Here is a 57,006-nt window from a genome sequence, read left to right on the forward strand (position 1 = left end):
TTTGCTGAAACCTGGCATCAGCACTTCGGGTATGTCGAAACCGAGAGATCCGGCACATCACAAGACAATTCCCCGGAACCGCTGTAGAAAATTTGCCCGATCCTCCCGGATGGTAGTCAAGACAGGCCGGGGGCGTCGAATACGGCCCCGACGCATACCCCTCCCACTCGCCATTCATAACCGTCAATTGCCAACCTCCAGTCTCGGCAACTGGAGGAGCAGACGTGAGCCATCCCGGAATCCCTGTTCGCCAAGAATGCCTTCATCCCAACAACCTGCCCGTCATCGACGCCGCGAAGGTGCTCGGGTGCAACCGTCAGACCCTCAGCAACCTCCTGAACGGGCGATCCGGCATCAACCCTGCATGACCGGGGCAGTATGCGCGCAGTAATGCAGCATCGCCCGAGTCAGGTGCGGGGCCGTGGACTACAGCGCATAGTTACAAGCATCGAGTGCTGGCAGAGTGTGGCGCCCGAACGCGACAACCGCTCCGAAGACGGACACCAAGAATTACGAAAGCTACTTCTCGCGGATATAAAAGACCCAGGCGGCTCCGAAAAGCGCGACAACCAGACCAGCAATTGCGGCAGTCTGTTCCCCTTCGCTGAGACCGGTCAACAGCTTCTGCCCGCCCTCCGGCGCGATCAACAGGTTCGCCCCAAGCGCACCGACAACCAAACCGGCCGCGATGCCGAAGAAGGCCACGTTCTGCAGCTTGGTCGCGCTCCGCGCCTCGCGCTTCTGCTGGCGCGCCGCCACCGTGGCGGCCACGCTTTCAATCTCGTCCTTCACATCCCGGAACAGCTCTCTCAAGCCGAGGCTCTTCTGCCAAAGCTCGAACATCTCGCGGCCCTGGGTCTGGCTGGTGACCCCGGTGAAGTGGAACCGGTTCACAAAACGCTGGAACGCATCCATGATCTCCAGAATATCCTCCTCGAACTGGACGACACTCCTGCGTTTGTCCCCGTCATGGAAAAGTTTGACAAAAACCTCGTTGGCGCCTGCTCCCATCATGCGCTGGAACCGGCGCTCGCGGAAATCTTCGTAGCGCCCCACGGCTCGGCTGATCCGGCTTGAAACCAGCAGCAGCATCGTCGCCTCGAACCGTGCGATCAGCGACATCTGGGCATAGTGGCGCCGCCAGTGATGGACCATGATGTTATCGGTGAAGAACCCGGCCCCGACACAGCCGAAATGCATCCCTCCGAAGACCATGCGAGACGCGCTCCCCCCGGTTTCGGCGCTGGGATAAAACCGGTCGTAGAACGCATCGGCACGGTACTTTTCCAGGAAATCCGGATTGTAGGGATAGCCATTCGTGCCCGGCTCTTCCGCGTCCCAAAGCCGGAACCAGTCGCCGTTGGACACCTGTCCCAACGCCTCCCGGCACATCCGGGCCTTTTCTTTCTCGTTCTTGACCTGGTCCAGCCCGGGCGGGGTGAGGCTGATGAAGGAATTGACCGGCATCCTCTCGTCGGAGGGGTCGCGCCAGGGACCGCCCTCGCCGATCAACTTCAGCGGCGCGATCAGGTCGCGCCAATGCGCCAGCACATCGGGATCGCGGGATTTGCGGTCCCCCGCCCGGCGGTCAAGGAACGCCCGGGCCGCCTCGGGGCCCGGAGGCGTCGAGCCCATCCCCTCATCGCCCGTCCCGTCACCGCGGATCAGGCTGACCCGTTCGGGCACCCGTTTCGCCTTGTGCGGTTTGTCATTGCCTCCCTCCCAGAAGGGTACATAGGTCCGCCGCAAGTGGTCGATCAGCGCCTGGCAATCGGCCAGCATGGCGGGGCCCTGCAGCTCCAGTTCCAGTGACAGGATCGCGACACCGGTCCGGAACAGGTGCAGCGTGTGGCGCCGCACGGCGAATTCGAAGCTGCCGCGATCGGCGATCCGGGCGACCAGGCCTGTGACATCGGTCCGCTGGTACAGGTCATAGGCCGGGGCGGTCTTGCCCTTGGGCGGATAGAGAAACGACTGGGTGAAATCGTGGAAATAGGCGAATTCGGCATAGGCACCGCCATCGAAATCGTCGGCCGGGGGCAGCAGGTCGAGCGGGTCGTCCAGCCGCGTCCAGAGCGGTGCGGTATCCAGTGCCCTGCGGGTGCCGGCCAGCCTGCGGGCGATCCAGTCGTCGGAAAACCGTGTACCCGGAGGCGCGGACAACGTCAGGGGCCACTGGAACAGCAGCCTGAACCCGTTCACCGGGATCCGGTCGGCGGGGATATGATCGCTCTGTGCATCCGGCATCGCCTGGCCTCCTGAGAAATGCGTCCGCGCAGGCTATGCCGCGCGACAGCACGGGTAAAGTCACGTCGCATTCGCACCGCCAGCACCGGAGAGGTGCGCCGCGTCTTCGCGGACATGGGCTGCGCACAGGTGACCTGGCGTATCAACTCGGCCCTGAGCAGGGTCTCAATCCGCGTCTTCGCGGACATGGGCTGCGCACTGAACCGCGCCGCCCTGATCGACGCCGTGCAAATGTCTCAATCCGCGTCTTCGCGGACATGGGCTGCGCACCCGAAGATAGACTGGTCCGACTTATCCGAGAAACTTTCGTCTCAATCCGCGTCTTCGCGGACATGGGCTGCGCACTAGCTACCATCTTGTCCCAATGAATTTCGGGAAGTCTCAATCCGCGTCTTCGCGGACATGGGCTGCGCACTCACCCTCTGGAACATGCTGGTTTTCATGACAATTTCCGCAGCCATTCCGCAGTCGATGGAATTGCGCCGCTTTCATCTGCCAGGCCTCCTTGTCCAAACCTCCCTGAAACGCGGGATTTCAAATTTATATCATGGATTTGTCAAAAAATCCGTAGTCGATTCCGGCCCTGTCCGTCTTTTTTTCCCGCTCAGGGGGGCAGCAGCCGGTCGGGGGCGCGGATCGCGCCCGGGCCGCAGACTTTCCGCAGCCGTGCGAAATGCTCGGCCTGCCGTCCTCCGGCGGGCTGGTAGGGCAGGTAGGTCGTGCCCTGTCCGGCCCAGCCGCGGGGCCGCGCGGCACGCAGCAGGGCCTGAACCTGGGCAGAGCTTTTCCAGCCCCTGGCCGTTTCTTCCATCAGGTGCTCGAAGGCCTCCAGCCAGGGGGCCAGCCGGTCGCGGCCATGCGCCTCGGTCCATTCGACAGTTTCGGCCGCGTCGTGCGGTGCCAGGTTCGGCCGTATGCGCAGCGTGATCGCTTGCGCCGCGATCTGTCCGGCGCCGAAGGGCCGCCCCCGCCCGATCAGGTGCCGTGCCTGCCGGTCGCCCCCGAAGGTCAGCGCCCAAAGCAACGCGCCCAGTTCGGCCCGCGAGACGTTGTGGCAGCGGATCCGCCCCCGGAAGATGGGCGGCCCCGCCGGATCGGGGGCCAGGAAGCGCAGGCGGGTCTTCATGTCCTTCGACATGCCGTCCGAGATCTGCCCGGCCAGCGCCTCCTTCAGGGGCGCAGAGGGGGTGTCCTGCCCCGCCCGGTAGCGCGCGATATAGCGTTTGCGACCCGCAAGGCGGGCACCATCGCGGGAATAGTCCTTTTCGGGGCCGACCAGATAGAAGGGGGCAAAGGCGGGTTTCGGCGCCCCCATGGCAGTTTCGACCGGACCGTTTTCGGGCCAGAGCCGGAACCGCGCCCCCGATGCCGGACGGGCGAATTCGAAGGCCACGCGCCCCTTGCGGGCGACCGATGCCGGCGGGGTGTAGTCGGGGGCGCGGGTCAGCTTGTCGTGGCCGAATTCCAGATCCTTCGGTTCGTAGACATAGCCGAACAGATTCTCGACGAAGTCGGGTCGCAGTTCCAGCGTTTCCTCCGTCTTGCCCCCTCTCTTTTGAGACGTTTTTTCGGCCGGGCGATGGTCCTGCCCGCTGCGCAGCAGGATCTCGCCGATCGAGTTGCGATGAGGGATACGGTAGAGCCGGGTCAGCCCGAACGAGAAGGTCTCGTCGGCCGCGTTCCGGGCCAGATCGCCCACGAAGAAGACCGGCACGCGGCCGCCCTGCTTGTAGCTGGGCTCGAACTCCTTCCAGGCGCCGTCTGCCACGCGCTTGTTCTGCGAGGGTTTCGAGTTTGTGGTGACGAAGGTCTCCCAGACGCCGTCCGCCAGCGGGACAGGCCTGGCGCTGGTCTCGAAGAAGACATATTCGAAGAGCTTCTTCTTGCCGCCGCCTCCGGGCAGCTTGCCCGAGAAGACATAGTGCCCCGGCGTGCCCGCGCGCCCTTCGGAATAGAGGTTGCGGTCCTTTTCTGTCCCGCGAAACTCGAACATACGGAGCTTGGTGAAAGCGCCGGGGCCTTTCCAGTCGCTGCCGACATGCCGGTATTTCGCGTGCCGGTCCTTTGTCACCCATCTGTCGGTGTTCCCCGGAAGGGAGTCGATCTTCACATATCCCCATTTGCAGGGGGTGATGTGCGGTTCTCCATCGACCAGTGTCAGCCAGCCCGCCTGCAGGCCGGGCTTTCCCTGGCCTTGAGTGACAAAGGCTTTGTAGCAGGGATGCTCGAAATCCCTCAGGGCGAAACGCTTGTGCCGGTTGGTCTGGAAAAGACGCCCGAAGGCCAGGGCTTCCACCACCGCCCGGATCGCGCCGCGCAGCGTGGCCCCGGGGATGGCGTAGTCGTCGCCCAGCCGGAACGGCATAACGACATCGCCGTCAAGCTCGCCGATCAGAAGCGGCGTCTCGACCCGCCAGTCGACATCGAGGATGCAGGACATGTGACCGGGCAGCGGCTTGTCATGGGGCGTCAGGCTGTCAGGCGGAAGCCGCGACACCGTTTCGTTCATCGGCACGAAACGGAACGGGGCTGTGGCAAGAACTGCGTCGGTTCCGGGATTCCACGGCGGTGCGCTGTTCGCTTTGCCCGGAGCTGCCACAGGGACCAGTTCAGGTTCATCCCTGCGCGGCAAACGTTCGGCTTCGATGCGGGCCTTGACCGCGGTCCAGAGCAGGTCCCCATCACCATCGAAACCCAGCACCTCGTACGCGTGATCCAGGACATCCTCCTTGAGATCATCCGTACGAGGCCCCGCTCTGCGGTTTCGGGCATAGGTGGTAAGGTCCGCAATCAGGTTTTCGGGCATGTCAGGCATCGCTCACCTCCCGGATATCGAACCATCCGAAGCCTTTGTTTCCGCCAAGTCCCAGTTGAATTCCGCCCCAATCCGGATCGCAGAGCTCTTCGCGGAAGTCATTGAAAATCTTCAGATCGGTTTCACAGCTGACTTCCGGTTCCTTGGGGCCGTGCCGATCGAACCGCAAATCGACCTGAAAATTTGCATTCAGCCATGCCTCGGTCGTGAAAAGGGCATTGTCGATCGGCTCGCCGCTGAACCGGTCCAGTCGCACCGAGGTAATCTTCTTCCGCTCCGGCTTGCCGGACCGCCTGATGGCATGGACGGCAAGCCGCCCGCGCCATCCGGGCGTTCCGAACAGGCGTTCGGTCGCGCCGGAGGGGCAGTCATCAGCGAGCCCCGCCGCGTACCAGTCGAACCTTGCCCGAAGTGCCCCGAGCAAGGTTGATCCGGTGAGGCGCGGTCCCTGACCGTCGAAGTCCTCTAGGGCTGTCATGACCCGGACTTTCTCTCCGTAGCCACCCGGACGCAGGTCCGACCGTTCCTCGCCGGCAATCAGGAACGGCCCCCTTGCAGTCAACGACAACCGGATCAGATCGGGTGCGTCTGGTGATGGTTGCCCGGCAAGACGGGATTGCCAGTCCTGCGTGAGGTCATTGCCGGATGGAAAGGCTTTTGCCTTCAGCGTCTCGGGGATCAATGCGACGCGCCCCTGTCCCTGCCGTGTCGAGCGACCGAAGGCTTCACCGCCGGCCGCTGCAAGACGGGCAAGCACTTGTGCCAGGGCGTCCGCAGCACCGGGCTCGGCATCCTTCAGAGAAATCCGCAAACGGAATTTCGTGCCCGGCCGAACATAGTCGCCGCCGAACAGATGGGCACGTTTCGCAACACCGGTTTCGGGATCCTTAGCTGTCCGGGTGTCGGTGCCCATCGACACATGCGGACGGTTTCTCTGGCAATCTGACGAGTTGCCGGCGATCCGCGCGGTCCAGAAGACCGCCTTCCCGGAACGTGCATCCTCGGCGGCAACGATACGCGTCGGCCCGAAAAGCACATCATTATCCCTGGAAAGCCTCCGCAAAACCCCCTTCAGGGTCGATCCCGGGATGCAGGGCGCGCCATCGAAATCGGTCGCAACCAAGGCCACATTCCTAGTGTCCGGCTCGCGGTCTTGTTCGTCTCGATCAGATCGTTCTTCTTCGCGAAAAGCTCCCGTACCGATTTGCAACGGCGTGAGCACAACAAGATCCGCCTCGATATCCACACGTTTTCCGATCATGCGGCGCCTCCTTCCATATCGAGCTCGATCGCGCCGAACCCGTTCTGGGGAAGGAAGGGACACTCATTGAAGTCGAAATCATAGCCGGTCTCGAGTTCATCGCGCTCGGCCCAGAACGCCACCGGCAGCCCCATTTCAAGGAACCCGGAGAGAGCCGCCACTCCGGCCGCCTCGTCCTGGGCTATCAGCTTGAACACGGATCCGGGCTTGCAGAGGACGAAAGGCTCGACGACTTCGGAGCCGAAGAACCGATGCCTGACAGCCTGGAAGCCGCCTCGAAGTTCCACCTGAGCGAAGAATTCGAGTTGTTCCGGATCGTTGAAAGCCGCGTCATGACGGTTTTCCGCGGAGCGGCATTCCTCTTCCGTCGCAATCCGAAGGGCGCCGTTGGAAGCCCTTTCCCAATATAGCTGCAAAGCCTCGGCGAAACACATCTCGGAAGACAGGTGGATCTCGCGCAGCATCAAGGCGGGCGTCTTCAGGACCACAGTGAAAACTCCGCCGTTCGAAGAGGGGACCGGAGCGGGGCTCGCGAGAGAGAATTCGATCGCTTCGGTCTGCGCGCGCGTCTTTCCGAGAAGGAAAAGGCCGGATCTGAAATGATCCAGACAGATTCGAAAGCCGTTCCTGACTTCGGGCCCCGCATTTGCCGACAAAGATACCTCGCCTCTCCAGACGACCGGTTCTCCGGATTCGATCACGGGAAGGACGGAACTCTCCGCAAAGAGCTTCCCATCAGCTGCGGCACCACTTTCTGAATTGATGGCGGTCCGTATCCGAAGGTCTCTCCGAAGGGACAAGGTCACGGGTTCCTGAGGCAGGTCCTCGTCCTTCCAGTCGACACGGAACCGAGGAACAGCCTTTTCTGTTGTCGGGTGCGGAGCCGATCCCATCGGCCAGCTGGAAAGGTATCTCTTGCCGGAAGCGCTTTGTTCGAAACGAACCGCATCCAGCCGGTTCGAGGAGCGCCCAAGCCCTCCACCAAACGGAAAAGCATGGGATACCCGCATCCGGGACAAGGCCTTTGCGACCGGACCATTCTGGATGTCTTCGCCGAACAATTCCATCTGCCGGGCCAGCGTGCCCTTGATAGCAGCGCCGGAAATCACCTCCGAGGATGCCAGAGTATTCGCATCGCGCCTGACGATATCGACCAGGAGCCGTCGATCGAGCCTGAATGCGGAGGACACACGCATTCCGTCAACCGGATCACCTTGCGTCAGACCGATCTTTTCGGCGGAACCTACAGATGGCTGAACAACCCGGCCGAATCCAACAGTCTTGAACCGCCCTACCGAGAGAACGAGATCAAGCGCGCGCTGCAGAGCGTCCCTATACTCGCCCGCATCCTCGTCCTCTCCCAGAAACATCGTGAGATTGCCCCGGAAATTTACGACCTCCCCAATTTTGGCGATCTGTTCCACCACGATGAGGTGGCCGTCGCGGGCCGCACCAGTCTCTTCGTCGATCGCAACCCGTGTGGACCGGAGGAGCTTTCCATCTTCAACGGCAATCAGATCCGAGAAAGATATCGCACCGGCAATCGGGTCGGTGTCAGTGCCTTCTGCACCAAACAAGCTTTCGGTTGTTGCGGGAATCTCGCACCCGTCGCTCTCCAAGGCAGCCCAGGCGTGACGAACGACGCCCCGGATATGCGAATCCGGAATGATCGCGCGACCATCGGCATTCCGGATTTGCGCAACATCCAATCCATAGGCGGAAGGCGTCGACCCGGCGATCAGGAAGGGTGCCTCAAGCCCCAATGCCAAGGGGAAGCGGTAGAACCCCGGAGCTGTCATGGGTCACTCTCCTCGGCCAGGGAGCATTGCAAGGGGTCGATGTAATCCCAGAGATCAGCCAATACCTTCATCCGAAGAGCAGTCGGCAAATCCGCACTGCCCGGGAGCTTTCGCTCGACGTCGTCCCGCGTCAGCTCGGAACCGGTCCTGTTCCTGAAGTCCCGCCAAATCAGATCAAGCGCCGTCCCATTGCCTGGCTCGGCCAGCTTAGCTGAGTCGACATCGCCCAGATCGTCGATCAGCTTGTGCAACTGCGATTTCGGAAAGCTGTTTTTCAGAGACAGAAAATCCCTGGTCCGTTCAGGAAACGTCCTGAGGGACATTCGAAACGCCCCGGCAAGGGCTGCATCGTCGACATGGTCTCCGGACGCGCCGCGATGAGCGGGCCCGCGAAGCGCCCCGAGGCCCGCCAGAGACCCGGAAACCTCTTCCGGCACGTCCTGGCTTTCGAAGACGTGGAAGGACAGGCAAGCCTCGGCATACCTGCCCTCATAGAACCGCTTCGCGTCCTTGCAGAGCGTTTCGGCCAGTGCCACGGCGCGCCGGAATGGTGACTTTGCCGGACAGATGACCAAACCAGCCCTATAGCTCAGCTCAACATCCTGCCTATGTCCGTCCTTATCCTTCCGATGTCCGGCCTCGTCCAGCCAACCTAGAATCCGCCCGGCCATATCCCAGGCCAACCATCCAGGCAGAACGACGCAGAAATCATCCCCGCCGGCTATCAGCGTCTCGACACGCAGATAGCGGTCCCCGGGATCGTCGGTTGCTTGCTGAAGCACATATGCGGGATCATCGGCGCGATCGAGAAAATGACCGATCATCTCATAGGTGGAATGCGCCAGAATTCTCCGCACGGCTTGATCGAAGTCCCTAAGCGCGGATTCATCTCTCTTCTTTCCGAACGAGTTTCCGTCGACATAGAGATAGGCAAGCTTGCCTCCGACCGCGGGCGGCAACCCTTCGGGCGGATCCGCGCGAATATCGTCGAAGCTGGTCGCAAACCGGACCTTTTTCCCGCCGACTTTCGGCTCCTCGAAAAGGCCACGGCCCACCAGATCCTCGAACTTCTCAGGTCTCATCATCACCGGATAAAGCGTCTGGCGCGCATCGCGTCCATAGATCCGGAGATCCGCAGAACGCTTCGAGGCCGCGATCCGCTTCAGGCGGCCTTTCTTCTCAAGAACGATCGCCTCGGGATAGCGGTCCTCATTCACCCAGAACGACGCGGCATCGGGATTGTCCAGGTCGATCTGGCGCTTGTCGTCGACCGGACAAAGCAACTGCTTGCGCCGGGCCGCGGGCGCTCCAAGCGCCTGTCCGGGCGCGCGCGGCACGTTCGGAGACCGCATCTGCCGTCTCCGGTTTCGCATCATCGCCATGTTGATCGCCAGGCGCTCTCCGTCAGCCTTCTCCAAGTCGCAAGGGATAGCGGCATGATCGACGACAAATGTCATGTGCTCGGAGGGAAGCTTGATGAAGCGAAGTTGCTTTGGCTCCGCCCCTTTCTTAGCTGCCTCAAGCTCCTTGCGGTCGACATAGGGCGGATCGTTGTCGCCCTGCCTATAAGGCGCCCGCAGCCAGCCCCGGATATCTGCGGCCAGCCCCTGGATCTCGGCCTCGGTTAGATTGTCGAACCGGAACACAGCCTGAGACGCCGCGCGGTAGATGATGTTGGCCTCCGCATCGAACCCGGAGACAGACTTTCCAAGATAATCCTCAAGCTCCCACCCGAACGCCTCGAGGCACAGCGACGACCCGCGAATTACCGACAGATCGTTGGTATTGAACACCGTATCGCCGAGATTGACGCCCTCGACCCGAAGCACCCAGTCACGTTTCTCCGGCACCCTACACCCCCTGCTCGATCCGGAACCGTCCTTGTCCGAATTGCACGCGCGACCCGGTGTGCAATTCCTCGGCCAGGGCGATGAACGGCGAGAACGGCGCCAGATCGCCCCTCAGATGCAACCGCCCCAGCGCACCTTCCATAGGTACGAGACGCCTTTGCCTGACCGCGCCGCGGGTCCAGTCCCGTACATCCACATCGGTCCAGACCCCTTCGACGGCCTTCGTCGCCTCCAGCAAGGCGGGGAAATCGGCATCGAGTTCGATCCCGCAATGCCGGGCCATTCCGTCGGCCCGATGGATCATTCCCCGCAAAACGGCCCCGGGCTCGATGTGGGGCCCATTCTCGCTGTTGCGCACCAGTAGCGGCGTCAGGAACCGCAACGACACCTGAGCCGTCAGCCCGGGATCGGCCAGTCCGATCGTTTCGGAATAGGTCCGCGCCTCCGGTTCGAGCCGGATCCAGCGCTTTCCGCTGAGCCCCCGCCGCAGGCCTCGGATCAGCGCATCACCCACCTCGCCCAGATAATCCCCGGCCCGGCCGACCAGCTTGATCGTTACCCGCAGCCCGTCGCCCTCTGTATCGGCCTCGATCACATAGGGGCTGGGCATGGGCTTGCCGGGCCGGATCTCCCCCTCGGGGAACCAGAGCTCGGCATAGGCACAAGGGGGCGAAAACGTGCAGGGAAGCCCGGCCCGCACGGCCGGGCTCGCGCTTTCGCGCAGAGCCTCGCCAAGGGCGCCGCGGATCTTGCCAATATGGGCAGGGTCGCGAACGAGCCCCGCCGCGCCGGGACAAAGCACCGTAACACGGGAAATGCCAAGCTCCGACAGGAACTCGACGATGGAAACCCTCGTACGCTCAGCATGCGCCGTATCGAACACGACGCCACCTCCAACATTCATCCCCACCCCTCAACTCAAACGAAGCAAAATGAAAAATTCACAAAAAGGCAGGAAGCCTGCCAAGTTCTGCAAAGACGCGTCATCGCGCAGAATGCAGCGCAAATAATTAATCTTAAGCCACTGAGACTCATCCGCTTCTCCGCGGGCGGGGTAGCCATCGAGGAGTATCCTCCTCGATGGCCGCAGTCAAACCGAAACCCATAGAAAAACGGCTTGCGCAGCAAGGCTGGACAAAATCCCAACGAGAAAACTCAAAATCAGACCCAAGGGTGGGGCGTATGCCTTAGTCTCTGATATTTGGTTTTCAAGCTGAGTTGAAAAGCAAAGAAGGACCTGAAGTCGCACCGCAAAGTGCGAACTCCAGAGTGCCTTGTGCTTAGGGTTACTTATTCGCGCTGCGCCACCTTCTGGTGGAGAAATCTCAACTCTCATCAGCTTGACCTTTCATTTTTGACACACGCTCACCTTAGCATGCTTCCGATTTCTTTCGAAAAAAACGAACACTGTTATTTCAATGCCTTCGATTATCACGCCAGCCAGTAGCCCTCTTGCGGCTCGAACGGAACCGCGTCGCCATAGACTCGGCTGCGGGACAGGCCGTCGGCGCCTATGGCATAGACTCGCAGGCTGTCGCCGCGGTCAAGATGGGCGGCAATGCGCTGTGCCAGGGCATCGGCGCGGGGGCGGGACATGCGCGCCTCGAAAACCGAATACTGAACGCGCGTTGCCGCAGCCTCGAGCAATCCGGCCACCTTGCGCCGTCTCTTTGATTGCGACACGTCATAGGTGAAGACCATCAGCATCTCGCCCCGCATCGCGACAACTCCGCCATTGATCGCAAGGATGAAACCAGCCTACGCTGGGCCTGCGATCCGGTCCAGACCGGCCGGAAAACCGGAATTCGGCTACGGATTTCCATGTAACGCCTTGCAGGAAATGGGAGAAATAGCCACGAAACAACCATGTTCAGATGAAGGCCTGGGCCAGATGGGCGGAATTTGGCATCGATTCCGGAAAGGCAGTGCTTTTTCCCTTTCAGGGCAAGTGGTTCTGGAGGGTAAGTCCGTGACCCATGTCCTCGAAGACGAGGATTGAGACCGGGGTTGCGACCCTCAGGATCACGACGCCGTTGGGTCCGTGACCCATGTCCTCGAAGACGAGGATTGAGACTCCTCCACACGCTCGATGTGAACGATCCGGCCGGGTCCGTGACCCATGTCCTCGAAGACGAGGATTGAGACCCAGATAGCGCGACATTCGCCGCCTTTATCGAGTCCGTGACCCATGTCCTCGAAGACGAGGATTGAGACCATTCCCGTCTAACAGGAGCGGATTGAATTGCTTCTGTCCGTGACACATGTCCTCGAAGACGAAGCAAATGCTCTGCTTCAGGGGGTTTGCAGGAAAGGCCGGAAGGGCATCCCCTCAGGGTCCCGCATATGGCGGGCGAGGGCCTGTGCCTCTTCGCGCATGATCCAGCGCCAGGTGCGGCGACGCCCGGAATGGGGGCTGGTCACAAGCCGCCCGACTGCCATCTCATAGCCGGAAATCAGCGCGCCGATGGCGTCGCGGCCCAGCCGGATGCCGCCCGGAAACGAGGTCATCATCCCGGTCCTCAGCCGGTTCTGGTTGAACAGCGTTACCGCCAGACCTTCGGTCAGGGCGGAGCGATAGCCTTCCATCAGGTCCCAGACACAGGCTGCGCTGCGATCGGCCGGGACATGCAGGACGCCAAAGCCCGGATGCAACCCGGCATGGGCAATGGCCGCGCGGATGTCCCGCTCCAGCATGGCGGTCAGCCAGTTGATCGCCGCGTTCAGCGGGTCGGTCGCGGGCCGCGTGCGGCGGAAGGGCTGCGGCGCGGCGGCGCACAGCCGCCCCAGGGCCGGCCAATAAATCGCCGCGCCTGAACCCTCATGTCCGCGCAGAGCGGCCGGGGTGTCCGCCCCGGGCAATTTGGAAATCACGCGCCCCAGCGCCGTGCAGGCAGCCGCAACCTCGGGGTCCTTGGGGACACGGTTCAGGACCCGCAGCTTGGTGCGCTGGTTGCGCAGCCGCGCCTCGACGATGGTCCGCGCCAGCGCGGCCGAGGCGACAGGGTCCAGCACCAGACGGGCCTGGGCCAGATGCAGATCGGCGCGTTCCGGCGGCCCCGCAGACAACCAGCCCTCGGTCTGGCCGCGGCCATCCAGAAAGGCAACGTCGATCCCCGTCGCCAGGGCCTGCCGCAAGGCTTCGGGCGCGAAATCGGCCCGGGCGCCGATCTCGATCCGGTCGACCCGCCCGGGGGCGATCCCCAACAGCTCGCGTCCCTCTTCGCCCGTGACGTTGAAGGACAGGTTCCGCAGCCCCAGCCGCCGCCCCGGCGTCACGAGGTAAAGCACCCGTTCCGCCCTGTCATATCCGGCCGCACTTTCCTCGGCTTCGGCCCTTGCGGCATCGGCGGCGCGGGCCTCCTCTGCACCCGCAAGGCGCATCGCCTCCAGCGGATCCTCATCCGGATCGCCCAGGGCACGCAGGGTGAGAGAGCGCACGAAGAGATGACCCAGAAATTCGAAGCCACGATCGAAATCGACAATCCGGGTTCCGTCGCCATGAAGCTCAAGCCCATGGGCCTCCAGCAGGTTTTCCGCGCGGGTCAGGGCCTTTGCCGCGGCCTCGCGGCTGCGGCAAAGCAGGACGAAATCGTCGGCAAAGCGCACCACCGCCACATCGCGCCGATCCAGCGCGTCGTCGAGCCGGTCGAGATAGAGGTTCGACAGAAGCGGCGACAAGGGCGAGCCCTGGGCCAGGCCGAGGCCGGGCGTTTCGAGGAACATGGCCGCGTGTTCCAGCCAGAGCGCGACCAGATCGACCAGCCTGTCCGCCCCGGCCCGGCCCGCCAATGTCTTTGCGAGGCTGCTCAGAACGGGCTCGTGGGGGATCCTTTCGAAACACCGGACGATATCCGCCTCGACCACATGGCAAAAGCCGCGCCGCCGCAACATGTCGATGCGCCGGACCGCCATCGCGACAGACCGCCCGCCATCACGCCCACGGTTGTCGATTTGCCGATGCGCCGCGACGCCAGCACCATGATGATGTCCGAGGTGGAATTCATCAGCGTGCGCTGCCAGTCGTCAGGCGGGCCACCGACAACCCGCTCAAGCAGGAGTTCGGGTTTTACCCGCTCATGTAGCGTGCGGAGGAAAAGGCCCAGATCATTCGACATTGAGCGGAATCCGCCGGTCTTGGACCACCTGCCGGAAGGTCTCGAACGCCTCCGGGTGCGCTTGGAACACCACCCACAGCACGTCCATCAGTTTCTGAACGTCGGGGTGTTCATTCAGGCCCAGCACGACGGTCGTCTTGTCGCGCAGGTTCGAATAGACCTTGAGCAGGTTCTCGTAGCTCTTGTTCTGGTCCCGGAGCAACTGCATCATCGGGGCCAGCACATCCATCAGGTTGTCGCCTTCGACCATATCGTTAAGGGTGCGGTAGAGACGCTTTTGTTCCTTGAGAATGCCCGCAATGCCACCTTCGATCTTGTCTTGGGCGGCGTTCACTTCCTGATCGAGCGCATCCGCGTCGAGCTTGTTCGCCTCGACGAGAACGATCTTCTCAACCTCTGGCGTAATGAACCGCTTGCGGAACCGGGTCAGGCTTTCCAGATCGACGCAGCACCTTTGCGCGATCTCCTTGAACTGACGGCGGCGCAGCACGCAGTCGATAACCACCTCCACCACATCAGAGCGGGCGCGGATGGTGGACCGGCGGCCATTGCCCGACTCCACGGGCAAGGCCTCTCTGATGCGGTCATAGTTCATGCCGCAGCCCGCAGGGTGCGACCGGCCAGTTCGACCATGTTAGGTTTCATCCGACCAATGACGCGGCGGGCGTCGGAGGCGTAGAGCGGATGCTCTGCCACGTCACGGATGAAGTCGGGTTCTTCCGCCGAGAAAAGGCAATCGAGAATGGCATTGCGGGCAAGGGTCACGTCGAACTCCCGCACCTTGGCATAGATGCCAGACAGGAACTCGCGGGCGCTCGCATCGGCGGCTTTGCGGAGATCATTCATCAGTCACGATCTCCAGCGTGGTCCTGGCCTTCTCGGCCTGCGCCTTGGCCTTGCGATAGAGCTGCGCGTCGCGCGCTTGCTGGCGGGTCAGGCGGATCGGTTCGGGCGACAGGTTGCGATGAATGTCCTTGGGCGCGTCGCCGCGTTCGAGCAGCGTTTTCAGTTGGCCCATTTCCTCGGCCTGCTGCTTCTCGCGTGCCTCGCGCTCCCGCTTTGCGTCCTTCACCTCGTCGAGCAGTTTTTCGGCGTTGCTTTTTAGACCACCGATGGAATCCTCGATCTGCTTGGACAGCGACTCCTGCATGGCTTCGAGCAGTTTGGGCGTTGCCCGCTCGATGAACTGCTCCATCAGGCGGTCGTCGGTATCGTCAGGCATGTGCATCTCCTTCACGTTCGCACAAAAGAAAAGGCAGACCCGAGAGCCTGCCCTTCCCTGAACGTGAAGATGTGCGCGACGCCCGGTCTAACGAAAACACGATAAGTGTCTGATAATATTAAATAAAGAGATGAAGCAGGTGCTGCGCTCAAAAGACCTGATTAAGTTCAGGCAGCATCGGCCAAGACGTAGGTGTGCTGGGCATTATCGCGCACGACCTCGCCTTTCTGCATGGCGATGGCGAGGACTTTGCGGACTATGCCAACGCCGCATTCGCCATCCGTTGCGATTATCAATTCCTTAAACCGGCGCGGCTCCGAGAGCAGCGGCAAGATAGCGGAACGCACGGCGCTATAACTCGGTGATACCCCGCGAGGAGGCCTGTCATGCTTCTTGCGCTTGAGTGCTTTCGGGCGAGGTGCGGGGGCCTGCTCCGCTTTCCACAGATTCCGGGCGATCTCGATGCCGCCGAAGGCATTGCGAGCATCCGCGCCGACGATCTCGCCGCCATCAAGGATGCGAAGGGCGTTCAGGCGAAGGGCGTCCGGGTCGATCCCGCTCGCATCGCACAAATCGCGACGGGACTCCGCCCACGCGCCGCGCTCACGGGTCAGGAAATAGAGCGCCTCCCGCCGCGCAAGCTGGGCATCGGCGCCTTCGGAAGCAGTTATCGCCTTGCCGAACAGATCAAGCACCGCCCTGGCTAGAACTGCCCGGTAGAGCGCCGGCGCCCCGTCTGGCCGGAACGCATGAACGCCGAAGTCAGGATCGAGCAGCACGTTTATTCATCCCGTGTGCCGATGATGGCTGTAATGTCACCGCCATCTTCTTCGATCATGTCCTTTTCATCCTCCCACGAGCGATCTGCGCGGACGATCTCGCCCTTTTGCAGGTTCTCGTGCAGTGTCGCGCGGCTGATGATTCCGGACAGATAGAGTTTCATCTGCTGTTCGATCATCTTCGGTTCCATGCTGCTTTCGATGAAGTCCCGCGACAGGGTGACTGAGGCCTCGTCAGGGTTTGCCCCAACCCACTCAGCAGCAAGGCGCAGAAGGCGGTTCAATCCAGCCTCGACCGACACGACAACACCATGCAGGAGCGCAAGCTCTGACCGGGTGCGCTGCGTCGCTGTGTCGATGGTCTCGTTCCGATTGACCGTGGAGGACAGCATCCGCGCGCCGAGGGAGATCATCGTTTCCGATTTCTCCTCCATGATCTCTTTCATCGCGGCGACCCCGGAGCCTGTGAATTCCAGCATCCCGACCTCCGTGCCTTCCGGCAGGGTCCAGACAGCGCCTGCGCCAATCTGATGCGGCACCTTATTCGCCGGGATCGACCCCGCGATCTGAGCTACTCCCCATCGGTTGGACAGTATCTGGCGTAATTTAAGCTACTCTTTGCACCTGCTGATCGGGTTTGTTGATATCATTTCTCTGCCAATAAACCAGCGCCGGTGGCTTGCCGCCGAGGGCTGAGTGAGGACGCTGGTGGTTGTAGAAGGTCATCCATTTCCGGATAGCCCCTTTCGTCTCTGATCCGGTCTCCCAGGCATGCAGGTAGACGCATTCGTATTTCAGGGTTCGCCACAGCCGCTCGATGAAGATGTTGTCGAGGAATCGGCCTTTCCCATCCATCGAGATGCGCACACCGGATCGGCGGAGCCGGTCGGTCCAGGCGAAGGACGTGAACTGGCTGCCCTGATCCGTGTTCATGATCTCGGGCGGGCCGAACTTGTGGATGGCCTCGCTCAGTGCTTCGACGCAGAAGTCGGCCTCCAGGGTGTTCGAGATCCGCCAGGATAGAACCTTGCGCGTGTGCCAGTCCATGATCGCTATGAGGTATAGGAACCCGCGGCGCATGGGCAGGTAGGTGATGTCCGAGCACCAGACCTGGTTCGGACGATCCACGTGCAGCCCTTTCAGAAGGTAAGGATAGGTCTTGTGTCCTTTCGCCGGCCTGCTCGTGTTGGGCTTCTGGTAAATCGGCATCAGCCCCATGAGGCGCATTAGCCGGCGTATTCGCTTCTCGTTCACGAGATGCCCGTCATTGCGCAGGTGCCAGGTCATCTGGCGGACACCGAAGAACGGCGTCTCCAGGAACTGCTCGTCGATCTGCCGCATCAGGCCGAGGTTCTGTGCGGTCTCTCCCTTCGGCTCGTAGTAATAGGACGAGCGCGCAATCGACAGCAGCCTGCACTGCTGACCGATGGACAGCTGAGGATGGTCAGGCTCGATCATACCGCGCCTCACTTCCCGCCCCAGGGCTTCAGCTTTCGTTCCAAAAAAGAGTTGGCCACCGCCAGCTCCCCGATCTTGGCGTGGAGCTCCTTCACCTGCTCCTCGTCGATCTCGGGTCTCTTGCGGCCGCCGCGCTCGAACACGCCGGACGCGCCTTCGAGCAGGGCGCGCTTCCATTGATGGATCATCGTCGGATGCACTCCGAACCGGCTCGCCAGCTCGGCCGCCGTCTCTTCACCCTTCAGGGCTTCCAGCGCGACCTTCGCCTTGAACTCAGGCGCGTGCTGCTTGCGTTTCGACATCTCTGATCTCCTTCTCGTCGAAGATCAGCAGACTGCAAATCGTAGCTTACGTCACTGTCCGAATTTCGGGGGGTAGCTCAGTTCGCCAAAAGCGAAAGCATCACGATTTCGGACTCGATCGAGCTCGGCTTGCTCCGTGTCCGGGAGGAAAAGCGCAACCGCGACAAGCGCGAAGCCTTTACCTTGCCGGAACTTCAGCAGATCTTCCGACATCCGATCTGGACTGGGTGTAAACGTATTAAACATGGCCAGTCTGGTCTGTGAGCCCCTTAGGCGGAAAGTACGGAATTCCCGCCAAGGTCAACTCTGCCGGCACTTGCCGGGCGCTTCACCAGCCACTCGGCCCACCAGGCCAGCGCGGTTAAGCCTTCCGCCGAGAAGGTTGTGAAGGACATCCGCCGACGCACCCGCAAACAGCATTCGGCGGAGGAAAAGATCCGCATCGTGCTTGAGGGGCTTCGCGGCGAGGAGAGCATAGCCGAGCTTTGCCGGCGCGAGGGGATTGCGACGAGCTTGTACTACAGTTGGTCCAAAGAGTTTCTCGAGGCCGGCAAGAAGCGGCTTGCTGGTGACACGGCGCGCCAGGCGAGCAGCCCGGAAGTGAAGGTCCTGCGGGCTGAGGCCAGCGCGCTGAAGGAGGCCTTGGCAGAGGCCACCCTTGAGAACCGGCTGCTCAAAAAAGTATGATCGGGGATGGAGGAGACCACGAATGAGGTACCCTGGACCCGAAAAGCTCGAGATTATCCGGCTCGTCGAGAGATCACATCTGCCCGCGGCGCGCACGCTGGAGATGTTCGGTATTCCGAAGACAACCTTCTATCGTTGGTACGACCGATACCGATCCCTTGGCGAGGCCGGTCTCGAGGATCGCCGACCCCATCCGGGTCGGGTCTGGAACCGCAGGCGGCCTAACCTCGAATAGTATGAGCCAGACCCTCCTGACCGGCAGAGCATTCCGGGTCCCAAATTATTTGATGACGGACAGCGGGTATGCTGGACCGACTTCGTGTCAAGCAGATCCCAGAAGGCCCGCCCGACACCGGAAGAATCCACGACGAGATAGGCCCGGCCCGCGATGGACGGGTCCATCATCAGGTTCCGGGTCACGATGGCGAGGTCTGCATATGACATGGCGGGCAGATGGTCCGACCATGATGAACGGGATATAGTCGAGCGGCTTAATAGATACACATACTATAAAGTGTCCACTTAACCTTCTTTCCATGCTATTTTGGGAAAGGAGGTTAAGTGGACAGATAATCGCACGCAGACTGAACCACGAGTGCGACCGGATTCTGGATGCGATCATTGATGGGAAGCTGACCTATGCCAAGGCCTGACGGACATCCGTCGGGCTCAGCGAACTCGACTGCATCGGGCGGCAGGGGAGGATCAGCCGCATGGACCCAGTTGGTTCACAGGATGAAGACCGCCGTCACGATTGGACGACGGCGCGCGCCTGGTCTCACTTGGCCAGCACGGGACTACATTCGGAGCTTTCAGATCGCGACCGCCGCACCGTACTCGGAGAAGGTGTGAACGAGGCAGACAACCCTTGAGCCGGACAGGCTGGTGGGCGACGGCACGCGCCTGGTCCCACCCAGCCAGCTCGGGCCTGCACCATGGCCTGTCGGCACGCGCGCGCCGGAACGCCCTCGAAGATGGCGCGACCGAAGCGGATATCTCGGCGCTGGAGGCCATGGTCTCGCTCCAGCGGCGCGACGTGCTGTCCTGCTGTCTTGGGCGGGCGTCACCGGGGATGCCGAATTCCAGGATGAACCGCGCTGATCACACGCGTCTCATGACGGGGCGCAGGTCAGGGGAGATGGGGCAGAGGGGACGGCTCGGGCAAGGCCGCAGATGCGTGCGGCCGCTTGCGCGGAAGTTACCCGAGGGGGACATCCCGGGGCGCAATGTCCGACTGTCTGAGAGAGTGGAGCGGGTAGCGGGAATCGAACCCGCACCAAGAGCTTGGAAGGCTCGTGTGATACCATTTCACCATACCCGCGAAAGGCCCAACGTAGGTATGTCACGTCTTCGCTCGGGTCAAGCCACTTGTTGGGAAGGCGCGGCCGGGGCCGGATCGGGGAGAGGTGAGGTTCGCTCGGCGGGGCGGGCTCCGGCGCAAGGCGCGGCCCCGGTCCCCGTCGGAGCGTCGCTCAGGCCTTGCGGGAGGCTTCGGTGGCGATCGCGCCGATCTCGCAACGGTAGATGCCCAGATCCTTCAGGTCGCGGTCCGAGAGGGCCGACAGTTCGCGGATGGTCTGACGCCGGATGCTGTAGCGGCGGCCGGCTTGACGGATGTCTTCGGCGAGGACGCTCAGCCGGGCGATGAAGGCCGCATTCGGCGCGGCGGCGTGGGTCAGCGTGGTCATGGTCTTGTCCTTTGTTCTATGGCGTCCGACATCTAAGGATTTGTACCATGGGCACAATCGCCGACCCGGTATTGCCGCCATGCACCTCCTGCAAGGGACGCAGGCCCCTGCCGACATTGACCTCGGGACTGCGTCATTGTGGCCATTCGGTCACTCTGCGCGGCCGATTGCACGAGGGTCGCGAGGTCGGACCTGCCGGACGGGGGGCGTGAACCGCAGCGGATCGTTCTGCCTCTCTTTCAAGGCAGTTGCCCCCGACCCGAGGATCGGACATCGCAGCCGTCTTGCCCGAGCTTCGCCATGCGGGAGGGAAGCCGGCCTCCGCCGGGAAGGCCGGGTTTTCTGAGGGCGGCTCCGGCGAAACGATGCTGCCGGGGGCGTGCGCTCAGTTTGGCGCAATCTCTACGGTAAGATGCGGAGAGCCATCCGATGTCTTGCGGGCGCTGCGGCCATCTTCGCCGATCGTGCCGCGAATGCGGTGGCGCCAGTTCGAAAAGCTGTCGAACCGAACGGTGTCGATCGGCTGATCCAGCGCGATCTCGACGTGGCGATGCTCTGCAGGCCCCGACAGGGCGACAATTTTACCGCTATAGGCCTGGCCCAGATAGTGGCCCGTCACCCTGCTGCCCAGGGTGAGCTCAGGCGGGGCGTTGCGCTGGCTGAGCCGGGCATGAAGCGTGTTCCAGTCCCGCGCCCCGTGCTGACGGGCGACAAGCTCGAGGGACTGGGCATGGCTGATCGCCGTGCCTCGGTCTTGCAAGGCCTGCCGGAGCGCCTTGGCCTGGGTTTTGATGGTCTCGAGAGATGGTTGTTTCATGCTGTTTCCTTGACAGGCAGGGGTGCCGGGACAGGGGCGAGAAGGTGGCCGCGAAGGACCAGCGTCAGGGCGAGGACAAGAAGCAGGGCATCCGCAACCGGAAAGGAAAGCCACAGGCCATCGATCCCCGACAGGAGATTGAGGACGACAAGAAGGACCGGTGTCAGCAGCCAGGGCTTGATCAGGGTCAGCGCCGCGGTCCGGAGCGGATGGCCCATCGCCTGGAAATGCAGGGCGACGACGAGAACCGGCCCGGTGATGGCGTAAAGTGCCGTCATCGGTCGCAGGATCGCGGCAACCGCCTCGACGACGCGTCGGTCCTCCGAGAACAGAGCGCCCAGCGGTTCCCCCGCGAAGGCTCCTGCCAGTGTCACGCCGAGGCACCAGAGGAACGCGCAGCCCATGGCCAGCCGCAGGGCCGCGCCGGCACGATCCATGCGACCGGCCCCTGCATTGTTGCCGGTGATGCTCTGGGTGGCCAGCGCGATCGCCATCTGCGGCAGGAAGGCCAGCCCGAGAAGGCGCGTCACCACGCCATAGGCGGCGATATGGACAGCATGATCCGCGGCGGTGGTGCCGATGAGCAGGATGACCATGCCGGCCACCAGGGCCATTCCGATGAGGTTCAGGCAAAGCGGGAGGCCGAGCGAGAGGATCTGCCCCCATCCCGACAGCCAGCCGTGACGCCAGAGGGTGCCAAGGGGCAAAAGATCCCGGTCGCGCGCCCGCAGAAGCAGCAGCATTGCCAGGCCGAGGCTCTGTGCCGCGACGGTGCCGAGGGCCGAGCCCGCGACGCCCAGCCCGAGAAGCACGATCGCGACATAGTTCGCGCCGATATTCAGCAGGTTCACGATCACCGAAAGCAGGGCGATCTGCCCGGCCCGGCCTTCATTGCGCATGGCATCGGCCTGAAGCCCCAGGCCGAACTGGATCGGGGCGCCGAGGATCAGGATCAGCAGATAGCTCTGCGCCGGCCCCGCCACCTCAGTATGTCCGGTGGCGAGCGCCGAGACCGTGGCTGGCCCGACTGCAAGAGCCAGGGCGATCAGGGCCGCGCAGATGGCGAGGGCCATGCCATGCGCGCCTGCAAAGACCGCGCCTGCCTCGGCGCGGTCGCCGGCCCCGAGATGACGGGCGAGCAGGCTCGACATGCCGCCGCCCGCCAGGCTGGTCAGGGCCGTCAGCAGCATGACGATAGGAAAGGCCAGGCTGACCGCGGCCAGAGCCTGGGGGCCGATGACGCGTCCGACGAAGATCCCGTCGGCGACGTTCAGCAGGCCCCCCATCGACATGACCACCGCCATTGGAAGGGCATTCGACAGGAACACCCCCCCGATCGGACGGGTCAGGAATGGGTTTTCACGTGTTTCAGGGGCGGGTCCGACGGACATCGCTCACTCCTCCGGAGAGGCATTTCGGATCGGGAGGGAGCCTGCATTGCCCACCTGCGAAATGCTTCGAGGGTGAGATGTCGTCTTTCGCTCCGGGCTTCACCGTGACTTGCGTCCGCAGGCGGCAGGTGCCCGGCACCTTGCGCGCTGCATTACTGGAAACACCCTGCGAAGGCAATATGAGAAACCGGAAGCCCGGGTTCGCTCCTGGCTTCGTGATACCCGCGAGCTGCAGAATGGCCCTCGGCTGGCAGCTTCGGGCCGATGGCGTCGAAGGATGCTGCGCGTTCTTGCCGCCGAAGCCTCTGATCCCTCTGGTCTGCGCAAGCGGGAGGGATCGTAATGCCCGGACCCTGACGCGCGCTTGCGCGCCTGACCCTGTCGGGCTGTCCCACGGCCGTCTTCGGGGCAGGGGAATAGGCTGCGGCCGGGCATGGGCGTCGTCGGTTTCGTCGCCAGGTCCGGGCCGAAAGCCGGGTGTAGATGCCGGGGCCGCGGGCTCTGGCCACGGTCCATGCGGCCGATCCTGGGGGCGGGATCATGGCCAGATGCCGGAGGCGTCTGTGCCTGTCCGGCCGGAGCCGCCCTTCCCTGGCGACGCCCAGATGGTCGTTTCCGGCAATAGACGATCCGCCCTGCGCGCCGCGGGCCGATAGAGCCGGGGCGGGAACATCCCGACTGGACGGCAGGGGGCCCATTTCCCTGTCAGGTGCTTTGCCCCGGCCCGGGAAACGAGCGGGCTTTTCTTCGCCGGGCACCCGTGGCACTGTCCGGCCATTCCAAAATCCCGGCCGATGGCGCCGAATGCCGTCATCCACGGGGACATGTTACAGGGGATGAAGGTATGGCGACAACGCGGGACGGGTTCGCGATGGGGCGGCGTGGGCTCTTGCTGGGCGGGGCCGGTGCGGCGGCCGGGCTGGGGCTTGGGCTCTGGCCGCGGCGCGGGCTGGCGGCCGAGCCGGTCAGCGTGGCGGGCATCTACACGGTGCCGGTCGAGCAGCAATGGGTGAGCCGGCTGCACAAGGCCGCCGATGCGGCACGGGCGGCGGGCGAGATCACCTATGCCTTCTCGGAAAACACCACCAATACCGACTATCCCCGCGTCATGCGCGAATATGCCGAACAGGGGGTCAAGCTCATCATGGGCGAGATCTTCGGCGTCGAACAGGAGGCGCGCGAAGTGGTTCTCGACTATCCCGAGACCGCCTTCCTGATGGGCTCGTCCTTCAAGCCCGACCCGGATTATCCCAACCTCGCCGTCTTCGACAACTATATCCAGGACGCCTCCTACCTGTCGGGCATCGTCGCGGGTGCGATGAGCAAGACCGGCAATATCGGCATGATCGGCGGCTTCCCGATCCCCGAGGTGAACCGGCTGATGCATGCCTTCATGGCGGGCGTGCGCGAGGTCAAACCCGACGCCACTTTCCAGGTCAGCTTCATCGGCTCCTGGTTCGATCCGCCCAAGGCCAAGGAAACCGCCTTCGCGATGATCGAGAACGGGGCCGACCTGCTTTATGCCGAACGCTTCGGCGTCTCGGATGCGGCGCAGGAAAAGGGCGTGCTGGCCATCGGCAATGTCATCGACACCCAGCCCGACTATCCCGATACCGTCGTCGCCTCGGCGATCTGGGACTTCGCGCCGACGCTCGCTGCCGCGCTGGGGAACGTCTCGGCGGGCAGCTTCAAGGCGGATGATTACGGCGTCTATTCTTTCATGAAGGAAGGCGGCTGTTCGCTGGCGCCGCTTGGCACTTTCGAGGGCAAGGTTCCGCAATCTGCGATGGAGCTGATCGCGCAGAAAGAGGCGGCGATCAAGGCAGGCGATTTCACCGTCGAGATCAACGACAAAGAGCCCAAGTCCTCCTGATGTCCGGCACCCGACCGGTTGTCCTGAAGCTCGAGGGGATCACCAAGAGCTTCGGGACGCTGAGAGCCAATGACAATATCGGCTTCGCTCTGCACAGGGGCGAGGTCCTCGCGCTTCTGGGCGAGAACGGCGCGGGCAAGACCACGCTGATGAACATCCTCTTCGGCCATTACACCGCCGATGCGGGCAGTGTCGAGGTGATGGGCAGGCCGCTGCCGCCCGGCCAGCCCGGGGCGGCTCTGGCTGCGGGCGTCGGCATGGTCCACCAGCATTTCACCCTCGCGGGCAATCTCACCGTGGCCGAGAATATCCTCCTGGGCACCCGGCCGCTCTGGCGGGCCGGGCTGGGGCGGTCTGCCGCGCGGGCGCGGATCGCGGCGCTGTCGCGCGATTTCGGCCTTGCGGTCCGTCCCGATGCGAAGGTGCGCGATCTTTCCGTGGGCGAGCGCCAGCGCGTCGAGATCCTGAAGGCGCTTTACCGCGAGGCGCGGGTGCTGATCCTCGACGAACCGACCGCCGTGCTGACCCCGCAGGAGACCGACGCGCTTCTGGCCACGCTCAGGAAGGCGGTGGCCCGGGGCCTGTCGGTGATCTTCATCTCGCACAAGCTGCACGAGGTGATGGCCGCGGCCGACCGGGTGATCGTGCTGCGTCATGGCCGTGTCGCGGGCGAGGTCGCCACCGCCGAGACCGACCGCCACCGCCTGGCCGAGATGATGGTGGGCGAAGAGGTGCGCCTGCCGCATCCCTCGACCGCCACCCCCGGGCCTGCGCTGATGTCGCTGAGGGACGTCACCTGCCATCCCGAGGGCAGCCGCTCGGGGCTGAACCGCGTCACGCTCGATCTTCGGGCGGGGCAGATCACCGGGCTTGCCGGCGTGTCGGGCAACGGGCAGGGGGCGCTGGCCGATCTGGTCTCGGGCATGACCGCGCCCGATCAGGGACGGCTCGAGGTCCATGGCGCCGAGGTCAGCGTCTGGTCGCCCCGCGCGGCGCTGGCCGCCGGGGTCGGCCGCATCCCCGAGGATCGCCACGCGACGGGTTCGATCGCCGATTTCTCCCTGACCGAGAATGCCGTTCTCGAGGATTACGCGCGCGCGCCCTACAGCCGGTATGGCTGGATGAACTGGCGCGCGGCGCGGACCCATGCCGAGAAGATCATCGCCGACTATGACGTGCGCTGTCCCGGGCCCGAGGCCCGGATCCGGCTGCTCTCGGGTGGCAACATGCAAAAGCTGATCCTGGGGCGCGCGCTGGAGGCGGGGCCAAGGATCATTCTGGCCAACCAGCCCGTGCGCGGGCTCGATATCGGGGCTCTGACCTACGTGCAGGAATGCCTGATCGCGGCGCGGGATGCGGGCGCCGCCATATTGCTGATTTCCGAGGATCTCGACGAGATCCTGGCGCTGTCCGACGTGATCCATGTCATGTCCGAGGGGCGGCTGTCGCCGGGCTTTGCGCGCGGCTCGAAGACACCCGCGGAACTGGGCGCCTGGATGGCGGGGCAGGGGTTCGACCATGCGGCTTGATCCGGTCCACAATCCGACGCTGGCCCGCCGTCTGGGGCTGCCCTTCGCGGCGCTGGCCTTCACCGTCGCGGTGGCCTCGGGGCTTGCGAAACTCGCAGGCGCCGACCCCTTCGCCACGCTGGGGCTGATCGTGAAGGGGGCTGCGGGCTCGAAATTCGCGCTGCTCGAGACCCTGAACCGGGCGACGCCGCTGATCTTCACCGGGCTGGCCGTCGCCGTGGCCTTCCGTGCCCGGCTCTGGAATATCGGGGCCGAGGCGCAGCTTTACGCGGGCGCGCTGATGACCGTGCTGGTCGGCACCCAGCTCGGCCTGCCGGGCGCGGTCGCGATCCCCATGATGGCGCTGGCCGCGATCCTTGCGGGCGCGCTGGTCCTGCTGGGGCCCGCGGTGCTGAAGCTCAGGCTCGGCGTCGACGAGGTGGTCACGACGCTTCTGCTGAACTTCATCATGCTGCTGGTCATCTCGATGCTGCTCGAAGGCCCGCTGAAGGACCCGATGGGCATGGGCTGGCCGAAATCGCCGCCCATTCCGCGCGATGCCCGCCTGCCGCGGCTGATCGAGGGGCTCAGGCTGCATTGGGGGTTCGGGCTGGCGCTGATCGCGGCGGTCTCGGTCTGGCTGATCCAGATCCGCACGACGCTGGGCTACGAGATCCGCGCGGTGGGGCTGAACCCGCAGGCCGCGCGCTTTGCGGGCATCCCGGTCAACCGGGTGATCGTCAAGACAGCGCTTCTGTCGGGCGGGCTGGCGGCGCTGGCTGGCTTCTCCGAGGTCGCGGGGCTCAAGGGCAACCTGACCCTGGATCTGAGCCCGGGCTTTGGCTACACCGGCATCGTCGTCGCCATGCTGGCGCTTCTGCACCCGCTGGGCGTCGTCGCCTCGGCCATCTTCGTGGCGGGCGTCTTCGTCGGCGCCAACAGCATGAGCCGCGCGGCCGACGTGCCCACCTATATCGCCGACATCTCGGTCGCGGTGGCGCTTCTGTCGATGGTGCTGGCGATCCTTCTGACGAAATTCCGCGTGGTGAGGGGCTGATGGAGATCCTCGACATCCTTCTGTCGGCCAGCTTCTGGGCGGCGGTGCTGCGCATCGCCTCGCCGCTGATCTTCGCCACCATGGGCGAGCTCATCTGCGAACGCGCGGGCGTTCTGAACCTCGGGATCGAGGGGATCATGGTCGCGGGCGCCTTCGCGGGCTGGATGGCGGTCTATGCGGGCCTCGGGCTCTGGCCGGGACTGCTGGTCGCGCTTCTGACCGGCATGGCCTTCGGCGCGTTGCACGGGCTTCTGACCGTGCCCTTCGGGCTGTCTCAGCACGTCGTGGGCCTCGGCATCACCATGCTGGCGACCTCCAGCGCCTATTATGCCTACCGCCTGTCGCTGCCCGAGGTCACCAGCCCGCCCCGGATCGAGCCGTTCCAGCCCCTGCATATCCCGGGCCTTTCCGATCTTCCCTTCTTCGGCGAGGCGCTCTTTTCCCAGACCGCGCTGACCTATCTGGCCTTCGCCACCGTCATCGTCGTGGCGCTGGTTCTGTACCGCACGCCGCTGGGCCTTGCCCTGCGCGCGGCGGGCGAGAATCCCTCGGCGGTCGAGGCGCAGGGCCTGTCGGTCGCCGCGATCCGCATCGGCGCGGTGATGGCGGGGTCGGGGCTGATGGCCGTGGGCGGGGCCTTCCTGACCATGTCGGCCTTTTCCTCCTTCTTCTTCGAGATGGTGAACGGGCGCGGCTGGATCTGCATCGCGCTTGTCGTCTTCGGCGCCTGGCGTCCGGGCAAGGCCTTGATCGGAGCGCTCTTGTTTGCGGCCTTCGACGCGCTACAGATCCGATTGCAGCAGACGCCGCTCGGCGCCGACATCCCCTACCAGGTCTTCCTGATGGTGCCCTATGCGCTGTCGATCCTGGCGCTGGTCCTGATGTCGCGCCGGGCCGAGGTGCCCGCCGCCCTGATGACGCCCTTTAACCGCGGAGAACGCTGACATGGCCGAGTTCGACCTTCTGATCACCGATGGAAACCTGCCCGACGGAGAGGTCGGCGATATCGGGATTTCGAAGGGCCGGATCGCGGCCATCGGCGATCTGTCGGGCTCGACCGCCGGGCGGGTGATCGACGCGGCGGGCGATCTGGTCTGCCCGCCCTTCGTCGATCCGCATTTCCACATGGACGCGACGCTGTCCTACGGCACGCCCCGGATCAACGCCTCGGGCACGCTGCTGGAGGGCATCGCGCTCTGGGGCGAGCTGAAAGAGATCGCGACCGTCGATCAGATGGTCGAGCGCGCGCTGGCCTATTGCGACTGGGCGGTAAGCCAGGGGCTGCTGGCGATCCGCAGCCATGTCGATACCTGCGATGACAGCCTCAAGGGCGTCGAGGCGATGCTGCATGTGCGCGAGGTCGTGAAACCCTATCTCGATCTGCAACTGGTGGCCTTCCCGCAGGATGGTTTCCTGCGCGATCCGACCGCCCGGGCCAACACCCTGCGCGCGCTCGACATGGGGGTCGATGTCGTCGGCGGCATCCCGCATTTCGAGCGCACGATGGAAGACGGCCGTGCCTCGGTCCGCGAGCTCTGCGAGATCGCCGCCGAGCGCGGGCTTCTGGTCGACCTGCATTGCGACGAGACCGACGATCCCCTCAGCCGCCATGTCGAGACGCTGGCCTATGAGGCCCGGAGGCTGGGGCTTCAGGGCCGGGTCAATGGCAGCCACCTGACCTCGATGCACTCGATGGACAATTACTATGTCTCGAAGCTTCTGCCGCTGATGGCCGAGGCCGGGCTTTCGGCTGTGCCGAACCCGCTGATCAACATCGTGATCCAGGGCCGCCATGACAGCTTCCCGAAACGGCGCGGCCTGACCCGGGTGAAGGAGCTGCAGGCCCATGGCATCACCGTCGGCTGGGGTCAGGACTGCGTGCGCGACCCGTGGTATCCCCTGGGCACCGCCGACATGCTGGACGTGGCCTTCATGGGGCTGCATGTGGCGCAGATGACCTCGCCCGCCGAGATGCGGCGCTGCTTCGACATGGTGACGACCGAAAGCGCGAAGATCCTGCATCTCGAGGGCTACGGGCTTCATGAAGGGGCCCAGGCCTCGCTGGTGATCCTCGATGCGGGCGATGCGATCGAGGCGATCCGGCTGCGGCCTGCCCGGCTGGCGGTGATCTCTAGGGGCAGGGTGGTGTCCGAGACGCCGCGGGCCGATGCGAGGCTCGACCTGCCTGGACGCCCGGCGGGCGTGCGCCGCCGCCACCACGCGAATTGATTTGCGCCGCGGCAGGAGGAAGCTATCCTCCGGCCGAAGGAGGACAGATGGCGCGGGACATCACCAGGGGCCTCGTCTCCGGCGAGGGCGAATTCTCGGATGCGGTCTGGGCCGATGTGCTGTCGGCGGTCGACCGGACCTATGTCGATCTCGTCGATTATCAGGAACAGCTCGAGGCCAAGAATGCCGAGCTCGAGACGATGCGCTCGTTTCTCGGCTCGATACTCGCCTCGGTTTCGGATGTGCTGATCGTGGTGGCCCGTGGCGGCCGGGTCGAGGATGTATCGGCCTCGACTGCGCTTCGCACCGGGGCCCCGCGCGAGGCGTTTGCCGGACGCCAGGTCACCGAGCTGTTTTCCGAAGCCGATCGCCCCGCGCTCGAGGCGGCGATGGCACGGGCCGGGCAGGGCCGCTGTCCGGTGATGATCGAGGCCGGGCTGATCGCGGCCGATGGCGCGACGCCGCTCGAACTGTCGCTGTCGCCCCGGATGGACGAGCGCGGCCGGGTCACCGGCCATGTGCTGACCGGCCGCCCGCTGGGCGAGCTGCGTCAGGCCTATGCCGAGCTGGCCGCCAGCCATGACGAGCTGAAGGCGGCTCAGGCGCTTCTGGTGCGCAACGAAAAGCTGGCCTCGCTGGGGCGGCTGCTGGCGGGCGTCGCGCATGAGCTGAACAACCCGATCAGCTTCGTCTATGCCAATGCCCATGCGCTGGAACGCTATGCCGGCAAGTTCGAGACCTATTTCGAGCAGGTGCAGGCGGGCGCCGACCGTGCCGAACTGGTGCGGCTGCGCGAGGAGCTGCGTCTGGACCGCGAGATCCGCAATCTGCGCGATGCGGTCGCGGGCGCGCGGGACGGGGCCGAGCGGGTGCGCGACATCGTCGAGGATCTGCGCCGGCTCTCTTCCGAGGGCTCGGGCGAGCGGGTGGCCTTCGATCTGGTCGAAACCGCGCGGGTCGCGGCAAGCTGGGTGATGCGCGGCTCGCGGGGCGATGTCGAGATCGCCTTTGAGGGCGCGGACAGGGTGATGGCGCTGGGGCGGCCCGGCCATGTCCAGCAGGTGGTGATGAACCTGGTGCAGAACGCGCGGGACGCCGCCGGGCCGGGCGGCCGGATGGAGCTCTGGTTCGGTGCCGAGGCCGAGGCGGCGGTCATGAAGGTCAGCGATGACGGGCCCGGCGTGCCCGATGCGGTCAGGACGCTGATCTTCGATCCGTTCTTCACGACCAAGGAGGTCGGGCAGGGAACCGGGCTCGGCCTTGCGATCAGCGCCAAGATCGCGGCCGAGCATGGTGGCCAGCTCCGGCTGTGCGCGGCCGAGAGAGGGGCCTGCTTCCGGCTCGACCTGCCGCTGGCCGGAGAGGGGGCATGAACGTGCTCTGGCTTCAGGCCGCCGGTTGCGGCGGTTGCACCATGTCGCTGCTCTGTGCCGAGGCGCCGACGCTGTTCGAGCTTTTCGAGGGCGCGGGCATCCGGTTCCTGTGGCACCCGTCGCTGTCCGAGGCGACCGGTGCCGAGGCGCGCGGGCTGCTCGAGGCCGCCGCCGCCGGGGATGTCCCGCTCGATGTGCTCTGCGTCGAGGGCGCCATCGCCCGCGGGCCCAAGGGGACCGGGCGGTTCCAGATGCTGTCGGGGACGGGGCGCTCGATGCTCGACTGGGTCGGGCGGCTGGTGCCGCAGGCGCGGCACGTGGTGGCGGTGGGGTCCTGCGCGGCCTTCGGCGGCGTCACCAGCGCGGGCGGGAACCCTTCGGATGCGGCCGGGCTGCAATATGAGGGCACCCATCCGGGCGGTATCCTGCCGGCCGGGTTCCGCGACCCGACCGGACTGCCGGTGATCAACGTGGCGGGCTGCCCGACGCATCCCGACTGGGTCACCGAAACGCTGATGCTGCTCGCCGCGGGCGCGATGGGGCCCGACGATCTCGACGCGCTGGCCCGGCCGCGCTTCTATGCCGAGCACCTGGTCCATCACGGCTGCCCCAGGAACGAGTTCTACGAATACAAGGCCTCGGCCACCGCGCTTTGCGAAATGGGCTGCATGATGGAGCATCTGGGCTGCGTCGGCACCCAGGCGGTGGGCGATTGCAACATCCGCCCCTGGAACGGGCAGGGAAGCTGCACCCGTGCGGGCTATCCCTGCATCTCCTGCACCGCGCCCGAATTCGAGGAACCGCGCCACGCCTTCACCGAGACCCCCAAGGTCGCGGGGATCCCGGTCGGTTTGCCTGCCGACATGCCCAAGGCCTGGTTCATGGCGCTGGCCTCGCTGTCGAAGGCCGCGACGCCCGAGCGGCTGGCGAAGAATGCCACCGCTGACCGGATCGAGGTGCTGCCGCGCCCGGGCAAGCCGCGCGGATGACCGGAACGCGCCTGATCGTCGGCCCCTTCAACCGTGTCGAGGGCGATCTCGAGGTTCATCTCGACATCGCCGAAGGACGGGTTCGCAGCGCCCGGGTCAATGCCCCGCTCTATCGCGGTTTCGAGCGGATGATGACCGGCCGTCCAGCCTCGGACGCGCTGACCATCACGCCCCGGATCTGCGGCATCTGTTCGATCAGCCAGTCGGCGGCGGCGGCGCGGGCGCTGGCCGATGCGGGCGGACATGAGCCCGCGCCCGCAGGCGCGGCGATGGCCGCTCTGATCCACGCGATCGAGAATGTCTCGGACCATCTGGTCCATTTCAACCTGTTCTTCATGCCCGATTTCGCCCGCCCCGCCTATGCCGGGCGGCCCTGGCATGCGCGCGCCGTCGCGCGCTTCACCGCCGAACGCGGCTCGGCGGCGCGGGCGGCCATCGCGGCGCGGGCCGAGCTCATGCATGTTCTCGGGCTGATGGCAGGGAAATGGCCGCATACTCTGGCCATCCAGCCCGGCGGCGTCACCCGCGCCCCGGGGCCGCGCGACAAGGTGCGGATCGTGGCGAGCCTCGCCGCCTTTCGCCGCTATCTCGAGGCAGAGCTGTTCGGGGCCCCGCTCGAGGATTTCGTGGCGCTGGACGCGCGTGCGGGGCTGATGGGCTGGGACCGGGGCGATGCGGGCCTGTTTCTGGAAATTGCCGCCGATCTCGGTCTCGACGCGCTGGGCCGGGGCTCGGGGCGATATCTCAGCTTCGGGGCCTATCCGCTGGCCGGGGGGCATGGCTTTGCACCGGGGCTCTGGAAGGACGGGCCCCTGCCGCTCGATCTGAGGGGGATGACCGAGGATCTCTCGCATGCCTGGATGCTGGGCGAGGCCGTGCATCCATCCGAGGGGCAGACCCTGCCCGACGAAGAGATGCGCGAGGCTGCCTATAGCTGGTGCAAGGCACCGCGCCTCGACGGGCTGGGCTACGAGACCGGCGCGCTCGCGCGGCAGGTGGTCGCCGGGCATCCGCTGGCGGTGGCGCTGGCAGGGGGCGGGGTGATGGCCCGCGTCATCGGGCGGCTGCTCGATCTTGCGCGCACGCAGATTTTCATGGAGGAACTCGCGCGCAAGATCGATCCTGCGGCGACGTTCATGACCCCCGCGCCCCGGCTCCGCGAGGGCTCGGGGGTCGGGCTGGTCGAGGCGGCGCGCGGCGCGCTGGGCCACTGGCTGCGGGTCGAGAACGGCCGGATCGCCTCTTATCAGATCGTGGCGCCCACGACCTGGAATTTCAGCCCGCGCGATGCCTCGGGCACGCCCGGCCCGCTGGAAGCCGCGCTTGAGGGGGTGCCGGTCGCGGATGGCGAGACGACGCCGCTTGCGGTTCAGCATGTGGTGCGCAGCTTCGATCCCTGCATGGTCTGCACGGTGCATTGAGATGGTGCCGGGCCGCGAGATCCGGGTGCGCGGCCAGGTGCAGGGCGTTGGCTTCCGGCCCTTCGTCTGGCAACTGGCGCAGGAATTCGGCCTGGTGGGCGAGGTCTTCAACGATGCCGAGGGAGTGCTGATCCGCGCGGCCGGGGGCGATCTCGTGGGCTTTCAGGCCGCGTTATCCGCCCGGGCGCCGGGCCTGTCGCGGATCGACGCGATCGAGGCGCAGGATCGCTGCTTTGATGCCCTCCCCGACGGCTTTGCCATCGCCGCCAGCCGGGGCGGGGGCGCCCAGACCCGCGTCACCCCCGATGCCGCCACCTGCCCGGACTGTCTGGCCGAGATCGCGGGCGGTGGCCGCAGGCAGGGCTATGCCTTCACCAACTGTACCCGTTGCGGGCCGCGTTTCACCATCCTGCGCGGGCTGCCCTACGACCGGGCGCAGACCACAATGGCGGCCTTCCCGATCTGCGCGTCCTGCCGCGCCGAATACGACGACCCGGCCGACCGCCGCTTTCATGCCCAGCCCATCGCCTGCCCCGATTGCGGCCCCCGGCTCTGGCTGGAACGGATGGCAGGCGTGGTTGCCGCGGGCGATCCGGTGGCTCTGGCGGCGGACCTGTTGCGGCAGGGGGGCATCCTTGCGGTGAAGGGGCTCGGCGGCTTTCATCTGGCCTGCGATGCGGGCAACCCGGCGACGCTCGACCGGCTGCGCCGCGCCAAGCGCCGTCCGGCCAAGCCCTTCGCGCTGATGCTGCGCGAGGCCGATCTGGCGGCAGTCTGCAGACCGTCGGCCGCCGATCTGGCGCGGCTGCGCGATCCGGCCGCCCCCATCGTTCTTGTGCCCGGCATCAGCACCGGCACCGGCGCCCTGCCCGGGGCGGTCGCGCCGGGAATGTCGCGGTTGGGCGTGATGCTGCCCTATACGCCGCTGCACCACCTGCTGCTTGCGGCCGTGGCGCGGCCTCTGGTGATGACCTCGGGCAATCTGTCGGGGGCGCCACAGGCGGTGGAAAATGACGAGGTCCGCGCGATGCTGGGCGGCCTTGCCGATGCCGTGCTGCTGCATGACCGCGAGATCGCGCGCAGGCTCGATGACAGCGTCGAGCGGGCCGAGCCGCCGATGGTCCTGCGCCGGGCGCGGGGGCGGGTGCCCGGAACCATGCCGCTGCCCGAGGGGTTCGAGCATGCGCCGCAGGTGCTGGCGCTGGGCGGGCAGATGAAATCGGCGATCTGCCTCGTGAAGGGTGGGCAGGCGCTGCTGTCGCATCATCTGGGCGATCTCGACGCGGCGGACAGCTGGGACGCCTTCCCGCGTGCCATCGCCGATTACCGCGCGCTGTTCGATCACCGTCCGGCGCTGGTCGCCTGCGATGCCCATCCGGGCTATCGCACGACGCAGCATGCCCGGAGCCTTGGCCTGCCTGTCATCGAGGTCCAGCATCACCACGCCCATCTGGCGGCCTGCCTGGCCGAGAATGGCTGGCCGCGCGCGGGCGGGCCGGTGGCTGGCATCGTGCTGGACGGCACCGGTTACGGCCCCGACGGGACGGTCTGGGGCGGAGAGCTCCTGCTGGGGGAGTATCGCGGCGTCGAGCGGGTCGGGCATCTGGCACCGGTGCCGCTGGTCGGGGGCGATGCCGCCGCGCGAGAGCCATGGCGCAATCTGCTGGTCCGGCTCGATGCGGCGGGGCTGGCCGGGCACGCCGACCGGTGGCTCGCCGACCGGCCGCGTGCCGCGCTGCGGGCGGCGGCGCGGGCGGGGCTGAACGCGCCCTTGTCCTCCTCGGCCGGCCGGCTCTTCGATGCGGTCGCCGCGGCGCTCGGGCTTTGCAGCGGGCGGCAAAGCTATGAGGGCGAGGCCGCGATGCGGCTGGAGTCCCTGGCCGAGGGCTGTCCGGCGGACCGGCCCTACCGCTTTGCCGGCCTCGATCCGGCTCCGGCGATCCGGGCCATGACAGGCGATATCGAGGCCGGACTGGCCCATTGTCTCATTTCGGCCCGGTTCCATGCCGGGCTTGCGCGTGCCTTCGCCGATCCTGCCCGCGCCCTGGTCGAGACCGGCCGCGCAAGGGCGGTTGCCCTGTCGGGAGGCTGTTTCCAGAACGCGCGGCTTCTGGCCGAGATGCTTGCGGCCTTGCAGGGGGTCAAGGTGCTGATCCATCGGGAAACTCCGGCGAATGACGGCGGGTTGGCGCTGGGGCAGGCCGTTATTGCCGCAGCCGGCGAATTGCCGCAGGCGGAAGGTTTTTTACCGGAATTCTGAAAAATCGGGAAGAAACTTTTCGCCAAATCCTCGGCAGAGGATAGGGCTAAGCTTGTTAAGTAAATGAAATAAAAAGAAATTAACACGATTTTAAGGATGCTGAGGAAAACCTTGCTCCGATAGGCGGAGATTTGCTCGCATGCACTGGCATACTGAGCCGCCGCTTCCGCCGGCGCCCGGGGTCATGGGATGGGAGGACCGACTTGGCTGAAATCGAAACCTTCTACGAGGTCATGCGTCGCCAGGGGATCACCCGGCGCAGCTTCATGAAATACTGTTCGCTGACAGCGGCGGCGCTTGGCCTCGGGCCCGCCTTCGTGCCGAAGATCGCCCATGCGATGGAAACCAAGCCGAGAACGCCCGTGATCTGGGTCCATGGCCTGGAATGCACCTGCTGCTCGGAAAGCTTCATCCGCTCGGCCCATCCGCTGGCCAAGGATGTCGTGCTGTCGATGATCTCGCTCGATTATGACGACACGCTGATGGCGGCGGCGGGCCATGCGGCCGAGGCCGCGCTGGAAGACACGATCGAGAAATACAAGGGCAACTACATCCTCGCGGTCGAGGGGAACCCGCCGCTGAACGAGGACGGGATGTATTGCATCATCGGCGGCAAGCCCTTCGTCGAGCAGCTGCGCCACGCGGCCGAACATGCCAAGGCGATCATCTCCTGGGGGGCCTGTGCCTCCTATGGCTGCGTGCAGGCGGCGGCGCCGAATCCGACCCGTGCGACCCCGGTGCACAAGGTCATCACCGACAAGCCGATCATCAAGGTGCCGGGCTGCCCGCCCATCGCCGAGGTCATGACCGGCGTGATCACCTACATGCTGACCTTCGACCGCATGCCCGATCTCGACCGCCAGGGGCGGCCGAAGATGTTCTATTCCCAGCGCATCCACGACAAGTGCTACCGTCGCCCGCATTTCGACGCGGGCCAGTTCGTCGAGACCTGGGACGACGAATATGCGCGCAAGGGCTATTGCCTCTACAAGATGGGCTGCAAGGGCCCGACCACCTACAATGCCTGCTCCACCGTGCGCTGGAACGAGGGCGTGAGCTTCCCGATCCAGTCGGGCCATGGCTGCATCGGTTGTTCCGAGGACGGGTTCTGGGACCAGGGCTCGTTCTACGACCGGCTCACCACGATCAAGCAGTTCGGGATCGAGGCCACGGCCGACCAGATCGGCTTTGCCGCGGCCGGCGCGGTCGGCGCGGGCATCGCCGCCCATATCGCCGCCTCGGCCCTGAAGCGGGCCCAGAAGAAGTCCCAGGACAGTACCCAGAAAGAAGAGGTGTAAGCCATGGTCGCCACTCCGAACGGCTTCGACCTCGACACGACCGGCCGCCGCATCGTCGTCGACCCGGTGACCCGGATCGAGGGCCACATGCGCTGCGAGGTGAATGTGGATGACGAGGGCATCATCCGCAACGCGGTCTCGACCGGAACCATGTGGCGCGGGCTCGAGGTGATCCTCAAGGGCCGCGATCCGCGCGATGCCTGGGCCTTCACCGAGCGCATCTGCGGCGTCTGCACCGGGACGCATGCGCTGACCAGCGTCCGCGCGGTCGAGGACGCGCTGGGGATCTCGATCCCGCAGAATGCCAACTCGATCCGCAACATCATGCAACTGAACCTGCAGATCCACGACCATATCGTCCATTTCTACCACCTGCATGCGCTGGATTGGGTGAACCCCGTGAACGCATTGCGGGCCGACCCGAAGGCCACATCCGAGCTGCAGCAGGCGGTCTCGCCCAGCCACCCGCTGTCTTCCCCGGGCTATTTCCGCGACGTGCAGAACCGGCTGAAGAAATTCGTCGAAAGCGGGCAGCTGGGGCTGTTCAAGAACGGCTACTGGGACAATCCGGCCTATCTGCTGCCGCCCGAGGCCGATCTGATGGCCACCACCCATTACCTCGAGGCGCTGGACCTGCAGAAGGAGGTGGTGAAGATCCACACCATCTTCGGCGGCAAGAACCCGCATCCGAACTGGCTGGTCGGCGGCGTGCCCTGTCCTATCAATATCGACGGCACCGGCGCGGTCGGCGCGATCAACATGGAGCGGCTGAACATGGTCAGCTCCATCATCGACCAGTGCATGACCTTCGTGAAGAACGTCTATATCCCGGATGTCGTCGCCATCGGCGGTTTCTACAAGAACTGGCTCTATGGCGGCGGGCTGTCGCGGCAGGCGGTGCTGGCCTATGGCGACATTCCCGAGAACCCCAACGATTTCTCGGCCGAGCAGTTGCACCTGCCGCGCGGGGCCATCGTCAACGGCAACATGAACGAAGTGCTCGATGTCGATCCGCGCGACCCCGAGCAGGTGCAGGAATTCGTCGACCATTCCTGGTATACCTACGGCACCCCCGGCAAGGGCCTGCATCCCTGGGATGGCGTGACCGAGCCGAAATTCGAGCTTGGGCCCAATGCCAAGGGGACCAGGACCAATATCCAGGAGCTCGACGAGGCCGCCAAGTACTCCTGGATCAAGGCGCCGCGCTGGAAGGGCCATGCGATGGAGGTGGGGCCGCTGGCGCGCTATGTCGTCGGCTATGCCCAGGGCCATGAGGAAATCAAGGGCCAGGTCGACGGGCTTCTGCGCACGATGGATCTGCCGGTCGATGCGCTGTTCTCGACGCTGGGGCGCACCGCGGCCCGCGCGCTCGAGGCCGATTATTGCGCGCGGCTGCAGAAGCATTTCTTCGACAAGCTGATCACGACCTGCCGCAACGGCGATACCGCGACCGCCAATGTCGAGAAATGGGAGCCGAAGACCTGGCCGAAGGAGGCCAAGGGCGTCGGCATGACCGAGGCGCCGCGCGGCGCGCTGGGCCACTGGATCAAGATCAAGGACGGGCGGATCGAGAATTATCAATGCGTCGTGCCCACCACCTGGAACGGCAGCCCGCGCGACACCGCCGGCAATATCGGCGCCTTCGAGGCCGCGCTGATGAACACCAGGATGGAGCGTCCGGACGAGCCGGTCGAGATCCTGCGCACGCTGCACAGCTTCGATCCGTGCCTGGCCTGCTCGACCCATGTGATGGCGCCGGACGGGCAGGAACTGACCCGGGTCAAGGTTCGCTGAGGGAGGAGACGAGGATGAGGAAATATCTGCTTGCCGGGGCCCTGGCTGCCCTGGCCGGGCCCGCGCTGGCCCATACCGGGCAGGGGGCTCCCTCGGGGCTGATGCACGGGATGCTGCATCCCGTGACCGGGGCCGACCATCTGCTGGCGATGCTGGCGGTGGGGCTCTGGTCCGGCCTTGCGCTGCGACGTCGGGTCTGGGCCGGGGCGGCTGCCTTCATGGGGGCGATGATCGCGGGGGCCGCCCTGTCCTGGGCGGGGATGCCGCTGCCGGGTGTCGAGGGCATGATCGCGGCCTCGGTCGCGGTGTTCGGCCTGCTCGCGCTTCTTGCCCGTCAGGACCAGCCGCGCTGGCTCACGGGCGGCGCCCTTGCGGCGATCGCGCTTTTCGGCATCTGCCACGGCCATGCCCATGCCTCCGAGGCGAGCGGGGCGGCGCTGGCCTATCTGGCTGGTTTCCTGCTGTCGACCGCGGCCCTGCACCTGATCGGCATCGCGCTTGCCCGCGGCCTGTCCGATCTGCGTGCGGCCCGGATGCTGCGGAGTGCGGCGGGCGGCACGCTGGTCGCCTCGGGCGCCTGGCTTCTGGCAGGGTGAGGGACCGGCCATGAGCACCAAGGACAGGACCGACATTCCGATCCATATCCCGAACCCCGAGGCGCCGACCCCGCTGGAGGCCGCGCGGCTGACAGGCGGCGCCCGTCCCGAGGATATCGAGAGCCTGCAACTGCGCACTGCCATCTATGTCTACGAGATGCCGGTCAGGATCTGGCACTGGGTCAACGCGCTGGCGATCACCGTTCTGATCGTGACGGGCTACCTGATCGGCTCGCCGCCGCCGACGATGGAGATTTCCGAGGCCACGAACCAGTTCGTCTTCGGCTATATCCGCTTTGCCCATTTCGCCGCCGGCATGATCCTGACGGTCGCCTTCCTGGGCCGGATCTACTTCGCCTTCGTCGGCAACCGGCATGCGCGCCAGCTGTTCTACATCCCGGTCTGGCGCAAGCGCTGGTGGAAGGAGATGATCTTCGAGGCGCGCTGGTATGCCTTTCTCGAGAAGGAGCCGAAGAAGTATATCGGCCACAACCCGCTGGCCCATTTCGCGATGTTCACCTTCATCACGCTGGGCATGACCTTCATGATCGTCACCGGCTTCGCGCTGTATGCCGAAGGGGCGGGGCAGGGCTCGTTCTTCGACGGCATGTTCGGCTGGGTGCTGGGGCTGGTCGGGAACTCCCAGCGGCTGCACACGCTGCACCATCTGGGCATGTGGGCGATCACGCTCTTCGCGATCTTCCACATCTATGCGGCGATCCGCGAAGATATCATGTCGCGTCAGTCGATGATCACCACCATGATTTCCGGCTGGCGGACCTTCAAGGACAACCGGGTGGAGTGAGGGGCCGCAAGATCCCGGGGCTTCGGGCGCTGCTGCGCCCGCGGCTTCGGGGAAAGGACGGGCGGGCGCGCCAGGTGGCAGGGCTCTGTCCCGCGACGGACCGGAGAGGCACGGACCCGTCAGGGCCTTTCCGCCGTATTTGAGAAACCTGTTTTCGCCGGCAGCGGGGCGCAGAACCGCCCCGCTGCCGGCGCCGGCCGAAGGAGGACCCAATGCCAGCCGCGACTGACCGCCTCACGCTGATCCTCGGGATCGGAAATGTCCTCTGGGCGGATGAGGGCTTCGGGCCCCGCTGCCTCGAGGCGCTGGCCGAGAGCCATGCCTTCGAGGCCGGGGTGCGGCTGCTCGATGGCGGCACCCAGGGGCTTTATCTGCTGCCCTTCCTCGAGGAGGCCGAGGATCTCCTGATCTTCGATGCGGTCGATTACGGATTGCCGCCGGGCACGCTCAAGATCGTCCGTGATGCCGATGTGCCTGCCTTCATGGGGGCCAAGAAGATGAGCCTGCACCAGACCGGCTTTCAGGATGTGCTGGCCACGGCTGCGCTGGTCGGCTGCCTGCCGTCGCGGATGACCCTGATCGGGTGCCAGCCCGCCGAGCTGGAGGATTACGGCGGCGGACTGACCCCGACGGTCGCCGCGCGTCTGCCCGAGGCCCTTTCCGAGGCGCTGGCCGAGCTGGCCCGCTGGGGTGTCGCGGCACGGCCGGGCCGCACCGCCTCGGCCGATCTGGCCGATCCCTCGATCCGGCGCGATGCCTATGAGGCCGGTCGCCCTGCGGCCGAGCTTGCCTGCCGCTCGGGTGACGAGCGCTTCTTTCCGGGTGCGGACGACACGGGGCGGGCCGGCTGATGTGCGTGGGCGAGCCGATGCGGCTGAGCGCGGTCGAGGGCATTGTCGGGCGGACCGAGGACGGGACGCTGATCGATGTGTCGCTGACCCCTGAAATCCGGCCCGGCGACTGGGTGCTGACCTTTCTCGGCGCCGCGCGCGAGCGGCTCGATCCCGACGAGGCGCGGAAGATCCTTGCCGCGCTCGAAGGGCTGCGCGCGGTGATGGCGGGCGGTTCGGCGGGCGATGCCTTTGCCGATCTCGAGACCCGCGAGCCGACCCTTCCCCCCCACCTGCAGGCCGCGCTTGCTGCCGGCGCTGCCCAGGGATGACCGTCATGACCCACCCGCTGATCGCCCGTCTCGAAACCGACCTCGGCTGGCCGCGGCTGTCCTCGATGGCCGAGCTCGAGGCCTTCACCGGCGCGCCGGGCGCCCATTGCCTGTTCGTGCCGGGCGATCCGGTGCGTAATCTCGAGACCGCCGATGCGGCCGTGATCCTGCCCGAGCTGCGACAGGTCTTTCAGGACGCCTTCGACTGCGCCATCGTCGATGATGCGATCGAGGCGGGGCTGCGCCAGGCGACCCGGGCGCTGAAGACGCCGGGGTTCGTCTTTTACCGCGAGGGGCGGCTGCTGGGCGATATCCAGAAGATCCGCGACTGGGACGATTACCTGACCCGCACCGCGCATATCCTGTCGCTGACCGAAGCCTGAGGAGGACCGCATGGTTTCGAATTTCCACCTGCCCCCGACCGGCTTCGGCCCGGGTTCGCAACCCGCCGACGACGACCTGGGCTACATGCAGATGCCTTCTGGCATGCGGACCTATGCCCCGCATCTGCCCGAGATCTCCGATGCCGATGCGGCGGGCCCCGCGCTGGCCCTGCTTGCGCAGCTCGCCGTCGCCTCCGACCGCGCCGCCGCGACGGGCGAGGGCGAAGCGTTCGAGCTGACCGGCCTGCCGCCGGAGGCCCGTCGCCTGCTGACCGAGACGCTGGGCCAGGGCGAGGTCTCGGTTCGCATTGGCGGCATCTCCCCGGTCGCGGCGCAGGAAAGCGTCTTTGCCGGGGTCTGGCGGGTGATGGGCGCGGGCGTCGACCGGATCGAGGTCGGTGCGGTGCCCGCCTGTGCCCGCCTCATTGCCGCGCCCGAAGCCGCGGCGCTGGGGCAGAACGCGCCGAAGGGGCCCGATGTCGTCAATGCCCCGGCGCTTCTGGTCGAGCTTCTCGATCACGCGCAGGCCTGGCGCAAGGGCGCGTCGCCGCATGTGGTCAATCTCACGCTGCTGCCGCATACCGAGGGCGATCTGCTCTGGCTCGACGCGGCGCTGGGCACGGGGGCGGTCACGATCCTGTCGCGCGGCTATGGCAATTGCCGGGTCTCGGCCACCGCCACGCCGAATGTCTGGCGGGTGCAGTTCTTCAACTCGATGGACAGCCTGATCCTCGACACCTTCGAGGTGACCGACATGCCCGAGGTGGTGCTGGCGGCCTCCGAGGATCTGACGGACAGTGCCGCGCGCCTCCGCGAAGTGCTGGAGGCGATCCGGTGAGCGCGGGTTTCGAAGGTTTCGAGGGCAGCTATGGCGGCCGTGCCGACCGGATCAGCCCGGCCGCGGTGATGGAATGCAAGATCTGCTGGACGGTCTACGACCCGGCCTTGGGTGATGAGTTCCGCCAGATCCTGCCCGGGACCCCCTTTGCCGCGCTGCCCGGGGACTGGACCTGCCCGACCTGCGACGCGCCGGCGGCGCAGTTCATGGTCCGGGACGATCCCGGCGCCGCGGATCGGGCTGCCTGGCTGGCCGGGCGCGTCGCCGCGCTCGAGGCCGAGTTCCGCGAGATCTGGCATGGCAAGATGCGCGACGTGCCGCTGGTCAACGGCTCGCTGCATGTCGAGGCGGTCGGGTTCGCGCTTTACAGGGGGCGCCCGCTGGGGGTGCTGGTGGCGCCCTGGTTCATGAACCTGTTCCTCCTGCCAGCCGAGGGTGAGGACTGGTCTGACCTGACGCCCGGGGCAAAGGAGGTGCTGGACTTCCCCTCCGGCAGCTACGAATTCATTCATAATGTCCGGCCCATGGTGGGCGGCTACAAGGCCTGTTCTCTGTTCTCGCCGATGACGGATTTTGCCAGCCAGCTTCAGGCCGTCGATGTCGCCCGTGCGGTGACGGTCGAGCTGTTCAAGGCCGAGAACCGCGAGGAGACCGACCGTGCCGCCGATATCCGCAGCACCCGCGAGGCCGAGCTTGCGGCGGCCGAACCGGCCTGCGGGGACGCGGCTGCGGATGAGGCGCCCGTCGCGCCGACCCGTCGCGCGGTGATTTCGGGCGGGCTGGCCCCGGAAGCGCCGGGGGAGTGACGGCGGCGCTTCATATCGCCCTGGGGGCAGCCGGTCCCCGGATCGTGCCGCCGGCCCCGGTCCCGGTCGAGGCGTTGCTTCTGAACCGAAGGCCCGAGGAGGCCGCAGCGCTTTTGCCGCGCCTCTTCGGTCTCTGCCGCGCCGCGCAATCGCTCGGCGCGCGCGCGGTGCTGGGCTTGCCGGTCCGGCCCGGCGACCGGGCCGCGCTGGCCGACGAGATCCTGCGCGAGCATCTGATGCGCTTCTTCGTGTTCTGGCCGAGGCGCCTGGGGCTTCCGCCCGCGCCGCTGCCGGCACAGGGGCGGATGGCCGAGGCCGTCTTCGGCCCGGCCGGCGGCTGCCCCGGGCCCGGGGCGCTGAGCGACTGGCTTGCTTCGGGGCTGGGGGTGGCCCCGGTTCTGGCCGGGATCGCCGCGCGCTTCGGGCCGGGCGAGGCGGTGGCCGATCTGCCGGAGTCGACCGCAGAGAGCCTCGCGGGCGGAGCGGCGCAGGAAAATTCGCCCTGGCTGCGCCACCGCGACAATCCGCTTCTGGCCGGGATCGAGGCACGGCTCGGGCGCGGTCCGCTCTGGCGCGCGGCGGCGCGGCTCGTCGATCTCGAGGCCTGTCTGACCGGCGCTCTGGCGCCCGGGGCCGAACTTCGGCCCGGCGGTACGGTCCTGGTGCCGACGGCCCGGGGCCTCTGCGCGCTCTCGGCCAGGGTCTGCGAGGGGCGGGTCTCATCCTTCCGCCGCTGGACGCCGACCGATCATCTCTTGGCCCCGGGGGGCGTGCTCGAGCGGTCGCTGGCCAGCCTGCCGCGGGCGCGGGGCGCGCTGGCGCCGCTTGTCGTCGACATTCTCGATCCCTGCCTGCCCGTTCAGTTCGAGGAAACCGCCGATGCATGAGATGTCGCTTTGCGAGGGTATTCGCGGGATCGTCGAGGATCAGGCCCGGGCGCATGGCTTTGCGACCGTTCGTGTACTCAGGCTGGAGATCGGACGCTTTGCCGGTGTCGAGAAACCGGCCCTGGAATTCGCCTTCGATGTGGTGATGCGGGGCAGCCCCGCCGAAGGCGCGCGGCTCGAGATGATCGACCTGCCGGGCCGGGCGATGTGTTACGATTGCGCGGTCGAGGTCGAGATCGACAACCGGCTCGACCCCTGTCCGCGCTGCGGCGGCGGCAAGCTGATGCCGGTCGCGGGCGACGAAATGCGGATCAAGGATATTGAGGTGGTGTGATGTGTACGGTTTGCGGCTGCGGCGACGCAACGGTGGAAGGGCAGGCAGAGGGGCATGCCCATACCCATGCCCATGGGCATGGGGGCCACCATCATCCCCACGATCACGCCCATGATCACCACCATCATGGCGAGCATGGCGATTTGCATTACGGCGAGGGCGCGGCCGGGGTCTCGGTGCCGGGCCTGTCGCAATCCCGGCTGATCGAGATCGAGACGGACATCCTGTCCAAGAACGACGCCATCGCCAGCGGCAATCGCCGCGTGCTGAGGGCGCTGGGGGCAGTTGCGGTCAATCTGGTCTCTTCGCCCGGCTCGGGCAAGACGACGCTTCTGTGCCGCACCATCGAGATGCTGGGCCAACGGCCGCTGGCGGTGATCGAAGGCGATCAGCAGACCTCGAACGATGCCGACCGCATCCGCGCCACCGGTGCGCGGGCGATCCAGGTCAATACCGGCAAGGGCTGTCATCTCGATGCCCATATGGTCGGCCATGCGATGGACCATCTCGAGCTGGCCCGCGGCGCGCTGCTCTTCATCGAGAATGTCGGCAATCTGGTCTGTCCGGCGGGGTTCGATCTGGGCGAGGATGCCAAGGTGGCGATCCTCTCGGTCACGGAAGGCGAGGACAAGCCGCTGAAATACCCCGACATGTTCACGGTTGCCCGGCTTGCGATCCTGAACAAGACCGATCTGGCGCCGCATTGCGATGTCGACCTCGATCTCTACGAGGCCAATCTCAGGCGGGTCAATCCGGGCATCGATATCCTGCGGGTCTCGGCCCGCACCGGCGAGGGCATGCAGGCCTGGCTCGACTGGCTCGATGCGTTATGCACCGGAAAGGCGGCCGGGGCCGCGGTCTGATGGCGCCTGCCAGCCCCCGCCCGGCGGTGCTGCTCGTCGATGACGAGCCGCATTCGCTGGCGGCGATGCGGATGGCGCTGGAGGACGAGTTCGAGGTGCTGACCGCGGCCGATGCCGCGGAGGCGCTGGCGATCCTCGAGGATGAATGGGTGCAGGTGATCTTCTGCGACCAGCGCATGCCCGGCCGCAGCGGCGTCGAATTCCTGACCGAGGTGCGCGAGCGCTGGCCCGAGACGCTTCGGCTGATCGTGACCGGCTATACCGACAGCGCGGCGATGGTAGCGGCGATCAACGAGGCGGGCATCCACCAGATCCTGACCAAGCCCTGGCATCCCGACCAGCTTCTGATCGCGGCCCGGAACGCGGCGCGGCTGTTCCGGCTGTCGCGCGAGAACGCGCGGATGGCGCTCGAGATGCGGCTTCTGGCCACCACGGCCGAATCGCGCGTCGAGAAGCGGCGAAAGGCGCTGCGCGAGGGCATGGGCTTCGAGACCGTGCTGCGCGCGGCGAATTCGCCGATGGGCGCGGTGGTGCAGATGGCGGGCCGCTTTGCCGGCTTCGATCTGCCGGTGGTGCTGACGGGCGAGCCCGGCACCGGCAAGGCGCAGCTGGCGCGCGCCATGCATTATGCCTCGCTCCGCTCGGACAAGCCGTTCTACGATCTCAACCTCGCCGGTCTGCCCGAGGATCTGGCCGCGATCGAGCTGATGGGCGCGAAGCGCGGCGTGCTGGCGGGGGGCGTCGCCCGGATCGGGCTGATGCAGAAGGCAGATCGGGGCACGCTCTATCTCGGCGGGATCGAGACCGCGCCGCCCGGGCTGCAGCTGACGCTTTTGCGGGTCCTGACCGAGGGCGCCTTCACGCCGGTCGGCGGGCAGGAGACCGTCGCGACCAATCTCAGGCTCATCTGCGGCGCGGGCACCGATCTGAAGGCGCAGGTGGCCGAGGGACGGTTCCGGGGCGATCTGTATTATGCGCTGGCGGCGGGCGAGATCGCGGTGCCGCCGCTCCGCGCCCGGCGCGGCGACATCGCGCTTCTGGCCCAGGCCAAGCTGGCCGAGCTGTCTCAGGCCCATGGCAAGCCGGTGCATGGGCTCGACGAGGCGGCGCTGGAATTCCTGGAAACCTACGACTGGCCCGGCAATCTGCGCGAGCTGAAGAACGAGATCGCGCGGATGCTGGTGATGGCCCGCGACGGCGTGTTGGGCGCCGACCTGATCTCGCGCCACATCCTGCAGGCGCCGCCCGGGGAGGAGGGCGCCGACTGCTCGGCCGAGGCCGTGCTGAGCGCAGAGGGCACGTTGAAGGACCGGGTCGAACTGATGGAGATGCGGATATTGCGCGAGACGCTGACCCGCCATCGCTGGAACAAGAGCCGCGCGGCCGCCGAACTGGGCCTGTCGCGGGTGGGGTTGCGGGCCAAGCTCGAGCGCTACGGGATCGCCGGTCCCGCAGGCCGGGTCGCCCGGGAAGAGGAGAACTGACATGTGTCTGGGAATTCCGGGCCGCATCGTGGCGGTGACCGATGAGCACCGCATGATGGCGCTGGCCGAGGTGTCGGGGGTGCGCCGCGAGGTGAATGTGGCCTGCATCCTCGAGGGGCCGATCGAGGATCTCCTGGGCGAATGGGCGCTCATCCATGTGGGCTTTGCCATGGCCCGGATCGACGCCGATGAGGCCGCGAAGACCCTTCAGGCGCTGCAGGATCTGGGCGAGGCGCAGGAGGCGGCCGAGGCCATGGCCGAGGGCGCGAAGGCGCTGGAGGGGCAGGGATGAAATACGCGACCGAATTCCGCGACCCGAAGGCCGCCCGTGCCGTTCTGGCCCGCATCGCCGGGCTGGCCGATCAGATCGGCGCGACGAAGGCAAGGCCGGTCCACATCATGGAGATCTGCGGCGGCCATACCCATGCGATCTTCCGCTACGGGCTCGACAAGCTGGTGCATGAGGGCATCGAGTTCATCCATGGCCCCGGCTGTCCGGTCTGCGTGCTGCCGATGTCGCGCGTCGACGAATGCGTCGAGATCGCCCGCCGCCCGGGTGTCATCTTCACCACTTTCGGCGATGCGATGCGGGTGCCGGGCACGAAGATGTCGCTGATGCAGGCCAAGGCCGCGGGGGCCGATATCCGCATGGTCTATTCGCCCCTCGACGCGCTGGAACTGGCGCGCCGCAACCCGGAGCGCAAGGTCGTCTTCTTCGGCCTCGGCTTCGAGACGACGACGCCCTCGACGGCGCTGTCGATCCAGCAGGCCGCGCGCGAGGGGCTGGAGAATTTCAGCGTCTTCTGTAACCACATCACCGTGCCCGAGCCGATCAGGGCACTGCTGGACGATCCCCATATGGTGCTCGACGGTTTCGTCGGACCGGGCCATGTCTCGATGGTGATCGGGATCCATCCTTACGATTTCATCGCGCGGGATTACGGCAAGCCCATCGTCGTCGCGGGCTTCGAGCCCCTGGATCTGCTGCAATCGGTGCTGATGGTGCTGATCCAGATCCGCGATGGCCGGGCCGAGGTGGAAAACCAGTATGCCCGCGTGGTGCCCGAGCATGGCAACCCGGTCAGCCTTGCCGCCATCGACGATGTCTATGAAAAGCGGCCCTCCTTCGAATGGCGGGGGCTGGGCGAGATCGACCGCTCCGGGTTGCGGATCCGGGCGAAATACCGCGCCTATGACGCCGAGGAGACATTCGGTATCGGCTATGCCGCGGGCCCGCGGGTCGTGGCCGAGCCCGAGGGCTGTGCCTGCGGACAGGTGATGACCGGCCGGATCAAGCCTACCGGCTGCGCGCAATTCGGAAGCGGCTGCACGCCCGAGATGCCGCTGGGCGCCTTGATGGTCAGCTCCGAAGGGGCCTGTGCGGCCTATTGGCAATATGGCGGCGCCCGCATCTCGGAGGCCGTGGAATGAATGTGCCGAACCGGGCGCGGCTGCGCGACACCCATGTGACGCTGTCCCATGGCGGCGGCGGGCGCGCGATGCGCGATCTGATCGACGAGGTTTTCGCCTCTGCCTTCCGGCCCGACGCGATGGAGGATCAGGCGCGGCTGTCCGATGCGGCGCTGGCCGAGCCGGGCGCGCGGCTCGCGATGACCACTGACGGTTTCGTGGTGACGCCGCTGGAGTTTCCCGGCGGCGATATCGGCAAGCTCGCGATCTGCGGCACGGTCAACGATCTGGCGGTGGGGGGCGCGCGGCCCTTGTGGCTGTCGGCGGCCTTCATCATCGAGGAGGGCACCGAGATTGCCCTGTTGCGCCGGATCGCGGCGACGATGGCGGCCGAGGCCGACGCTGCGGGGGTGCGGATCGTGACCGGCGACACCAAGGTCGTGGGGCGGGGCGCCGCCGACGGGGTGTTCGTCACGACGACCGGTGTGGGCGTGATCCCGCCCGGCCGCGATCTGGCGGCGACGCATATCCGTCCCGGGGACGTGGCCATCGTCAACGGTGTTCTCGGCGATCACGGTGCCACGATCCTGGCCGCGCGGGGCGATCTGGCGCTGTCGACCGATATCCGGTCTGATTGTCAGGCGCTGGGCCATCTGATGGAGGCGGTGATCGCGGCCGCCCCGGGGACCCGGGCCGCGCGCGATGCGACGCGGGGCGGGCTGGCCTCGGCGCTGAACGAGATGGCCGAGGCGGCGGGCGTGGGCGTCGGGATCGAGGAGGAGGCGCTGCCTTTGCGCGACGAGGTCAAGGGCATGTGCGAGATCCTGGGGCTCGATCCGCTTCACCTTGCGAATGAGGGCACGCTTGTCCTTTTCGTGCCCGAGGCCGAGGCCGGGGCGGCGCTTGCCGCGATGCGGGCCAGACCCGAAGGCTCAGGCGCCGCGATCATCGGCCGTGCCGTGGCCGCCCATCCGGGACAGGTGCGGATGAAGACGGCCTTCGGCGGCAGCCGCATCGTCGACATGCTGGTCGGCGAGCAGCTGCCACGGATCTGCTGACTGGGGATGTGGGGCGAGTGGAAGGCCCTCGTTGGGATCTGACGTGATGTCGGCACCTGGGGCCCGCGGGCAATACGTTCCCGGCTCTCTGTGAAAAGGCGTTGCGGAGGCGCAGGCGAGCAGGATTTGTCCTGAGGCGATTGCAAAGGGCAATATCCAGCTCGTCCCACAAGATGTGGTCCCCGTCGTCGGGATGATCTTGAGATGCGGAAGTGCTGTCTAGCAAGGGGCCGCCCGGCGCGATCTGCGCGCCTTGGCGGCGTTTATCCTCGATCTGAAGCGGCGCGATGCGCTTCATGCGGAAGAGTTCCACCGCCGGGCCGGTCTGTAGTCGGACCCGACCCGCGCAGGGTCTTTGCGGCGGTCTTGGGGCGCAGGATCAGCAGGGAGTTGCCGCAGGACGACCTGGATGGAATTTCTGGCCGCATTTCAAGGAAGAGATGAAGGTGCAGGGCATGGAAGCGCTCGAAATCAAGGCCGTATCATCGGCGCCTGCGCGGTTGGGATGATTGCTTTCCCTGTCGGCGTGGGAGGGGACAGTCTGCGGATCAGGCCCGAGAGAGCAGAAACCCCCTTGCGGAGATGGCGCCGAAGCCCGTGTCCTGGACACCTGTCGCCATGTGATTGGCAATCGTACCCCAATCCCCACGCAAGCCGCCTGCCTAACCCTGACGCGCCCGGGCGTCGGGCGCGCGGGGGCTTGCGGCTCTGGCCCGCGACCCGCCGCGGCAGAGGTCGAACAACACCCCTTCGGCGGTTTCCGCAAAGCCTGTGTCCCAGTCTCGGGCAAGGGTCTGAAGCGTGCGGAAGCAGGTCCTGAGGCCATGCGCGGCGCGTCTGCGGGGAGGCATGAGGGTTCTCCTGTTGGAATCTAATCCTTAGTGTTTTTATCAACTAATATCGCCCGCCGCGCAATCCCCTTTGTTTCTGACGCGCGCACTGGCCGTCGCGCATGAAAAAACCCGCCGGACGCTGGTCCGGCGGGTTTCGGAACCCGAGGCTCCCGGGCTGCGGTTACTCGCGGTTACCGAGGAATTGCAGCAGGAACATGAACAGGTTGATGAAGTCGAGATAGAGGCTCAGCGCGCCCATGATCGCCGACTTGCCCAGCCACTCGCTGTCCATCGCCTGGGCATGCTGAAGATAGTCGGTCTTGATCCGCTGGGTGTCATAGGCGGTCAGACCGGCGAAGATCAGGATGCCGAGGGCCGACACCGCGAACATGATCGCGGGCGAGGCCAGGAAGATGTTGACGATCGAGGCCACCACGAGGCCGATCACGCCCATGATCAGGAACGAGCCCCAGCCCGAGATGTCCTTCTTGGTGGTGTAGCCCCAGAGCGACAGCCCCGCGAAGGCGATCGCGGTCACGAGGAAGGTCTGGACGATCGAGATGCCGGTGAAGACCAGGAAGATCGAGCTGATCGACAGGCCCATCACCGCGGCGAAGGCATAGAACACCACCTGCGCGGTCGCGGCCGACATCCGGTTGATGCCCGCCGAGAAGCCGAAGACGAACAGCAGCGGCGCGAACATGATCAGCCATTTCAGCGGCGAGGCATAAAGCGCCTGGCCGAGCCCGGTCAGGTACTTGTCGGCGCCGATCTGCGCGACGGCGCCGGACGGATCGCTGGTCACCGCCAGCCCGGAAATCGCCCAGGCGGCAAGAGCGGTGATCAGCATGCCCACGGACATGGTGCCGTAGACCTTGTTCATATGGGCGCGAAGACCCTCGTCGATCTGCGCGGTGCGAACGCCCGCCGCTCCGGCGCGGATCGTGTTGTAGTCAGCCATTGGCAGCCTCCTCATTGGTCCAATACCAGCGGTCAAGCGCGAAAGCCCCGCCATTGCCGGGGTATATCGGCAGGGACGGGGCCCATTTCAAGCCTCCAAGAGGCAAAGGCGGGCCATTGATCGGCGGTTTCACACGAGTTTCAGCGCAGCCAGCTTTGCGGCACGTCCCAGGCCGAACGGCGGGCCTCGGCGCGCGCCTGTTCGGCGCTCAGGCCGATGTCGCGCAGCTGCCTGTCGTCGAGTTCGATCAATTGACGGCGCTGGCGCATGACACTGAGCCCAAGGAAAATTCTCTTCGCGAGGCCGGCCCGGCCGACGTCGCGGACCGCGCGGATATTCGTGCTGACTTGCGCCATGGGGAAACCCTTCAGTAACGCTGATGAGAAAACATCCTCTCATCATCCTGCTTGATGTTTGTGCCTCACTGTGTTCCATTCTTCAAACGAATGATTGTTATGTCTTGAATCAAGGATTGTGATGGAATGCGTAATCTCGACATGACCGCGCTGCGTTCCTTCGTTGCGGTCTCGGATGCCGGAGGCGTGACGCGGGCCGCGGGGTTTCTCAACCTCACGCAATCGGCGGTGTCGATGCAGATCAAGCGGCTTGAGGAGGCGCTCGATCAGCAATTGCTCGACCGCAGCGAGCGCAAGGTCAAGCTGACCGGCGCCGGCGAACAATTGCTGAGCTATGCCCGGCGCATCCTCAGTCTCAACGACGACGTCTATGCCCGGCTGACGGCGCAGGAATACGAGGGCGAGGTGGTGGTGGGGGTGCCCCATGACATCGTCTATCCAGCGATCCCGGTGGTGCTGAATCGCTTTGCCCGCGACTTTCCTAGGGTCAAGGTGCAGCTGATCTCGTCCTACACGATGCGGCTGCGCGAAATGTTCCGGCGCGGCGATGTCGACATCATCCTGACCACCGAGGACCGCTGCGGCAAGACCGGCGAGACGCTGACCGAACTGCCGCTGGTCTGGGTCGGTGCCATCGGCGGCAGCGCCTGGAAACAGCGCCCGCTGCGGCTGGCCTATGAACATACCTGCATCTTCCGCAAGGGCGTGCAGGCGGCGCTCGACCAGGCGGGCATTCCCTGGGTGATGACCGTCGACAGCGATTCGAGCCGGACGGTCGAGGCCAGCGTCAGTGCCGATCTCGCGGTCTATACCTCGGTCGACGGCGCGCTGCCGCCCTATGTCGAATGCATCCAGCATGGCGGCGCATTGCCGGATCTGATGACCACGCAGATCAACCTTTACGTCTCCGACCTTGCCGACGGGCCGGTGATCGGGGCGCTGGCCGAGTTGATCCGTCAGGCCTATCGCGCGCCCTGAGGCGTCCGTCAGTCCATCGCGATCACGACCTTGCCGGTTGCCTTGCGCTGGTGCAGCAGCTCCAGCCCCTCGGCCGCGCGATCGAGCGGAAGCACATGGCTGACATGGGGGTGAAGCCGGCCTTCGGCATGCCAGCGGAACAGCGTTGCCAGGCTGTCGGTCAGGATCCCGGGGCGGAAGCTGAGATAGCCGCCCCAGTAAAGCCCGATCACCGAGAGGTTCTTGACCAGCAGGTGGTTGGCCTTGATCTGCGGCACCTCGCCCGAGGCGAAGCCGATGGCCAGCAGGCGTCCGTCGGGGTTGCAGGCGCGCATCGCCGCGGCGAAAAGCGGGCCCCCGACCGGGTCGTAGACGACATCGGCGCCGCCGAGCGCCAGGACCGCCGCGCGCAGGTCGTCTCGGTCGCTGTCGATCAGGTGGTCGGCGCCCGCGGCGCGCGCGACCTCCAGCCGGTCGGCTCCGCGCGCGCAGGCGATCACGGTCGCGCCCATTGCCTTGCCGATCTCGACCGCGGTCAGCCCGACCCCGCCTGCGGCGCCAGTGACCAGCAGCGTCTCACCCGGCGCGAGCCGCGCCTTGTGCGAGAGGGCCACATGCGATGTGCCATAAGCGATCTGAAAGCCCGCGGCCTCGACGAAGCTCATGCCCTCGGGCAAAGGCAGGCAGCGTGCGGCGGGAAAGCAGCCGGCCTCGGCCAGTCCGCCCGCCCCGGCGAAGACCGCAACCCGGGTTCCGGCAAGCCCCGGGTCGACGCCCTCGCCCAGCGCCTCGACGGTTCCGGACAGTTCCATGCCCAGCGTTGCGGGCAGGGCCGGGCGTTCCTGGTAGCGGCCCTCGATGGTCAGCAGATCGGCGAAGTTGAGCCCGCAGGCGGCGATCCGCACCCGCACCTCGCCGGCGGCCGGGGCCGGGCAGGGCGCTTCGGTCAGGCGCGGCGGCTCGCCGATCCGCTCGAGTTGGAAAAGGCGCATCGACCCCTCGTGAAATGATGTAGACTGACAGGATCGGCAGCTTAACGGGAGGACGATGCCGAGACCAGAGATCCGAGACTTCGCAAATTGCGAAGTCTACCTGTCCAAAGGTTATGTGCAAAATGCAAAGCGGCCCTTCCAGATTCGCGACATGCAACCAATAGGCGAGCGTGACTCGCGGCACTTAACCAATTTCGTGCGTTGGTCGACCAAGTGGACAAATTTTAATTTCTTTACTTCTTATGTATTTGTTAGGTATGCGGTCGCCCCTTTGGGGAAGCTTGGCGGTTTGGCACAGAACTTGCTATATGTTCTGCGGTAGAGGAGTTCACCGATGAAACACCCCGTAGATGTCCATGTGGGCAAACGTATCCGCCACCGCCGCTGGATGGTGGGCATGACCCAGCAACAGCTTGCCGAGCGCGTGGGGATCAAGTTCCAGCAGATCCAGAAATACGAAACCGGCATGAACCGGGTCAGCGCCTCCCGCCTTTGGGATATCGCCGATGCGCTCGAAGTCCCGGTGAGCTTCTTCTTCGAAGGGCTCGATGGTCGCAGCGCCGAACAGTCGACGAGCGGCATGCCCGACGATCTGCTGTCGGACAAGGAGGCGCTGGAACTGGTGCGCTCCTACTATGCCATTCCCGAGAACCAGCGGCGGCGGCTCTTCGAACTGGCGCGCGTGTTGAGCGACGTGGCCTGAACCCGGTGCTTGACGGACGAGCTTTGCGAGGCTAGCGCCCGAGGCAGGCGCAGCCGCGCCCCGTCCGCAAGTTTACCGGAGGCCGGATGACCGATTTCGACGCCCAAATTCTGATCGAGACCGCCCATGCGCTGGCCGATGCCGCGCGTGATGCAACCTTGGCGTATTTCCGCGGTGCGACCCTCGGGGTCGAGAACAAGGCCGGGCAGGGGTTCGACCCGGTCACCCGTGGGGACCGGGCCTGCGAGGCCGCGATGCGTGCCATTCTCGCCGAACGCCGTCCCGAGGACGGTATCCTTGGCGAGGAGATGGACAATGTTCCGTCCCGGAGCGGATTGACCTGGGTGCTCGACCCGATTGACGGGACCCGTGCCTTCATGTGCGGCGCACCCACCTGGGGGGTTCTGATCGCGCTTGCCGATGCGACCGGCCCGATCCTGGGCGTGATCGACCAGCCCTATATCGGAGAACGTTTCCTCGGCGGTTTCGGCCGGGCCGAGTTCACCGGCCCGCATGGTGGTCGCGCGCTTGCCACAGCCGCGCCGCGGCCATTGTCCGAGGCCTCGGTCTTTTCGACCTTCCCCGAAGTCGGCAGCCCCGAGGAGGGCCGCGCCTTCGCCGCTCTGGCCGGTCAGGCACGGCTGGTGCGCTACGGGATGGATTGTTATGCCTATGCCTTGGTGGCGATGGGGCATGTCGATCTCGTGGTCGAGGCCGGGTTGCATCCCTATGATATCCAGGCTCCGATCGCGGTGATCGAGGCGGCGGGCGGTATCGTGACCGACTGGCAGGGCGGTCCGGCCCATGGCGGCGGCCGGGTGGTCGCGGCCGCCAATTCCCGCATTCATGCCGAGGCGCTGGCGATCCTGTCGGCGGCGGCCTGACCCATGGGGCATGCGCTGATCCGGGGCGCCGAACTGATCGTTACCATGGATGAGGATCGACGCGAGCTAGCCGGGGCCGACCTGCGGTTGCGGGATGGCTGCGTGGCCGAGATCGGCCACGGCCTCGCGCCCAAGGGGGCCGAGATCGTTCTGGCCGAGGGCTGCCTGGTCACGCCGGGGCTCGTCAATACCCATCATCACCTGTCGCAATGCCTGACCCGGGCGGTGCCGGGGGCGCAGGACGCGTTGCTGTTCGGCTGGCTGAGAACGCTTTACCCGATCTGGTCGCGCTTCGGTCCCGAGGAGTTCCGGGTTTCGGCGCTGGTCGGCCTGTCCGAACTGGCGCTGTCGGGCTGCACCATGAGTTCCGATCATCAGTATCTCTACCCGAACGGTGCACGGCTCGACGATACCATCGCCGCGGCGCGCGAGGTGGGGCTGCGCTTTCATGCCACCCGCGGTGCCATGAGCATCGGCGAGTCGAAGGGGGGCTTGCCGCCCGACGGGCTGGTCGAGGCCGAGCCGATGATCCTCGAGGATTGCATCCGGGTGATCGACGCCTTTCACGATCCCGATCCGGGCGCCATGATCCGGGTTGGCATCGCCCCCTGCTCGCCTTTCACGGTCAGCCCCGAGCTGATGCGCGACGCGGCGCTTCTGGCGCGGGACAAGGGGGTGCGCCTTCACACGCATCTCGCGGAAAACGATGAGGATATCGCTTATTCGCTGGAGCGGTTCGGCTGCCGCCCGGGGCAATATGCCGAGGATCTGGGATGGACCGGCGACGATGTCTGGCACGCGCATTGCGTGAAGCTCGATGCGCGGGAGATTTCACTTTTCGCACAATCGGGGACCGGGGTTGCGCATTGCCCCTGTTCCAATTGCCGGCTCGGCTCCGGTATCGCCCCGGTGCGGGCGATGCGCGATGCCGGGGTGCGGGTGGGGCTTGGCGTCGACGGCTCGGCCAGCAATGACGGCGGCAGCCTGATCGGTGAGGCGCGCCAGGCGATGCTGTTGCAGCGGGTGGTGCAGGGCGCCGATGCGATGAGCGCGCGCGAGGCGCTCGAGATTGCGACCCGGGGGGGCGCCGATGTGCTGGGGCGTCCCGATTGCGGCCGGCTGGCCCTGGGCAAGCGTGCGGATCTGGCGATCTGGGACATGTCGGGGATCGAGGCGGCCGGGCTCTGGGACCGGGCCGCGATCCTGCTGGCGGGGCCGAGCCGGGTGCGCGATCTCTTCGTCGAGGGGCGGCAGGTGGTGCGCGACGGCTGCATAATCACCCATGATCTCGGCAGGGCGGTCGCAGCACAGACCCGGATCGCGCGGCGTCTGGCCGGGCTTTAGCCCGGGCGGGCCGCATCCGGTCTTCGCGGGCCGCATCCGCGCTTGTTGGCTGCGACAGGCAATGGTTATGCTGCCGGGGAGGCAGCGGGAAGGGGTGCATGGAAGACGAGGTCATCGACAGGACGGAGCCCGAGGAAGAGGGCTACGGTCTCGACAACCGGACGGTGGCCGCGATCCGCCTGGCCGTGGCCGCGGGCGACCGGGCGCGCCTTGGCGAATTGCTCGAGCCGCTGCACCCGGCCGACATCGCCGACCTTCTCGAACAGGTCGACAGCGGGCACCGGCGCGAGATCCTGCTGCTGGGCTCGGGCTTCTTCGATGGCGAGGTCCTGTCCGAACTCGATGAAAGCCTGCGCGAGGAGGTCATCGCCTTCCTCCCGCGGGAGGTTCTGTCCGAGGCCGTCCGCGAGCTCGAATCCGACGACGTGGTCGATCTTCTCGAGGATCTCGACGCGCCGCAGCAGGCGGTCATCCTGAATGCGCTGGAGGATGCCGACCGGCTGGCCGTCGAGCAGGCGCTGACCTATCCGGAATATTCGGCCGGTCGTCTGATGCAGCGCAAGGTGGTGCGCGCGCCCGAACACTGGACCGTGGGCGAGACTATCGACCACCTGCGTGCCCAGAAGGATGTGCTGCCCGACCAGTTCTACCATGTGATCGTGGTCGATCCGGGCATCCGGCCGGTGGGCTATGTCACGCTCGGCAAGCTTCTGGCCTCGCGTCGCTCGGTCCGGCTGAGCGAGCTTTACGAGGAAAGCTTCCGGCCCATTCCCGCGACCCAGGAGGAATCCGAGGTCGCCTATGCCTTCAACCAGTATCACCTGATCTCGGCGCCGGTGGTCGACGATGCCGGGCGCCTGGTCGGGATCATCACCATCGACGATGCCATGGCGGTGCTCGACGAGGAACATGAGGAAGACATCCTGCGGCTGGCCGGGGTCGGCGACAGCAGCCTCAACGACCGGGTGATCGAGACCAGCCGCCAGCGTGTGCCCTGGCTGCTGGTCAATCTCTGCACCGCGATGGTGTCGGCGCTGGTGATCTCGCAATTCGAGGCCGCGATCACGCAGATTGTCGCGCTGGCCGTGCTGATGCCCGTGGTCGCCTCGATGGGCGG

At 65.8% G+C, this 57,006-nt stretch carries 51 protein-coding genes, 1 tRNA gene, 1 pseudogene and 1 CRISPR repeat array (1 of these 54 cut by a window edge); of the genes and pseudogenes, 31 read left to right on the forward strand and 22 right to left on the reverse strand.

The genetic code is table 11. The features are described from left to right. Positions 1–519: 519 nt before the first annotated feature. The 15 genes from ACK8CO_RS14120 to ACK8CO_RS14190 form a co-directional block, all read right to left on the reverse strand. Complete coding sequence (locus ACK8CO_RS14120; RefSeq protein ID WP_414897027.1) at positions 520–2,247, reverse strand: hypothetical protein; 1,728 nt, start codon at positions 2,245–2,247, stop codon at positions 520–522. Positions 2,248–2,337: 90 nt separating this feature from the next. Then, positions 2,338–2,662: a CRISPR direct-repeat array (repeat unit 37 nt; unit sequence GTCTCAATCCGCGTCTTCGCGGACATGGGCTGCGCAC). A gap of 189 nt (positions 2,663–2,851) precedes the next feature. Further along, complete coding sequence (locus tag ACK8CO_RS14125; protein WP_414897028.1) at positions 2,852–5,062, reverse strand: TIGR03986 family CRISPR-associated RAMP protein; 2,211 nt, start codon at positions 5,060–5,062, stop codon at positions 2,852–2,854. Next, positions 5,055–6,323 carry an RAMP superfamily CRISPR-associated protein gene (locus tag ACK8CO_RS14130; RefSeq protein ID WP_414897029.1) on the reverse strand — a complete coding sequence of 423 codons (1,269 nt, stop codon included), beginning with the start codon at positions 6,321–6,323 and terminating at the stop codon, positions 5,055–5,057. Before ACK8CO_RS14130 ends, ACK8CO_RS14125 begins: the two co-directional genes overlap by 8 nt. Beyond that, positions 6,320–8,122: an RAMP superfamily CRISPR-associated protein gene (locus tag ACK8CO_RS14135; protein ID WP_414897030.1), complete on the reverse strand. Its 1,803-nt coding sequence runs from the start codon at positions 8,120–8,122 to the stop codon at positions 6,320–6,322. Before ACK8CO_RS14135 ends, ACK8CO_RS14130 begins: the two co-directional genes overlap by 4 nt. Then, positions 8,119–9,972: a hypothetical protein gene (locus ACK8CO_RS14140; RefSeq protein WP_414897031.1), complete on the reverse strand. Its 1,854-nt coding sequence runs from the start codon at positions 9,970–9,972 to the stop codon at positions 8,119–8,121. The genes ACK8CO_RS14135 and ACK8CO_RS14140 overlap by 4 nt, the downstream gene beginning before the upstream one ends. Before the next feature lies 1 nt (position 9,973). Beyond that, on the reverse strand, positions 9,974–10,855 hold the full coding sequence (gene cas6 / locus ACK8CO_RS14145) for a CRISPR system precrRNA processing endoribonuclease RAMP protein Cas6 (protein WP_414897032.1): 882 nt from the start codon (positions 10,853–10,855) through the stop codon (positions 9,974–9,976). A gap of 548 nt (positions 10,856–11,403) precedes the next feature. Next, a complete protein-coding gene (cas2, locus tag ACK8CO_RS14150; protein ID WP_414897033.1) occupies positions 11,404–11,691 on the reverse strand; it encodes a CRISPR-associated endonuclease Cas2 in 288 nt (95 codons plus the stop codon). A 573-nt stretch (positions 11,692–12,264) separates the two neighbouring features. Next, positions 12,265–13,884 (reverse strand): CRISPR-associated endonuclease Cas1, encoded by a 1,620-nt coding sequence (gene cas1, locus ACK8CO_RS14155; protein WP_414897034.1) that lies wholly within the window; start codon positions 13,882–13,884, stop codon positions 12,265–12,267. Continuing rightward, on the reverse strand, positions 13,779–14,087 hold the full coding sequence (locus ACK8CO_RS14160; RefSeq protein ID WP_414897035.1) for a hypothetical protein: 309 nt from the start codon (positions 14,085–14,087) through the stop codon (positions 13,779–13,781). Before ACK8CO_RS14160 ends, cas1 begins: the two co-directional genes overlap by 106 nt. Continuing rightward, positions 14,077–14,682, reverse strand: a complete 606-nt coding sequence (locus ACK8CO_RS14165) for a hypothetical protein (protein ID WP_414897036.1) — start codon at positions 14,680–14,682, stop codon at positions 14,077–14,079. Before ACK8CO_RS14165 ends, ACK8CO_RS14160 begins: the two co-directional genes overlap by 11 nt. After that, entirely contained in the window at positions 14,679–14,933 is a 255-nt protein-coding gene (locus tag ACK8CO_RS14170) for a hypothetical protein (protein ID WP_414897037.1), read from the reverse strand. The genes ACK8CO_RS14165 and ACK8CO_RS14170 overlap by 4 nt, the downstream gene beginning before the upstream one ends. Next, positions 14,926–15,309: a hypothetical protein gene (locus ACK8CO_RS14175; protein WP_414897038.1), complete on the reverse strand. Its 384-nt coding sequence runs from the start codon at positions 15,307–15,309 to the stop codon at positions 14,926–14,928. The genes ACK8CO_RS14170 and ACK8CO_RS14175 overlap by 8 nt, the downstream gene beginning before the upstream one ends. A gap of 167 nt (positions 15,310–15,476) precedes the next feature. Then, positions 15,477–16,088, reverse strand: coding sequence for a hypothetical protein (locus tag ACK8CO_RS14180; protein WP_414897039.1), 612 nt, complete (start codon positions 16,086–16,088; stop codon positions 15,477–15,479). A gap of 2 nt (positions 16,089–16,090) precedes the next feature. After that, positions 16,091–16,684: a DUF4055 domain-containing protein gene (locus ACK8CO_RS14185; protein WP_414899028.1), complete on the reverse strand. Its 594-nt coding sequence runs from the start codon at positions 16,682–16,684 to the stop codon at positions 16,091–16,093. A gap of 10 nt (positions 16,685–16,694) precedes the next feature. After that, a protein-coding gene (locus ACK8CO_RS14190) for an IS3 family transposase (RefSeq protein ID WP_414896501.1) occupies positions 16,695–17,848 on the reverse strand; the annotation gives its coding sequence in 2 pieces (ribosomal slippage) (positions 16,695–17,596 and positions 17,596–17,848; 1,155 coding nt in all). A 384-nt stretch (positions 17,849–18,232) separates the two neighbouring features. On the opposite strand from ACK8CO_RS14190, the pseudogene ACK8CO_RS14195 reads away from it, so the two are divergent. Beyond that, a pseudogene (locus ACK8CO_RS14195) lies at positions 18,233–18,749 on the forward strand (helix-turn-helix domain-containing protein); the annotation flags it as partial. 1,033 nt (positions 18,750–19,782) lie between these two features. On the opposite strand, the gene ACK8CO_RS14200 reads toward ACK8CO_RS14195, so the two are convergent. The 4 genes from ACK8CO_RS14200 to ACK8CO_RS14215 all read right to left on the reverse strand — a co-directional run bounded on the left by ACK8CO_RS14200 (position 19,783) and on the right by ACK8CO_RS14215 (position 22,431). Beyond that, positions 19,783–19,856: transfer RNA gene (locus ACK8CO_RS14200), tRNA-Gly, on the reverse strand. Between the two features lie 151 nt (positions 19,857–20,007). Continuing rightward, the gene (locus tag ACK8CO_RS14205) at positions 20,008–20,223 is read right to left on the reverse strand and encodes a DUF1127 domain-containing protein (RefSeq protein ID WP_196774259.1); all 216 of its coding nucleotides are present in this window, start codon (positions 20,221–20,223) and stop codon (positions 20,008–20,010) included. 385 nt (positions 20,224–20,608) lie between these two features. After that, complete coding sequence (locus tag ACK8CO_RS14210) at positions 20,609–21,040, reverse strand: glyoxalase superfamily protein (RefSeq protein WP_414897040.1); 432 nt, start codon at positions 21,038–21,040, stop codon at positions 20,609–20,611. Next, positions 21,037–22,431 carry an MATE family efflux transporter gene (locus tag ACK8CO_RS14215; RefSeq protein WP_414897041.1) on the reverse strand — a complete coding sequence of 465 codons (1,395 nt, stop codon included), beginning with the start codon at positions 22,429–22,431 and terminating at the stop codon, positions 21,037–21,039. Before ACK8CO_RS14215 ends, ACK8CO_RS14210 begins: the two co-directional genes overlap by 4 nt. Before the next feature lie 844 nt (positions 22,432–23,275). On the opposite strand from ACK8CO_RS14215, the gene ACK8CO_RS14220 reads away from it, so the two are divergent. The 25 genes from ACK8CO_RS14220 (at position 23,276) to hypE (ending at position 48,859) form a co-directional block, all read left to right on the forward strand. Next, entirely contained in the window at positions 23,276–24,304 is a 1,029-nt protein-coding gene (locus ACK8CO_RS14220; protein ID WP_080617248.1) for a BMP family protein, read from the forward strand. Further along, the gene (locus ACK8CO_RS14225; RefSeq protein WP_080617247.1) at positions 24,304–25,833 is read left to right on the forward strand and encodes an ABC transporter ATP-binding protein; all 1,530 of its coding nucleotides are present in this window, start codon (positions 24,304–24,306) and stop codon (positions 25,831–25,833) included. Before ACK8CO_RS14220 ends, ACK8CO_RS14225 begins: the two co-directional genes overlap by 1 nt. Continuing rightward, positions 25,823–26,869, forward strand: a complete 1,047-nt coding sequence (locus ACK8CO_RS14230; RefSeq protein WP_414897042.1) for an ABC transporter permease — start codon at positions 25,823–25,825, stop codon at positions 26,867–26,869. The genes ACK8CO_RS14225 and ACK8CO_RS14230 overlap by 11 nt, the downstream gene beginning before the upstream one ends. Next, positions 26,869–27,813, forward strand: coding sequence for an ABC transporter permease (locus ACK8CO_RS14235; RefSeq protein ID WP_414897043.1), 945 nt, complete (start codon positions 26,869–26,871; stop codon positions 27,811–27,813). Before ACK8CO_RS14230 ends, ACK8CO_RS14235 begins: the two co-directional genes overlap by 1 nt. 1 nt (position 27,814) lies before the next feature. Next, positions 27,815–29,098 carry an amidohydrolase family protein gene (locus ACK8CO_RS14240; RefSeq protein ID WP_080617244.1) on the forward strand — a complete coding sequence of 428 codons (1,284 nt, stop codon included), beginning with the start codon at positions 27,815–27,817 and terminating at the stop codon, positions 29,096–29,098. 47 nt (positions 29,099–29,145) lie between these two features. Further along, positions 29,146–30,471 (forward strand): sensor histidine kinase, encoded by a 1,326-nt coding sequence (locus tag ACK8CO_RS14245; protein ID WP_414897044.1) that lies wholly within the window; start codon positions 29,146–29,148, stop codon positions 30,469–30,471. Beyond that, positions 30,468–31,460, forward strand: a complete 993-nt coding sequence (locus ACK8CO_RS14250; protein WP_414897045.1) for a HupU protein — start codon at positions 30,468–30,470, stop codon at positions 31,458–31,460. Before ACK8CO_RS14245 ends, ACK8CO_RS14250 begins: the two co-directional genes overlap by 4 nt. Continuing rightward, complete coding sequence (locus ACK8CO_RS14255) at positions 31,457–32,881, forward strand: nickel-dependent hydrogenase large subunit (RefSeq protein ID WP_414897046.1); 1,425 nt, start codon at positions 31,457–31,459, stop codon at positions 32,879–32,881. Before ACK8CO_RS14250 ends, ACK8CO_RS14255 begins: the two co-directional genes overlap by 4 nt. 1 nt (position 32,882) lies before the next feature. Next, a complete protein-coding gene (gene hypF / locus ACK8CO_RS14260) occupies positions 32,883–35,141 on the forward strand; it encodes a carbamoyltransferase HypF (protein ID WP_414897047.1) in 2,259 nt (752 codons plus the stop codon). A 203-nt stretch (positions 35,142–35,344) separates the two neighbouring features. Next, on the forward strand, positions 35,345–36,439 hold the full coding sequence (locus ACK8CO_RS14265; protein ID WP_080617240.1) for a hydrogenase small subunit: 1,095 nt from the start codon (positions 35,345–35,347) through the stop codon (positions 36,437–36,439). A 3-nt stretch (positions 36,440–36,442) separates the two neighbouring features. After that, positions 36,443–38,233, forward strand: coding sequence for a nickel-dependent hydrogenase large subunit (locus ACK8CO_RS14270; RefSeq protein WP_414897048.1), 1,791 nt, complete (start codon positions 36,443–36,445; stop codon positions 38,231–38,233). A gap of 14 nt (positions 38,234–38,247) precedes the next feature. After that, positions 38,248–38,829 (forward strand): HupE/UreJ family protein, encoded by a 582-nt coding sequence (locus tag ACK8CO_RS14275; protein WP_414897049.1) that lies wholly within the window; start codon positions 38,248–38,250, stop codon positions 38,827–38,829. Between the two features lie 10 nt (positions 38,830–38,839). After that, positions 38,840–39,634, forward strand: a complete 795-nt coding sequence (cybH, locus tag ACK8CO_RS14280) for a Ni/Fe-hydrogenase, b-type cytochrome subunit (RefSeq protein WP_080617237.1) — start codon at positions 38,840–38,842, stop codon at positions 39,632–39,634. Positions 39,635–39,846: 212 nt separating this feature from the next. Continuing rightward, entirely contained in the window at positions 39,847–40,485 is a 639-nt protein-coding gene (locus tag ACK8CO_RS14285) for a HyaD/HybD family hydrogenase maturation endopeptidase (RefSeq protein WP_414897050.1), read from the forward strand. After that, complete coding sequence (locus ACK8CO_RS14290; protein ID WP_414897051.1) at positions 40,485–40,796, forward strand: HypC/HybG/HupF family hydrogenase formation chaperone; 312 nt, start codon at positions 40,485–40,487, stop codon at positions 40,794–40,796. Before ACK8CO_RS14285 ends, ACK8CO_RS14290 begins: the two co-directional genes overlap by 1 nt. A 5-nt stretch (positions 40,797–40,801) precedes the next feature. Next, positions 40,802–41,179, forward strand: coding sequence for a hydrogenase accessory protein (locus ACK8CO_RS14295; RefSeq protein WP_414897052.1), 378 nt, complete (start codon positions 40,802–40,804; stop codon positions 41,177–41,179). A 10-nt stretch (positions 41,180–41,189) separates the two neighbouring features. After that, positions 41,190–42,017, forward strand: a complete 828-nt coding sequence (locus tag ACK8CO_RS14300; protein WP_414897053.1) for a hydrogenase expression/formation protein — start codon at positions 41,190–41,192, stop codon at positions 42,015–42,017. Between the two features lie 68 nt (positions 42,018–42,085). Further along, positions 42,086–42,823 carry a [NiFe]-hydrogenase assembly chaperone HybE gene (gene hybE, locus ACK8CO_RS14305; protein WP_414899029.1) on the forward strand — a complete coding sequence of 246 codons (738 nt, stop codon included), beginning with the start codon at positions 42,086–42,088 and terminating at the stop codon, positions 42,821–42,823. Beyond that, entirely contained in the window at positions 42,820–43,710 is an 891-nt protein-coding gene (locus tag ACK8CO_RS14310) for a hypothetical protein (RefSeq protein WP_414897054.1), read from the forward strand. Before hybE ends, ACK8CO_RS14310 begins: the two co-directional genes overlap by 4 nt. Beyond that, the gene (gene hypA / locus ACK8CO_RS14315) at positions 43,703–44,044 is read left to right on the forward strand and encodes a hydrogenase maturation nickel metallochaperone HypA (RefSeq protein ID WP_414897055.1); all 342 of its coding nucleotides are present in this window, start codon (positions 43,703–43,705) and stop codon (positions 44,042–44,044) included. Before ACK8CO_RS14310 ends, hypA begins: the two co-directional genes overlap by 8 nt. Next, positions 44,044–44,907 carry a hydrogenase nickel incorporation protein HypB gene (gene hypB / locus ACK8CO_RS14320; RefSeq protein WP_414897056.1) on the forward strand — a complete coding sequence of 288 codons (864 nt, stop codon included), beginning with the start codon at positions 44,044–44,046 and terminating at the stop codon, positions 44,905–44,907. Before hypA ends, hypB begins: the two co-directional genes overlap by 1 nt. Further along, positions 44,907–46,391 carry a sigma-54-dependent transcriptional regulator gene (locus ACK8CO_RS14325; protein ID WP_414897057.1) on the forward strand — a complete coding sequence of 495 codons (1,485 nt, stop codon included), beginning with the start codon at positions 44,907–44,909 and terminating at the stop codon, positions 46,389–46,391. The genes hypB and ACK8CO_RS14325 overlap by 1 nt, the downstream gene beginning before the upstream one ends. A gap of 1 nt (position 46,392) precedes the next feature. Then, complete coding sequence (gene hypC, locus ACK8CO_RS14330; protein WP_080617229.1) at positions 46,393–46,683, forward strand: HypC/HybG/HupF family hydrogenase formation chaperone; 291 nt, start codon at positions 46,393–46,395, stop codon at positions 46,681–46,683. Then, positions 46,680–47,822 (forward strand): hydrogenase formation protein HypD, encoded by a 1,143-nt coding sequence (hypD, locus tag ACK8CO_RS14335; RefSeq protein WP_080617228.1) that lies wholly within the window; start codon positions 46,680–46,682, stop codon positions 47,820–47,822. The genes hypC and hypD overlap by 4 nt, the downstream gene beginning before the upstream one ends. Further along, on the forward strand, positions 47,819–48,859 hold the full coding sequence (gene hypE, locus ACK8CO_RS14340; protein WP_414897058.1) for a hydrogenase expression/formation protein HypE: 1,041 nt from the start codon (positions 47,819–47,821) through the stop codon (positions 48,857–48,859). The genes hypD and hypE overlap by 4 nt, the downstream gene beginning before the upstream one ends. 1,014 nt (positions 48,860–49,873) lie before the next feature. On the opposite strand, the gene ACK8CO_RS14345 is transcribed toward hypE, so the two are convergent. Both ACK8CO_RS14345 and ACK8CO_RS14350 read right to left on the reverse strand, forming a co-directional pair. After that, positions 49,874–50,653: a Bax inhibitor-1 family protein gene (locus ACK8CO_RS14345; protein ID WP_080617224.1), complete on the reverse strand. Its 780-nt coding sequence runs from the start codon at positions 50,651–50,653 to the stop codon at positions 49,874–49,876. 140 nt (positions 50,654–50,793) lie between these two features. Beyond that, on the reverse strand, positions 50,794–51,009 hold the full coding sequence (locus ACK8CO_RS14350; RefSeq protein WP_414897059.1) for a DUF1127 domain-containing protein: 216 nt from the start codon (positions 51,007–51,009) through the stop codon (positions 50,794–50,796). A gap of 126 nt (positions 51,010–51,135) precedes the next feature. On the opposite strand from ACK8CO_RS14350, the gene ACK8CO_RS14355 reads away from it, so the two are divergent. Next, positions 51,136–51,987 carry a LysR family transcriptional regulator gene (locus ACK8CO_RS14355; protein ID WP_080617222.1) on the forward strand — a complete coding sequence of 284 codons (852 nt, stop codon included), beginning with the start codon at positions 51,136–51,138 and terminating at the stop codon, positions 51,985–51,987. An 8-nt stretch (positions 51,988–51,995) separates the two neighbouring features. Here the strand turns inward: ACK8CO_RS14355 and ACK8CO_RS14360 are convergent, their stop codons facing one another. After that, on the reverse strand, positions 51,996–52,958 hold the full coding sequence (locus tag ACK8CO_RS14360) for an NADPH:quinone oxidoreductase family protein (RefSeq protein WP_414897060.1): 963 nt from the start codon (positions 52,956–52,958) through the stop codon (positions 51,996–51,998). Between the two features lie 334 nt (positions 52,959–53,292). Between ACK8CO_RS14360 and ACK8CO_RS14365 the strand changes: the two genes are divergently transcribed. The 4 genes from ACK8CO_RS14365 to mgtE all read left to right on the forward strand — a co-directional run. Then, on the forward strand, positions 53,293–53,661 hold the full coding sequence (locus tag ACK8CO_RS14365) for a helix-turn-helix domain-containing protein (RefSeq protein ID WP_080617220.1): 369 nt from the start codon (positions 53,293–53,295) through the stop codon (positions 53,659–53,661). An 86-nt stretch (positions 53,662–53,747) separates the two neighbouring features. Then, positions 53,748–54,545: a histidinol-phosphatase gene (gene hisN / locus ACK8CO_RS14370; RefSeq protein WP_414897061.1), complete on the forward strand. Its 798-nt coding sequence runs from the start codon at positions 53,748–53,750 to the stop codon at positions 54,543–54,545. A 3-nt stretch (positions 54,546–54,548) separates the two neighbouring features. Continuing rightward, positions 54,549–55,889 (forward strand): 8-oxoguanine deaminase, encoded by a 1,341-nt coding sequence (locus tag ACK8CO_RS14375; protein WP_414897062.1) that lies wholly within the window; start codon positions 54,549–54,551, stop codon positions 55,887–55,889. A gap of 98 nt (positions 55,890–55,987) precedes the next feature. Continuing rightward, positions 55,988–57,006 carry the 5' portion of a magnesium transporter gene (mgtE, locus tag ACK8CO_RS14380; protein WP_080617217.1) on the forward strand. The gene runs 367 nt beyond the window's last position, so 1,019 of the gene's 1,386 nt are visible here — the first part of the coding sequence; its start codon is at positions 55,988–55,990; its stop codon lies off the right edge, out of view.

Origin of the sequence: Rhodovulum sp. HP10 (assembly GCF_047553435.1) — a bacterium.
Lineage (GTDB): Bacteria > Pseudomonadota > Alphaproteobacteria > Rhodobacterales > Rhodobacteraceae > Rhodovulum.

Coding starts and splice junctions, on each gene's coding strand:
- ACK8CO_RS14125 (WP_414897028.1), bottom strand. CDS start 5,062: ATGCCTGACATGCCCGAAAACCTGATTGCGGACCTTACCACCTATGCC.
- ACK8CO_RS14350 (WP_414897059.1), bottom strand. CDS start 51,009: ATGGCGCAAGTCAGCACGAATATCCGCGCGGTCCGCGACGTCGGCCGG.
- ACK8CO_RS14220 (WP_080617248.1), top strand. CDS start 23,276: ATGGCGACAACGCGGGACGGGTTCGCGATGGGGCGGCGTGGGCTCTTG.
- cas1 (WP_414897034.1), bottom strand. CDS start 13,884: ATGGCGGTCCGGCGCATCGACATGTTGCGGCGGCGCGGCTTTTGCCAT.
- ACK8CO_RS14250 (WP_414897045.1), top strand. CDS start 30,468: ATGAACGTGCTCTGGCTTCAGGCCGCCGGTTGCGGCGGTTGCACCATG.
- ACK8CO_RS14270 (WP_414897048.1), top strand. CDS start 36,443: ATGGTCGCCACTCCGAACGGCTTCGACCTCGACACGACCGGCCGCCGC.
- hybE (WP_414899029.1), top strand. CDS start 42,086: ATGGAATGCAAGATCTGCTGGACGGTCTACGACCCGGCCTTGGGTGAT.
- ACK8CO_RS14160 (WP_414897035.1), bottom strand. CDS start 14,087: ATGTCGAATGATCTGGGCCTTTTCCTCCGCACGCTACATGAGCGGGTA.
- ACK8CO_RS14355 (WP_080617222.1), top strand. CDS start 51,136: ATGCGTAATCTCGACATGACCGCGCTGCGTTCCTTCGTTGCGGTCTCG.
- ACK8CO_RS14290 (WP_414897051.1), top strand. CDS start 40,485: ATGTGCGTGGGCGAGCCGATGCGGCTGAGCGCGGTCGAGGGCATTGTC.
- ACK8CO_RS14325 (WP_414897057.1), top strand. CDS start 44,907: ATGGCGCCTGCCAGCCCCCGCCCGGCGGTGCTGCTCGTCGATGACGAG.
- hisN (WP_414897061.1), top strand. CDS start 53,748: ATGACCGATTTCGACGCCCAAATTCTGATCGAGACCGCCCATGCGCTG.
- ACK8CO_RS14360 (WP_414897060.1), bottom strand. CDS start 52,958: ATGCGCCTTTTCCAACTCGAGCGGATCGGCGAGCCGCCGCGCCTGACC.
- ACK8CO_RS14135 (WP_414897030.1), bottom strand. CDS start 8,122: ATGACAGCTCCGGGGTTCTACCGCTTCCCCTTGGCATTGGGGCTTGAG.
- ACK8CO_RS14235 (WP_414897043.1), top strand. CDS start 26,869: ATGGAGATCCTCGACATCCTTCTGTCGGCCAGCTTCTGGGCGGCGGTG.
- ACK8CO_RS14165 (WP_414897036.1), bottom strand. CDS start 14,682: ATGAACTATGACCGCATCAGAGAGGCCTTGCCCGTGGAGTCGGGCAAT.
- hypF (WP_414897047.1), top strand. CDS start 32,883: ATGGTGCCGGGCCGCGAGATCCGGGTGCGCGGCCAGGTGCAGGGCGTT.
- hypC (WP_080617229.1), top strand. CDS start 46,393: ATGTGTCTGGGAATTCCGGGCCGCATCGTGGCGGTGACCGATGAGCAC.
- hypB (WP_414897056.1), top strand. CDS start 44,044: ATGTGTACGGTTTGCGGCTGCGGCGACGCAACGGTGGAAGGGCAGGCA.
- hypA (WP_414897055.1), top strand. CDS start 43,703: ATGCATGAGATGTCGCTTTGCGAGGGTATTCGCGGGATCGTCGAGGAT.
- hypD (WP_080617228.1), top strand. CDS start 46,680: ATGAAATACGCGACCGAATTCCGCGACCCGAAGGCCGCCCGTGCCGTT.
- ACK8CO_RS14170 (WP_414897037.1), bottom strand. CDS start 14,933: ATGAATGATCTCCGCAAAGCCGCCGATGCGAGCGCCCGCGAGTTCCTG.
- hypE (WP_414897058.1), top strand. CDS start 47,819: ATGAATGTGCCGAACCGGGCGCGGCTGCGCGACACCCATGTGACGCTG.
- ACK8CO_RS14255 (WP_414897046.1), top strand. CDS start 31,457: ATGACCGGAACGCGCCTGATCGTCGGCCCCTTCAACCGTGTCGAGGGC.
- ACK8CO_RS14240 (WP_080617244.1), top strand. CDS start 27,815: ATGGCCGAGTTCGACCTTCTGATCACCGATGGAAACCTGCCCGACGGA.
- ACK8CO_RS14345 (WP_080617224.1), bottom strand. CDS start 50,653: ATGGCTGACTACAACACGATCCGCGCCGGAGCGGCGGGCGTTCGCACC.
- ACK8CO_RS14120 (WP_414897027.1), bottom strand. CDS start 2,247: ATGCCGGATGCACAGAGCGATCATATCCCCGCCGACCGGATCCCGGTG.
- cas2 (WP_414897033.1), bottom strand. CDS start 11,691: ATGCGGGGCGAGATGCTGATGGTCTTCACCTATGACGTGTCGCAATCA.
- ACK8CO_RS14285 (WP_414897050.1), top strand. CDS start 39,847: ATGCCAGCCGCGACTGACCGCCTCACGCTGATCCTCGGGATCGGAAAT.
- ACK8CO_RS14230 (WP_414897042.1), top strand. CDS start 25,823: ATGCGGCTTGATCCGGTCCACAATCCGACGCTGGCCCGCCGTCTGGGG.
- ACK8CO_RS14205 (WP_196774259.1), bottom strand. CDS start 20,223: ATGACCACGCTGACCCACGCCGCCGCGCCGAATGCGGCCTTCATCGCC.
- ACK8CO_RS14245 (WP_414897044.1), top strand. CDS start 29,146: ATGGCGCGGGACATCACCAGGGGCCTCGTCTCCGGCGAGGGCGAATTC.
- ACK8CO_RS14365 (WP_080617220.1), top strand. CDS start 53,293: ATGAAACACCCCGTAGATGTCCATGTGGGCAAACGTATCCGCCACCGC.
- ACK8CO_RS14300 (WP_414897053.1), top strand. CDS start 41,190: ATGGTTTCGAATTTCCACCTGCCCCCGACCGGCTTCGGCCCGGGTTCG.
- ACK8CO_RS14130 (WP_414897029.1), bottom strand. CDS start 6,323: ATGATCGGAAAACGTGTGGATATCGAGGCGGATCTTGTTGTGCTCACG.
- ACK8CO_RS14210 (WP_414897040.1), bottom strand. CDS start 21,040: ATGAAACAACCATCTCTCGAGACCATCAAAACCCAGGCCAAGGCGCTC.
- ACK8CO_RS14225 (WP_080617247.1), top strand. CDS start 24,304: ATGTCCGGCACCCGACCGGTTGTCCTGAAGCTCGAGGGGATCACCAAG.
- ACK8CO_RS14215 (WP_414897041.1), bottom strand. CDS start 22,431: ATGTCCGTCGGACCCGCCCCTGAAACACGTGAAAACCCATTCCTGACC.
- ACK8CO_RS14275 (WP_414897049.1), top strand. CDS start 38,248: ATGAGGAAATATCTGCTTGCCGGGGCCCTGGCTGCCCTGGCCGGGCCC.
- cybH (WP_080617237.1), top strand. CDS start 38,840: ATGAGCACCAAGGACAGGACCGACATTCCGATCCATATCCCGAACCCC.
- ACK8CO_RS14175 (WP_414897038.1), bottom strand. CDS start 15,309: ATGCCTGACGATACCGACGACCGCCTGATGGAGCAGTTCATCGAGCGG.
- ACK8CO_RS14295 (WP_414897052.1), top strand. CDS start 40,802: ATGACCCACCCGCTGATCGCCCGTCTCGAAACCGACCTCGGCTGGCCG.
- ACK8CO_RS14375 (WP_414897062.1), top strand. CDS start 54,549: ATGGGGCATGCGCTGATCCGGGGCGCCGAACTGATCGTTACCATGGAT.